This window comes from Kitasatospora sp. MAA19, assembly GCF_029894125.1.
Classification (GTDB): Bacteria; Actinomycetota; Actinomycetes; order Streptomycetales; family Streptomycetaceae; genus Kitasatospora.
Genome location: NZ_JARXYZ010000042.1, coordinates 1 through 56460 on the forward strand (window position 1 = coordinate 1; position 56460 = coordinate 56460).

A 56460-nucleotide genomic window follows, 5' to 3' on the forward strand; every position below is an offset into this window, starting at 1 on the left:
CGAACCGTCAGAAGCCGACCCGATCTGGTGATCCGTCAGCGAGCTCATCAGTGTCTCCCTTGATCAGGGTGTCCACCTGATTCATGACACTCCCCCGGAGCCCCAGCGTGATGGCTAGGACGAACGCCGTGTACAGCGGGTCCGGGCGTGCGGCCTCCAGGAAGGTGATCGTCTCGTCCAGCGTCCACGTCTTCATCTCACGCACCTCCACGCGCGGGGCCGGGACCAGGGTTGCCACGTTTCGGCTGATCAGTTCCTCGCGGCAGGCCGCCGTCAGGGCCGTGCGCAACACGCGGTGCGACTCCTTCGCCGTGGCGGCGGAGGCCTCCCGCGACACGGCGCCGACGAGGCGGCGCACGTCGGGGACACTCAGCGACTCCAGGCGCTTGGTCCCCACGTGCGGGATCAGGTAACGCCTGACGTGAGTCTCGTACTTGGCGTACGTCGTCTTCTTGCGCTGCGGCCGGATGAACTCCTCCAGCCAGTAGGGGAGCCACTCGGACAGCTTCTGCGAGCGCGTCGGGGTCGGGACACCGTCTCGGGCGCGCTTCACGAGGTCCTGCCGCTTGGCGTCGTACTCGTCCCAGGTGTCGCCGTAGACGGTCTTGCGCTTGCGGGTGCCGTCCGGCGGTCGCGTCCCGTGTAGTGGTGTAGTGGTCGTAGACCAACGGTCATGAGCTGGGCGGGAGTTCGTTACGGCCGGGCTCGTTGGGGTAGATCTTCTCCATGCTGGTCTCGGGCAGGTAGCGGCGGGGGAAGGCGATCCATTCGTCGTGCATCTCGAACAGGACAGCGGTGACCAGTCGTAGGAGCGCGTCGTCGTTGGGGAAGACCTGGACGACGTCGGTGCGGCGTTTGATCTCGCGGTTGATCCGCTCCAGCGGGTTGGTGGACTGGATCTTCTTCCAATGTCGTTCCGGGAAGGCTGCGAAGGCGGTCAGGTCGTCCTTGGCTTCCAGCAGCATCGCTTTGACCTTGGGGAACTGCTTGCCGAGCATGTCGGCGACGGTGTCCAGTTGGGATCGGACCGCGGCTTGGGCGGGTTGGGCGAAGATCGTGCGGATGGTCGCGGCGACCATCTCGCCGGCGTCCTTCGGGATGACCGCGAAGGTGTTGCGCAGGAAGTGGACGCGACAGCGCTGGTAGGCGGCGCCGAGCATGACCTTGCGGATCGCCTTGACCAGACCGCTGTGGTGGTCACCGATCACCAGCCGCACTCCTGTCAGGCCGCGTTCGCGCAGGGAGCGCAGGAACTCGGCCCAGAACAGCTCGGTCTCGCTGTCGCCGACCATCAGCCCCAGCACTTCCCGGCCGCCGTCCTCGGTGATGCCGGTGGCGACGACCACGGCCCGGGAGACGATCTGGTGGTTCACCCGTGCCTTGCAGTAGGTCGCGTCCAGGTAGACGTAGGGGAAGCGGGTGTGGTCCAGGGGCCTGTCCCGGAATGCGGTGAGCTGTTCGTCCAGGTCGGAGCAGATTCGGGAGACCTCGCTCCTGGAGATGCCGGTGTCCGCGCCGAGGGCTTTGACCAGGTCGTCGACCGATCGGGTGGACACGCCCAGCACGTAGGCTTCCATGATGACCGCGTAGAGGGCCTGGTCGATGCGGCGGCGTCGCTCCAGCAGGCTGGGGAAGAAGCTGCCGGTGCGGACCTTGGAGATGGCCAGTTCCAGGTCGCCGGCCTGCGTGGTCAGGGTCTTGTCGCGGTGGCCGTTGCGCCAGGTGGTGCGGGCGTCGGTGTGCTCGCCGGGTTCGGCGCCGATCCGGGCGGTGGCCTCGGCCTCGATCAGCTCCTGCAGGAGCCGTTGGGCGAGGGTCCTGATCAACTCGATTCCGTCCGCCGTACGCAGTGACTCCATGAGGCGGAGTAGGTCAGACTGGGACAAGGCCATCGTGCACCTCTCACTCAACGAGCATGCCTACTCGGAGAGTTGCGCGATGGCTCTGTTATGACCAGGGGTTACGTCAAGATCCCTGCTACACCACTCGGCGGGACGCCATCTAGGCGGCTAGCCCGAAATCTTCCTAACCTACTTCGCCCAGCTGTAGGCGAGCTTATGGGGCGAAATCATGAAGGTTCCACGCCTCGGCTAGGTCACCATCCGCGGTCAGGCCGTACGACATCAGAGCAGCAGCCCGCTGCTCCTGTCCACACTTTCGTAAGGCAGCAGACCATTGCCTTGCGACGTCGGGCCAGTGTCCGGCGTTGGCTGCCTTCAGGTAGAGCAACTCGGAAGATTCGTGTTCGCCGGCATCCCACAGGTTCTGCGCCCACCACCACAAGGCGATGTTATCGCCAGCCTCGACGGCGCGATTCAGGAGGACCTCAGCCTGCGGCCGGTCGCCGGCGCGCCAGCATGCGCTTGCCCAGCGCCGTAGAGCATGTTTGTCGCCTGCAGCCACTGACTTCTCGAAGAGTTCTACGGCCCGCTCATGTTCCGAGGACCCCCACAGCTGTTCGGCCCACCTCCAGAGCGCCTCCGGCCTCCCGTCATCTATTGCTTGCGTCAGCAATTCCTCTGCACGCTGTCGGCGTCCCGCATCCCACAATGTTCGTACCCACCACACGCTGGGCGCCTGGCCGGCGCTTGTAGCCGATAGTTCAGCGAGATCTGCAGCGCGAGCAAGGTCGCCACGCTTGATACATGATGCCGCCCACCACCAAAGTGCCCACGGGTCACCATTGTCGTGTGCTCGCTGGAATAGTGCGTCAGCAAGCTTGAAGTTGCCCTCCTTTGAGGCTGATTCTGCCCAGTCTCTAATTGACCGGTCCGAACCCGCAGCGGTGGCCCGCTCATACAGCTCCCCAGCTCGCTCGTGGTCCCCGCTCTCCCATAGGGATTCTCCCCACCTATTGAGCGCCGAGCTGTTGCCTAGGTTAGCTGCTTTCTGGAACAGTTTCTCGGCGCGGACTGTTTCTCCAAGCTCCCATAGCCACTTGGCCCAAATTGCGATTGCCCATGGATCGTCCTTGTGTGCGGCATTCCGGAGGATCCGGGCGGCGTGCTTGCGGCGCCCGGAAGCTAGCGCAGAGCCTCCCATTCGGCGCAGTGCGGCAACATCATTCAGTTCGTCAACGGCAAGCCAAAACGAGTTTGGAGGAGAAGTAAACCGCCTTTCCTGCCGTCCGTGGTCTGCGAGATAGTCTGCTAGCAGGAAAGAAGGCGGACTGGGTTCCTCGTCGGGGTAGGGTCGGATGCGGGCCAGGGGGCGGGCGGCTCCCCGCACCATATGCGTCAGAACCTCGGACGAAGCCGGGAACCAATTATCAGGCAGACTTCCCCAGTCCTGCGGGTCGAGGTATCGGGGAGATGCGACCTCAAGGAACTTTTCCGGAAGTGAGGCTGGACCGCCCAGTCGGCGCGCGTCCACTGCGGCAGTGAGAATGGCCCAAGCTCCAGGATGAGAAGCCTGCAGGGCTTTCTGCCGTTCAAGCAGGGCGTATCCAGCAGCGAGATATTGGGTTACCTTTCCTGTGCTCCCAGTTGCTTCAAGCGCTTGCCTCACGCGAGGGTCCAGTTCGGCGAGGGCCCTCACCTCTTCAAGGGCGAAGTCGACTGAAATATCCACCCGCTGTGCTGAGCCCTTCAAGAGAGCCCTCGCCTGCGGATGGGGTGCAGGGCTTCCAGGGGACGGGTCGATGGTTAGCCTCTCCCAGTCCTCCGGCCATATTGTGGCGATGGCGACCAAGTGCTGCGATGTATGCAGCGCCTCGGCCAGAGCGGCGGCAGCCCTCTCGCCGCCCTGAGGTGACAGGTACTCACTCAGCTCATCGAGCCACAGCACTGTACGGGGAGCCAGAGTTGGATCTCCTACTGCGTGCCACAGAGCCTCAGGCTTGGTGGGAGAAATCGGGTGGTGCAACCGCCATTCTGGAAGGAACCTGTGGACAGCCTCGAAGGCTGCTCTGGTCTTACCAGTCGATGAACTACCGACTAGCACGATGAGGACAGCCGACGATCCTGTCGCGCCGAGGATGTCCGCCAGCGTCAGATCGTGTGCCCTGGCTAGGTAGGCTGGGGGTCCTGGTGGTGCCCCAGGCTCCTCGATAACGCGGTGCACGTGCAAGGCGAATGGGTCTCGTAACTCTGCGATGCGCCGCCCCAGCGGGAGCAGCATCCTGGCGGCCATCCAGTGTTCCCTCGCCTTGGCGACTACGTCTGACGCGTCCCAGCCAGCCCGCCTTGCCAGGACCGTGGCGATCGATGTGACGTCATGCTGGCTTGCTGGCAGCTCCGTCGTCCCCAGACATCGACGCACAGTGTCCCGCTCCGGCGCACCGGGGAGACTTTCGTCCTCGCTGATCCATTGCGTGATCTCATCCAGCGTAGGAGGCCCAGCCTCCAGGTAGAGGCGATACAGCAGATCCTTGAGCTCCCGTAGAGGGCCGCGCGTCACGGTCGGACGTGAGATGACACGAGGCCGCCGAACTGACTGCCCGCCCCTGTCGCCACTCATCGCACACCTCTCGTTCTGTGTCCACCCGCACAAGCTGCTGAGCTGGCGATCCGTCTGCCGCTAAGCGGGAGCCGTCGCAACTGAGTTCTTGCGGCTCAACTGGCGGCAGAGTGAACAGCATACGAGCGACACTTGTCCGCTCCGATGACTCTGCGGAGGCATGTGATGGAAGCTCCCTCGATGAAGCGACGCCGGACTCGCGCTCTTCTTCGTACGGTGCTAGGCGCCGTGATAGCCGGACTCACCAAGGCGATCGCCGACTGGCTAGTCAAGAGCATCCTCTAGGAGTGTCGAGCACGGGAACGAGTTGGCGTGTGCCACCTCGGCACACGCGGGCCTCGGCTCTCCTTTAGCCGGCAGTGGTAGCCGCCGATGGTCTCAGTCCATGCGTCCTGCAGTGAGAGTCCTGGCCTGCAGGTATGTCTAGGCGCCCGCGCTGACGGCAGATCCTGACGGCAACACCGACGGACATGAGACGGCAAGGCAGGCTGCCAGCGTCCGGCTGTCGGGAGGCGCGTGCGGCTCTGCTGAGCCTGTCCGAAAGGTCGAACGAGCTTACAAAGCAGATGTCGGCGGTTCGAAACCGTCCGCGCCCACCGTCCGAACAGCAGGAATAGCGGTAGAGGCCCAGGTCGGGGAGGCTTCCCGACCCGGGCCTTCTGCATCCGTACGATCTCCCTACGCCCAGCTCGTGGCCGGTACCGTCGGTGACCCGCATGCCCCAGGATTGTCGGCTCTGCCCCTGCGCGGTCTCCCGGCGTCCGCGCCGGTCGGTGGGAGCGAGCTGCACGGTGTCCTCCTCGGGGGCGGGGCCGCCCGGCGCGCTTCCACGGGCACCGGCGGGAGATCGGGGCTCCGCGTACCGGGCGGTTGCTGCGTGCCGCCCGCAGGGCCCCAGGTCCCATTCGGGGTCATTCCCTGCGGACGGCGTGAACAGTGAGGGACCGTCAGCTACGGTCTACCAGAGCTGAGTTGAGTCTTCCCCCGGGCGCTTCCTGCGCACTCCCGCACGTGACCTGGGGAAACGCCGTCCACGGACCGGGGCAGCATGACGGCCAAGCGTGCACAGCCGGCGGAGCGCCGCGTGGCGCTGGGCTGCAGTCAGGAACAGCTCGCCGAGAAGGCCGGTGTCGCCGTGTCGACGGTCGTGCGCTGGGAAGCCGACCGGACTCCGTGAGCACCGAGGCCCTGCCGGGCGCCACCGCCGCGATGTTCAGTGCGGAGGAGCACACCCCTGCCCGGCCGCTCGCCTCGCAGCTCGGCGGCCGAGACCGTCTTCGACTGCGCCGACCCGGCCACGGCGCCGGCCTGGATGGCGTTCTTCGGGCGGGCCCGACTCGGCTCGGTGCAGGTCGCCGCCGGACCGGGCCGGGCGGTGCTGCGCAATGTCGTGGGCGGGCTGATGGCGATGGCGGTGACGTACGGCGGGGGCGTACTGCTGGAACGGTTCACCGGGTGAAGCCGTCCGGGGACTGCCCGGGAGGCGAGGTCGTGCGGCCTGTGTTTGTGTGGCTGCAAACCGCTTGGGAGAGGTGAAGCGCCGTGACCATACCCCCGTTCGGATCGAATGATCCGTTCTCCGATCTGCTCAGCCGGTTCTTCGGGATGAGCCCGATGGCCTCCCCGCCCGCGGTGCAGCGGGTGCCGATCGGACGGCTGCTGAGCGAGTCCTCGCAGGAGTTGTTGGGACTGGCCGCGCAGCGGGCGAGCGAGGACGGGAGCAGTGATCTCGACACCGGGCACCTGGCCTGGGCGGCCACCCGGGTGGAGCCGTCGCGCCGGATGTTGGAGCGGGCGGGGATCGACCCGGACCAGCTGGCCGGCGACCTGGAGCGGTCGCTGCCGTCGGGGGGCTCGGCCACGGTGGACGGGCAGCCCGCGCTCACGCCGTCGGCCAAGCGCGCGCTGCTGGCCGCGCACGCCCGTTCGCAGGCGGTCGGTGCCTCGTACATCGGGCCGGAGCACATCCTCGGCGCGCTGCTGGACCAGGAGCGGTCCGGGGCGGGGACGGCGTTGCGCAACGCGGCGCCCTCGCAGGAGGCGCTGAAGACGGTGTTGGAGGGGCGCGGTGTCGGCGGGGAGCGCAGCAGCACGGGCGCGCATCCCAGCGAGACGCCGACCCTGGACGAGTACGGGCGGGACCTCACCGAGGAGGCGCGCTCGGGGCGGCTGGACCCGGTGGTCGGGCGGGCCGAGGAGATCGAACAGACCGTCGAGATCCTCTCCCGGCGGACCAAGAACAACCCGGTGCTGATCGGCGAGCCGGGTGTCGGCAAGACCGCGATCGTGGAGGGGCTGGCGCAGCGGATCGTCTCCGGGGACGTGCCGCAGAGCCTGGCGGACAAGCGGGTGGTCACCCTCGACCTGACCGCCCTGGTGGCGGGCTCCAAGTACCGGGGCGAGTTCGAGGAGCGGCTGAAGAAGGTGATCGACGAGGTCACGGCGGCCGAGAAGAGCGTGATCCTCTTCCTGGACGAGCTGCACACCGTGGTCGGCGCGGGCGCCGGCGGCGAGGGCTCGATGGACGCCGGCAACATCCTCAAACCGGCGCTGGCGCGCGGCGAGTTGAGCGTGGTCGGCGCGACGACGCTGGACGAGTACCGCAAGCACGTGGAGAAGGACGCCGCGCTGGAGCGCCGCTTCCAGCCGGTGCTGGTGCCCGAGCCGAGCGTCGAGGAGACGATCGAGATCCTGCAGGGGCTGCGGGACGCGTACGAGGCGCACCACCAGGTGCGGTTCACCGACCAGGCGCTGGACGCGGCGGCGACGCTGTCCGACCGGTACGTCAGCGACCGCTTCCTGCCGGACAAGGCGATCGACCTGCTGGACCAGGCCGGTGCCCGGGTGCGGCTGCGCAGCCTGAGCGGGTCCACCGAGGCGACCGGGGTGCAGGGCCGGATCACCAAGCTCAAGCGGGAGTTGGAGGAGGCCGTCGCGGACGAGGAGTTCGTACGGGCGGCCAATCTGAAGGCCGAGCTGCGGCAGACCGAGGACGAGCTGGCGTCCATCGCCGAGTCCCGCGAGGAGGTCGTCGACGTGACCGCCGACGACATCGCGCAGGTGCTGTCGTCCCGGACCGGCATCCCGGTCGCGGAGCTGAACGCGACCGAGAAGGAGCGGCTGCTCAAGCTGGAGGACCATCTGCACGAGCGGGTGATCGGCCAGGACGAGGCGGTCACCGCGGTGGCCCAGGCGGTGCGCCGCGGCCGGGCCGGGATGGGTGACCCGGACCGGCCGACCGGCTCCTTCCTCTTCCTCGGGCCGACCGGCGTGGGCAAGACCGAGCTGGCGAAGGCGCTGGCGGCGCTGCTGTTCGGCGACCCGGACCGGATGATCCGCTTCGACATGAGCGAGTTCCAGGAGAAGCACACCGTCTCCCGGCTGGTCGGCTCCCCGCCCGGGTACGTCGGCTACGACGAGGCGGGGCAGCTGACCGAGGCGGTCCGCCGCAAGCCGTACAGCGTGCTGCTCTTCGACGAGGTGGAGAAGGCGCACCCGGACGTCTTCAACCTGCTGCTCCAGGTGCTGGACGACGGGCGGCTGACCGACTCCCAGGGGCGTACGGTCGACTTCCGCAACACCGTGGTGATCATGACCAGCAACATCGGCTCGCAGCGCATCCTCGACCACGCCGGGAACGTGGACGAGATCCGCGACGACCTGATGCGCGACCTGCGCCGGCAGTTCCGGCCGGAGTTCCTGAACCGGATCGACGAGGTGATCGTCTTCCACGCGCTCACCCGCAAGGACCTGCTGTCGGTGGTGGGCCTGCTGCTGGAGCGCAGCCGGCGCCGGCTCAAGGCGCAGGACGTGGAGCTGGAGGTCACCGAGGCGGCCAAGGAGTGGCTGGTCAACCGTGGGTACCAGCCGGAGTTCGGGGCCCGGCCGCTGCGCCGGACGATCCAGTCGGAGCTGGACAACCGGCTGTCCAACCTGCTGCTGGACGGCACGGTGCAGGAGGGGGACACGCTGATCGCGGACGTGAGCGACGGCGAGCTGGTGGTCACGCTGGCCCGGCCGGAGGCGTCCGCGACCTTCGAGGAGGCGGAGGAGAAGGCGCAGGAGGCCGCGGCAGAGGGCTGAGCGGGAGGGGAACGGGTGGGACCGGGTTCGGGCGTACTCCCGTGGGAGTACGCCCGAACGCCACTGGTGGAGGACGCGTGGGGAGGCGGCGCGGGTCTAGCCTTCCGGGCATGATGCCGCCCACGTCCCCGCCGACGGAAACGCCGGGTCCGCCGCCACATCCCCCGGGCCCGCGACCGCCCTCGGGAGAACCGCCCGAGCCGTGGCGCCCGCGGTGGGTGCGGGCGGCCGACGCGGGCCGGCCGCTCGGGCTGGCGGTGGCGGTCGCCGTGGTCCAGGTGGTCGGGTCGACGTTCGCCGGGCGGAACCAGGGCGGGCGGGTCCCGCTGGACGCCGTCGGCTACCTCCTGCTGCTGATCGGCCCGGCCCTGCTGGTGCTGCGGTGCCGTCGGCTGGTCGTGGCGGTGGTCGGCACCTCGGTGGTGACGGCGGCGTACCTGGGCGCCGGGTACCCGTACGGGCCGGTGTTCGTCAGCTGGCTGATCGCCTGCTGCACGGCGATCGGCTCCGGGCACCGCCGGGTGGCCTGGGCGGGCCTGGGCGGGGTGTACCTGGTGCACGTCCTGATCACCTTCGCGCTGCCGGCGGACTGGCAGCGCACCCCGCCGTCCGCCTTCTCCTGGCAGGCGGAACTCGGCCTGCTGGCCTGGCTGTTGCTGGTGGCCGCGGGCGCCGAGCTGGTCCGGTTCCGGCGCGAGCGGATCGCCGCCCACCGGGCCTACCGGCAGCAGCTGGAACAGCGCCGGGCCAACGAGGAACGGCTCAAGATGGCCCGGGAGTTGCACGACATCCTGGCGCACAGCCTGTCGCTGATCAACATCCAGGCGGGGGTCGCGCTCGCCCTGCTGGACCGGCGGCCGGAGGAGGCCCGCACCGCGCTGGTCACCATCAAGTCGACCAGCAAGGAGGCGCTCGGCGAGGTCCGGCAGGTGCTCGCGACGCTGCGCGGCCCGGAGGCGGCGCCGCGCGGCCCGGCCCCCGGGCTGGACCGGCTGGACGAACTCGCCGACCAGGCCGACCGGGTGGGCCTGGCCGCCGAGGTGCAGGAGCGCGGCGAGCGGCGCGCGCTGGCCGCCGGCGTCGATCTCACCGCGTTCCGGATCGTCCAGGAGGCGCTGACCAACGTGATCCGGCACTCGGCGGCGCGGCAGGCGGTCGTCGTCCTGGACTGGACCGATCCGGCCGCGCTGGTGGTCCGGGTCGAGGACCCGGGCCCGGCGGTGCTCGGCGACGCCGGCGGGTCGGGCAGCGGGCTGGCCGGGATGCGGGAACGTGCGGCCGCGTTCGGTGGCACCATCACGGCGGGGCCGCTGCCGGGCGGCGGCTTCCGGGTCCGGGCGGAGCTGCCGACACCGAAGGCGGAGAGTGAGTGATTCGGGTACTGCTGGCGGATGACCAACTGCTGGTCCGGGCCGGGTTCCGGGCCCTGCTGGACCTGCAGGACGACCTCGCGGTGGTCGGCGAGGCGGACGACGGCGAGGCGGCGCTGCGGCTCGCCCGCGAACTCGTACCGGACGTCGTGCTGATGGACGTTCGGATGCCGCGGATGGACGGCCTGGAGGCGACCCGGCGGATCGCCGAGGACCCTGCGCTGTCCTCCGTGCGGGTGGTCGTGCTCACCACCTTCGAGCTGGACGAGTACGTCTTCGAGGCGCTGCGCTCGGGGGCGGCCGGCTTCCTGGTCAAGGACACCGACCCGGCCGACCTGCTGCGGGCCATCCGGGTCGCGGTGGCGGGGGACGCGCTGTTGTCGCCGGGGGTGACGCGGCGGCTGATCGGCGAGTTCGCGGCCCGTTCGAAGGCGCCCGAGGCGGCGCCGGGCGGACTTTCGGACATCTCCGTGCTGACCGAGCGGGAGCGGGAGGTGCTGGCGCTGGTCGGGATGGGGCTGTCCAACGAGGAGATCGCCCGGCGGCTGGTGGTCAGCCCGCTGACGGCGAAGACGCATGTCAGCCGGGCGATGGTGAAGCTCGGGGCCCGGGACCGGGCGCAACTGGTGGTGCTGGCCTACGAGTCGGGGCTGGTGCGGCCGGGCTGGCTGGGCTGAGAGTCCTCCGTGCGGCGGCGCGCCGTGCTGCCGGGTCCTGCTGCCTGCGCGCCTGCCGCGCCGTGCTGCCCGGTCCCGCCTGTCCGTCGCGCCGTGCTGCCCGCCTGCCGCGCACCACCCGGTGGTCCTGCCCGACCGCTCTACTTCCGGCCCGGCGTGTCGCGGCCAGCCCGTACTCTCCCGGGAGTACCCCAACTGCCGCTGCTGGTAGGACGCGTGATGAGGCCGCTTGGCGGGACGCTTTGGTCACCTCGGGAACCGCCCGAGGTCTGGAGGCCCACCGCCGAGGAGATGAACCACCATGTACACGCTGCTGGCCGATGGGGGAGGGCACGGGCCCGGTCCCTGGATCCTGCTGATCCCACTGGTGTGGATCGCCGTGGTGGTCCTGGTGATCACCGTGCTGCGCCGGACGCTCTGGCGGCGCGGCTGCGGAGCCGGGGCCCGGGCGGACCACCCGCTGGCCGTCCTGGGCCGCCGCTACGCCGAGGGCGACATCGACGCCGAGGAGTACCGCGCCAGGCGTTCCGTGCTCAGCGAGTCGCCGCGGGACCAGTTCCGAGGGGGTGCCGGGAAGTGACCACGCTCGACCTCGTCCGCGGAACCGCCGCCCGGGCCGCCGACGCCGTCAAGATCTACGGCGTCGGTGGCACCGAGGTCCGCGCGCTGGGCCACGTGACGGTGGAGTTCCCGGCCGGGCGGTTCACCGCGATCATGGGTCCGTCCGGCTCGGGCACGTCCACCCTGGTGCACTGTGCGGCCGGGCTGGACACGCTGAGGAGAGCCGGATGCACCGGAAGAAGCCCACCGGCCCCACCCGGTCCGGGTGGTCAGGACATTTGGGCCTGCGGGAACACCTCCCGCAGCAGCGGGTCCGGCAGCCCGCGGCGGCTCCACTCGCGCGGGTAGCCGAGCGAGACCTCCTCGAAGGGGACGCCGTCGTAGCTGGTCTTCCGGGGGATGTGCAGATGGCCGTAGATCATCGCCGCGGTGTTGAAGCGACGGTGCCAGTCGGCGGTCAGCTCGGTGCCGCACCACTGGGCGAACTCCGGGTACCAGAGGATCTCGGTGGGGTGGCGGACCAGCGGGTAGTGGTTGACCAGGACCAGCGGTACGTCCGGGTCGCAGGCCGCCAACCGCTGCTCGGTCAGCCGGACGCGCTCACGGCACCAGGAGTCGCGGTCCGGGAACGGGTCCGGGTAGAGCATCCGCTCGTCCGCGCAGACGATGCCGCTCTCGTAGGCGGCTGCCAGGGACTCCTCCTTGGTCGTCGTGCCCGGCGCACGGAAGGAGTAGTCGTAGAGGAGGAAGAGCGGGGCGATGCGGACCGGTCCGCCGGCACCCTGCCAGAGCGGGTACGGGTCCTCGGGGGTCACGACGCCGAGGCTGCGGCAGAGCTCCACCAGGTGGTTGTAGCGGGCCACGCCGCGCAGCTGCACCGGGTCCTCGGGGTGGGTCCACAGTTCGTGGTTGCCGGGGGCCCACACCACGCGGGCGAAGCGTTTGGCGAGCAGCCCGAGCGCCCACTCGATGCTGGTGGTGAGCTCGGCGACGTCCCCGGCGACGAGCAGCCAGTCGTCGGGGGTGCTGGGTTGCAGCTTCTCCACCAGGTCGCGGTTCTCCTGGTAGGAGATGTGCAGGTCGCTCACGGCGAGGAGCCGCCCGCCCGCCCCGGTCGGCTCCGACGGCGCGTCGCTGCGGTACTCGGTAGTCACTCCTGCCCCCTGTGGTCACCCGTCCGTTGTCGCCACAGTACGTGGCGGACGGGGGCCGTGGGGCGGGTTGGCGGGATCAGCCGTTCGAAGGCCGGTTCTGGCGCGGGCGCCTGACGGGTCGCCGAGCCACGCAAGCCGAGCCACGCAAGCCGAGTCGCGCGCGCCGAGCACCGCGTGCCGAACCACGCGCGCCGAACCGCCGGAAGCCGAGTCACGCAAGCCGAGCCGCCGGAAGCCGGACACGGCCCGACTCAGGAGCCGAACTCCATGAGCACCCCGTGAGAGGTGGCAGTGGTGGCGGCGAGGATCGCCAGTGAGGCGATGCCCAGGGCCAGTCCGAGGACAGCACGGCCGCGCCGCCGGGTGCCGCGGACCAGGGCCAGCGTGGCGAGGGTGATGGCGAGCGGCCCCAGGACGACGTTGAAGAGGAGCAGACCGGGGAGGCCGAGCAGGAAGGAGGCGACGGCCAGATTGTCGGCCTCGCGGGCCTCGCCGTGGGCGTCGCTGCGGGCGCCGCTCTGACGGTTCGTGACAGTGCTCATGACGGTGGCGGGTCCTCTCTGGGGAGCGGCCGGGTCAGCGCTGCCGCAGCCGGGCGAGGCCCTCGCGGGCGCCGAAGGCGAGCAGCCAGGCGGTGATGGCGGCGGAGGCGGTGAGGAAGACGGGGAGCGAGGTGTGCGCGGCGGTGCCGATCAGGACGCCCATGGCGACCAGCGCGGAGAACAGGATCATGGCGGGCCCCTCCGGCCGTGGCAGTACCGGCCCGACGTCGAGCCCGGCCCGATGTCGAGCTCAGCCCAGTGTCGAGCTCGGCCCGGTACCGACACCGGCCCGGTGTCGATTTCGGTTGACAAGTGTTCACTGACTTCGGCCTCACTCTACGCCCGACTGGCCAATCTCGGCAAACACTTGTTTACTGAATGGCGTGAGTCACACCGTTGGGGCCAGGCAGGCCCAGAAGCAGCAGAGTCGGCGGGCGTTGCTGGATGCGGGCCTGCGCCTGCTGGCCGATCAGAACCTGGCGAGCCTGGGCGTGCGCGAGGTCACCCGGGAGGCCGGGCTGTCCCCGGCCGCGTTCTACCGGCACTTCCCGGACCTCGCCGCGCTCGGCGTGGCGTTGGTCGAGGAGTCGCTGGCGAGCCTGCACGTCATGATCCGGTCGGTGCTCGCCGAGGCGGGCGGCGCCGAGGAACTGATCGACCGTGCGGTGGACGTCATCGAGCGGCACGTGCGCGAGCACCGGGCGCACGTCCGCTTCCTGGCGCGCGAGCGGCATGGCGGGGTCCGACGGGTCCGCGAGGCGATCGATGCCGAACTCGGCCGTTTCGCAGCCGAGGTGGGGGAGGCGTTGGCGCTTCAGCCGGTCTCGCGTGGGTGGAGCGAGCAGGACCTGCGCATGCTCGCCGAGCTGTACGTGGACCACATGGTCTCGACGGCGTCGGCCCTGCTGGAGGCGCAGGAGTCGGATCCGGCCAGGGAGCGGCGGATCGCCGCGACCGCGCGTCTGCAACTGCGCCTGATCAGCCTCGGCCGGCGTCACTGGCAGGCGAGTTGACCATGGCTCGCCCCGGGTGGGGGCTGGAACGAGCCATTGCGGCCGGAGTGGTCTCTTGGGCATGTCTTGACTCTTGACAGTGGGTCATGTCCGCGCCAGCTTTGGTGGACCCCCACACCGAGAGGTCTCTCATGAAGAAGCCGCTCATAGGCATGCTCGCTACGCTCCTGGTCGCCGGGGCCACCGCCCTCGCCGGGGCCCTCCCGGCTCAGGCCGCGGCCCCGGAGGCCCCCACCGCCTCCGTCGAGGCCCAGAGCGCCCAGGCTCAGGGCATCCAGGTCGAGAGTGCCCAGGCCCAGGGCGCCGAGTTGCAAGGCGCCCAGACCGCGGACGCCAAGGCGGCCCCCCTCGCCGCCGTCACCTTCGCCGGAACGGTGGCGCTCAGCAACTGCTCCGGTTCGCTGGTCCGGATGCCGGGCTCGGCCGCGAGCGACCCGGCCCTCATCCTGTCCAACGGCCACTGCCTGGAGTCCGGTATGCCCGGCCCCGGCGAGGTGGTCCTCAACCAGCCCTCCAGCCGGACCTTCACCCTCCTCAGCTCCACCGGCGGCAAGCTCGCCACGCTGCGCGCGACCAAGGTGGTCTACGGCGCCATGACCGACACCGACGTGTCGATCTACCAGCTGAACACCAGCTACGCCTCGATCCAGTCCCGGTACGGCATCGCCCCGCTGACCGTCTCCGCCGCCCACCCCGCGCAGGGCGCCTCGATCCGGGTCGTCTCGGGCTACTGGAAGAAGATCTACTCCTGCTCGATCGACGGCTTCGCCTACCGGCTGCACGAGGCCGACTGGGTCTTCAAGGACTCGGTCCGCTACACCTCCGGCTGCAACGTGATCGGCGGCACCTCCGGCTCGCCGGTGGTGGACGCGAGCACCGGTCAGCTGGTCGCCGTCAACAACACGATCAACGAGAGCGGCGAGTCCTGCACCCTCGACAACCCGTGTGAGGTCGACGAGAACGGCGCGGTGACGGTGCACCAGGGCATCGGCTACGCCCAGGAGACCTACGGCATCCCGGCCTGTTTCGCCGCCGGCAACCGGTTCGACCTCACCCTGCCCGGCTGCACCCTGGTCGGGCCCTGACCGCCGTCCCGGCCGTGATCACCACCCCGCCGCCGACAGCCGCACGGCCCGTGATCACCACCCCGCCGCCGACAGCCGCACGGCCCCTGATCACCACCATCCCGCTGGCAAACGCAGAGCTCCTGACCACCACCCCGCCCCCGGCCGCCGTCCCCGTGACGGAACCGAGGCGACCCCGCTGACCAGCACCGTTCCCCGATGGGCCACCCGCGACCGGCGGGTGGCCCATTCGGCCGTCCACCAGGCGGCCACCGCGCCACCCACGCCGCAGAGTTGTGCCGACAAGGCGGCAGTCATGTCCGTTGACCCGATGGAGAGTTGATGACCACCACGCTACGCAGGCTATTGGTTTCCGTCCTGCTGATACCGCTGCTCGCGCTCGGCGGCCTGGCGACCCCGGCGCTGGCCGCCGGTGCCCAGGGCGTCGGGGCCGCCGAGGCCGCCCACGGCCGGAGCCCCGCCGACGACCCGAACGCCGACATCAAGGACCGCCTGGCGGCGATCCCCGGGGTGACCATCACCGCGGAGCAGCCCACCACCACCGGCCACCGCTACTTCCTGGCCACCTACACCCAGCCGATCGACCACTTCCGCCCCTGGCTGGGCACTTTCCAGCAGCGCTTCAGCGTGCTGCACCGCGGCTACGACCGCCCGACCGTCTTCTACACCAACGGCTACACGCTGGGCACCACCCCGTCCCGCACCGAGCCGACCCGGCTGGTGGACGGCAACCAGGTGTCCATCGAGTACCGCTTCTTCACCCCGTCGCGCCCCGACCCGGCGGACTGGTCCAAGGCCGGCATCCGCCAGCAGGCCGCCGACTCGCACCAGCTGGTGACCGCACTCAAGCGGATCTACCAGCAGGAGTGGCTCTCCACCGGCGCCAGCAAGGGCGGCATGTCCTCCACCTACTTCCGCCGCTTCTACCCGGACGACGTCGCGGGCACGATCGCGTACGTGGCGCCGAACAACACCGATGTCAACGACTACGCCGCCTACACCGACTTCTTCCGCACCGTCGGCACCCCCGAGTGCCGGGCCGCGCTGAACGCCGCCCAGCGTGAGCTGCTGGTGCGCCGCGACCGCCTGGAGACCCGCTACGTGGCCGACAACAAGGCCGCCGGCTCCACCTTCAACACCCTCGGCACGCCGGACCGGGCGTACGAGGCGGGCGTGCTCGACGTGATCTGGGCGTTCTGGCAGTACAGCCTGGAGTCGGACTGCGCCAAGGTCCCGGTCGCGGCCACCGCGACCGACGACGAGCTGTACGCGTGGTTCGACTCGCAGTCCGGCATCACCGGCAACAGCGACCAGTCGCTGGCGAAGTACACCGCGTACTACTACCAGGCCGCCACCGAGCTGGGCGCGCCGTTCTTCGACGTCTCGTACCTGAAGGACGTGCTGCACTACGACTACAAGGAGCTGTACTCGGCCCGCTCGTACGTGCCGAAGGAGATCCCGACCACCTTCAACCCGAACGCGATGCGGGACATCGACCGCTGGGTGAAGCGCGACGCCGAGCGGATCATGTTCGTCTACGGCGGCAACGACCCGTGGGGCGCCAAGCCCTTCAAGCTCGGTCGGGGCAGTGACGACAGCTACGTCTACACCGTGCCGGGCGGCAACCACGGCTCCAACATCGGCAAGCTGCCGGCCGCCGAGTCGGCGGAGGCGACCGCCAAGGTGCTGGAGTGGGCCGGCTTGGCCGACCAGGACACCGCCCGTTCGCTCGCCAAGGCGCAGCAGATCCCGCCGTTCGGCCCGCTCGACGAGGAGGGCCAGAAGCTGGAGCGTCGCCCGCTGTAACCGCGGGGCCCACGCGCACCGGTAGCGCACCAGGAGGAGGCCGCCCCCGGTCGGGGCGGCCTCCTCGTGCGTGCGGCAGGGCCGGCGGACCGGTCCGACCCCCTCCCCGAAGTAGTGAATCAGTGCTTCAATATTTCCGTGGCCTACCGACGCACCCCCGCCGTCCAAGCCCGCCTGGATGCCCAGCGCGAGACGGTGCTGCAGGCCGCCGCCCTGCTGCTCGCCGAGCGCGGCTACGGCGGCTGCACCATGGCCGCCGTGGCGGACCGTGCCGGGATCGCCACCGGAAGCCTCTACCAGCACTTCGCCAACAAGGCCGAGCTGTCCGTGCAGCTGTTCCGCCGGGTGGTCACCCGCGAGATGGCCGCCGTCAACGCGGCCGTCGCCCTCCGGGAGACTCCCCGGCAGCGGATCGCCGCCGTCGTCGAGACCTTCGCGGCCCGCGCCCTGCGCGCGCCCCGGCTGGCGTACGCGCTGCTGGTCGAACCGGCCGACGCGGTCGTGGACGGCGAGCGCCTGGTGTTCCGCCGGGCGTTCCGGGACGTGATCGCCACCGAGATCGCCGCCGCCGTGGCGAGCGGCGAACTGCCCGAGCAGGACCCGGTGCTGACCGCCGCCGCGCTGGTCGGCGCGGTCGGCGAGGCCCTGGCCGGCCCACTCGCGGCCGCACCCACCAGAGCCACCAGCACCACCAGAGCCACCGACACGGCCAAAAGCACCGAGACGGCCGCCCCCACCGAAAGCGCGGTCACCACCGACGTGGTCCCCGCCCTGGTCTCCTTCACCCTGCGTGCCCTGGGAGGACGCGATGACAGCGACGCATGAGGTCACCAACCAGGTGCCCCTGCCGTACGGACACGACACCGCCGCCGATCCGACCCTGCTCGCCGCCCTGCACCGGGCCGGCGCCGGCTGGGCCGAGCCCGAACTGCGCGAACTCGGCCGCCTGGCCGGCTCCGAGCAGGCCGCCGAGTGGGGCCGGCTGGCCAACGAGAACCCGCCGGTGCTGCGCACTCACGACCGCTTCGGTCACCGCGTCGACGAGGTCGAGTTCCACCCGGCCTGGCACGAGTTGATGCGCACCGCCGTCTCGTACGGCCTGCACGCCGCACCCTGGCGGGACGAGCGGCCCGGCGCCCACTCCGCCCGCGCCGCCAAGTTCTTCGTCTGGGGCCAGGTCGAGGCCGGCCACACCTGCCCGATCTCGATGACCTACGCGTCCGTCCCGGCCCTGCGCGCCAACCCCACCCTGGCGGGCGAGCTGGAGCCGCTGCTGGCCGCCACCACGTACGACTTCGGGCTGCGCGAGCCGCGCACCAAGCGCGGGCTGATCGCCGGCATGTCGATGACGGAGAAGCAGGGCGGCTCGGACGTCCGCACCAACACCACCACCGCGACCCCGCACGCGGACGGCACCTACCGGCTGACCGGCCACAAGTGGTTCACCTCGGCGCCGATGTCCGACCTCTTCCTGACGCTCGCCCAGGCGCCGGGCGGGCTCAGCTGCTTCCTGCTGCCCCGCGTCCTGCCCGACGGCGGCCGCAACCGCCTGCACCTGATGCGCCTCAAGGACAAGCTCGGCAACAAGTCCAACGCCTCCGCCGAGGTGGAGTACGACGGCGCGGTCGGCTGGCTGGTCGGCGAGGAGGGCCGCGGGGTGGCGACCATCATCGAGATGGTCAACATGACCCGCCTGGACTGCACCATCGGCGCCGCTTCCGGCATGCGGTACGGCGCCACCCGGGCTGTTCACCACACCCTGCACCGGCGGGCGTTCGGCAGGCTGCTGGTGGACCAGCCGCTGATGCGCAACGTGCTCGCCGACCTGGTGGTGGAGTCCGAGGCGGCCACCGCCGTCGCGATGCGGCTCGCCCAGACCACCGACCTGGCCCTGGCCGGGGACGAAACCGCCACGCTGGTACGGCGGTTGGGCCTGGCGGTGGCCAAGTACTGGGTCTGCAAGCGGGGCCCGGCGCACGCCGCCGAGGCGCTGGAGTGCCTGGGCGGCAACGGTTACGTCGAGGAGTCCGGGATGCCTCGGCTCTACCGGGAGGCGCCGCTGGTGTCGATCTGGGAGGGCTCCGGCAACGTCGCCGCCCTGGACGCGCTGCGTGCCATGGCCAAACGACCGGAGACGGTCGAGGCCTTCCTCGGTGAGCTCGACGCGGCCGCCGGGGCGGACCGCCGACTGGACGCGGCCGTCGCGGACCTGCGCAAGCAGCTCACCGACCTGACCGACCTGGAATACCGGACGCGCAGGCTGGTCGAGTTGATGGCGCTGGCCTTCCAGGGCTCGCTGCTGGTCCGCCACGGCAGCCCGGCGGTGGCCGACGCGTTCTGCGCCACCCGGCTCGGTGGCGACCACGGCGCCGCTTTCGGCACCCTGCCGTCCGGCGTCGACACCGCCGGGATCATCGACCGCGCCCGCCCGGTGCCCGCATGAGTGCGGACGAGGTGGACGAGGTGGACAAGGTGGACGAGGCGGCAGACGTCCGGTCGTTCTGGCAGGCCCTCGGCCTGCCCGGCCTCGTCGACGTGCACACCCACTTCATGCCGAAGAGCGTCCTCGACAAGGTGTGGGCGTACTTCGACGCGGCCGGCCCGCTCATCAACCGCCCCTGGCCGATCACCTACCGCCAGGCCGAGGCCGAACGCGTCCGGCGGCTGCGGGAGTTCGGCGTCCGCGCGTTCACGTCGATGCTCTACCCGCACAAGCCCGGCATGGCCGCGTGGCTGAACTCCTGGGCCGCCGACTTCGCCGCCCGCACCCCGGACTGCCTGCACACCGCGACCTTCTTCGCGGAGCCCGAGGCGCCCGCCTATGTGGCGCGGGCGATCGAGGACGGCGCCCGGGTGTTCAAGGCGCACCTGCAGGTCGGCGGCTACGACCCGACGGACCGCCGGCTGGACGAGGTCTGGGGACTGCTCGCCGAGACCGGCACCCCGGTGGTCAGCCACTGCGGATCCGGGCCGGTGGCGGGCAAGTTCACCGGTCCCGGCCCGATCGGCGAGGTGCTGGACCGGCACCCGGGGCTGGTCCTGGTGGTCGCCCACCTCGGGATGTCCGAGTACCGGGACTTCCTCGACCTCGCCGAGCGCCACCCGGGCGTCCGGTTGGACACCACCATGGCGTTCACCGACTTCGTCGAGGCCGACGACCCGTTCCCGCGCGCCGAACTGCCGCGCCTGCGCGCTCTCCAGGACCGCGTCCTGCTCGGCAGCGACTTCCCCAACATCCCGTACCGCTACGTCCACCAGCTGGAGGCGCTGGCCGGGCTGGGCCTGGGGGAGGAGTGGCTGCGCGCCGTCTGCCACGACAACGCCGCCGCGCTCTTCGGGCTCGCCCCGGCGAGCTGATCACCGCACCGCCTGATCACCGCACCGCCTGATCATCGCACCACTGATCACCTGGTTCGGTCGCCGCACCACTGATCACCTGGTCACCGCACCGCCCGCAGCGCCCCCAGCGCGTCCGCGTGCAGCCCGGGCGCGGCGGCGAGGAAGCTGGCGGAGCCGGCCGTCCAGGCCGCCCCGGCCCGCGCCAGCCCCGGCCCGCGCCAGCCCTTGCCTGCACCGGTCCTTACCTGCGGGGTAATCGACGCCCGGCGCCCGGGCGGGCAGGGTGGTGGGACCCGGGCGGCGCCACGACCGCCGGGCCCCACCCCCGTCAGGAGGCTGATCCGCCATGTCCGCGAACGCCCTCACGCCCGTCGGTCCCGGCTCCGTCCTCTCGCGGTGGACGGTGCGCGGCGTACTCGCCCTGGACGCGCTGGTCACCGGCGGAAACGGCCTGGTCTACCTGGCTTTCCCCGGCCCGGTCGGCGACCTGCTCGGGGTCGGCCGGACCACCCTGCTCGACCTCGGGGTCTTCCTCACCGGCTACGCCCTCGGGGTCGGCGCCCTGGCCGCCCGCCGCCGGCCGCCGCGGCTCGCCGTGCAGACGGTGATCGACCTCAACCTGGCCTGGGTGGTGCTCAGCCTGGTCGCGATGGCGGCCTGGTTCGAGCCGACCACCGCCGGGGCCGTCTGGATCCCGGCGCAGGCGGCGGTGGTGGCCCTGTTCGCCGTCCTGCAGTTCACCGCGCTGCGCCGGAGCGACAGCCGTGCCGACAGCCGTGCCGACGGCGGTGCCGACGGCGGTGCCGACGGCCGTGCCGACGGCCGCGCGGGCCGCCGCGCGGACAACCGCGCCTGAACCGGGGTCAGCGCTCCGGGCCCACGGCGGCCTGCAGGAACCGCACCGTCTCCGCGTCGGCCGGGAGGAAGGTCTCCATGGCCAGCTCGGAGACGGTCACGTCCAGCGGCGTGTTGAAGGTCGCGATGGTGGAGAGGAAGGACAGCACCCGCCCCTCGTGCCGGATCCGCATCGGCAGCGCGAACGGGAACAGCCCGGTATTCTCCCCGTGCTCCCCGTCCGGGCCCGGGGCGTCCGCCGGCTCCGGGTAGCCGCGGACCTCCTCGTACAGCCGCCGCAGCAACTCGGCGCTGACCAGCTCGATCCGGTGCTCCATCCGCTCCAGCAGGTGCCGCCGCCACTGCGGGTAGTTCACGATGCGCGGCGCCAGCCCCTCGGGGTGCAGGGCGATCCTGATCGCGTTGAGCGGCGGCTGCAGCAGGTGCGGGGCGACGCCGTCGAGGAGCAGCCCGAGCGAGCGGTTGGCCGCCAGTACCCGGAAGCTCCCGTCGACGACCAGCGCCGGGTACGGGTCGTGGGCCGCGAGCAGCCGCTCCAGGCCGCCGCGCAGCGCGTCCATCGAGGGGTCGTCCAGCGGCGTCTCGGGGAAGTGCGGGGCGTAGCCGGCGGCGAGCAGCAGGGTGTTGCGCTCGCGCACCGGGACGTCCAGGTGTTCGGCGAGCCGCAGCACCAGCTCCCGGCTCGGGCGGGACCGGCCGTTCTCGACGAAGCTGAGGTGCCGGGCGGAGGAGTCCGCCCGCAGGGCCAGTTGCAGCTGGCTGAGCTGCCGCCGTTCGCGCCAGCTGCGCAGCAGGGGGCCGACTCCGGTACCCGTCGGGCTGCCCATGCCCGCCATGATCGTCATGGCCAGGACGGTACTGGACCGGGACCGCGCCGCGGGAGAGGGCCTGCCGGTTGGGGCGGCGTGGCTCAGACGCCGGTGCTCGACCCCGGCCGGATGACCATCAGCACCACGACCACCGCCCACAGCAGGTTGAACACCCCGGCCGTCATCGGCAGCAGCCGCAGGCCCTGGACGGCCTTGGCGTGCTGCTCGTCCGGGGTGTCGGGGCCGAGCGCGTCCACCGCGGCCTGCTGCCCGGGCAGCACGAAGAGCAACAGCGAGAGCGCGGCGATCGCGGTGAGCACCATCGAGACGATCACCCAGGACTGCCCGAGCACGTCCATCACCTGGGCCAGGCCGATGCCCAGCACCGGCACGGCGACCCCCAGCAGCGCGTAGACCTGGGTGATCCGGTGCAGGACCCGCAGCACGCCCGCGTCCGAGGCCTGGTCCGGCCCACCGGACAGCGCGGCCTTGGCCCGGCGCGGGAACATGCTGACGGCCACCGCGACCGGGCCTATGAACAGGACCGACACGAGGACGTGCAGGCTCAGCAGGAACTTGGCCATGGCGGGGACACCCTTAATCCGGCGGTGGGCAGCTGGTTCGGCGGGCGTCCGGTGACGACGCGCCCGCGACCAGGCACGCTAACACCGCTTATCCGGCGGCCTGCCGCCCGCCCCGTCCCGTCCTGCCCGCCCCGACCTGCTCAGTCCGCCGTAATCAGCTGGATGATCCGCGGCGCGGCGGTGCTGACCGCCGCGACGGCGGCGCCGTACTCCGGGTCGGTCCAGTCGAGCAGGTGCAGGTCCTGGTGGCGGCTGCGCAGCGGGGCGCCGGGCGGGACGTCCAGGGGCAGGGCGGAGAGGTCGACGGACGCCAGGGTGTCCAGGGTGGCCCGCCCGATCTTGATCAGCGACTCCTTGCGCACCCACAGCCGCAGGAACGCCCGGTCCGGCTCCGCCGCCGCCTCGACCAGGCGCAGCTCGGCGGGGGAGAGCACCCGGCGGGCGACCGCGCCCAGCGATCCGCCGCGGGCGGCCAGCTCGACGTCCACGCCGACCGGCTGGAATCCGGCCCCGGCCGCGACCACGCCCCGGGTGTGGGACAGGCTCACATGCACCCCGGGGTGGTCCGGCAGGTACGGCTTGCCGTGGTCCGCCAGGCCGCAGTCCGGGCACTGCTGGGCGAGCGTGACCGCGGCGGCCGGGACCCCGAGCAGCCGGGCGGCGCAGAGCCGGACCAGCACGTGGCCGGCGGTGAAGTCGATCCGCCCGGACTCGTGCCGGAAGCGCGCGGCGCGCTCGCGCTCGACGGGGGTGAGCAGGTGCTCGCCCGCCTCGGGGTGCCGCAGCACGGCGTCGGCGGGCGCGACGGCGACGAGCGGCGTGCTCTGGTCCTGGGCCTCGGAGGTCATTCCCCCAACCTAACCGGCGCGGCCGCCGCGCGGGGCCGGGTCGGGTGGAGACGGCCGCTGCGCCGTTCGGTTGGTTTTCGAATCCGATCTGAGGATCTGCAGGGTAGGAATCGTCCGGTGTGAGGTTTGATGTGCCGGATCTGTGAGATCGCCAGCAGATAGTACGAATTAGCAGGTTTTGCGCGCCTGCTCCTTTTCCTATGCGCGGAGGAATGTGTCGATGGGTCAGGGCACCGGTACGCCGGATCACAGAACGACCGCCGTGAACAGAACACCAGCCACCCGTGGCCGCCGGGCCGTCCGGGTCGCCGTGGCGACCGCCGTCGCCGCGCTGCCGATGGCCGCCGTGCTGACGGTCGGTTCGGCCGCGCCGCTGGCCCCGCCGCTGGGTGCCTGTACGGGGCCTGACTGCCCGGCCACCTGGCCGCCGCCGAACAACGGCGACTTCACCGGCCGGGACGCCAGCATCAACGTCTTCACCGGCGGCGACTACACGGTGACCGGCCGCGCCGCCGAGGTCGAGGGCAAGATCGTCGCGCTGGGGAACCTGACCGTCGACAAGAGCCAGGGCGGCGGCGCCTACAACATGGGTGTCGTGGGCGTCGGTTCGCGCGTCGTGCCGCCGAACGGCAGCGACTTCGTGACCACCGGCGGCAGGGTCGACGTCAGGAGCGGCAACCGGATCCTGATCGGCGGCAGCGACTCCAAGGGCCAGGCCTTCGGCAACCTGCGGCACGCCGGCAGTGTCTCCGGCACGGTCAACATCGACCCCACCGGCCGGTCGATCCAGGACCCGAACGCCGCCGCGCCGTACCAGGAGGTGCTCACCCAGATCGAGGAGGTCTCCGACTGCGTCGGCCGGGCCACCGCGACCGGCACGGTCAACGTCACCAACAGCGAGGCGACCTTCACCGGTGACGGGACCAGCAGGAAGCAGGTCTTCAACGTCACCCGGAACCTCGCCTCGCCGAGCGGCGGGCAGATCGGACTGGTCTTCAACAACATCCCGGCCGGGGCCACCGTCGTGGTGAACATGCTCGGGGACAGCCCGGTCATCAACACCTACACGGGCACGGGGCTGCCCGGCGACCAGACCACCGCGATGCGCTCCAAGCTGATGTGGAACTTCCCCACCGCGACCTCGGCCGAGATCCGCGGCAGCGCCCAGTTCCAGGGCTCGGTCATGGCCGGGAACCCGGGCGGCACCACGACCATCTCCCAGCCGGGCATGGACGGCCGGGTGTACCTCGCGGGCAACCTGATCCACACCGGCACCGGCGGCTACGAGATCCACAGCTACCCGTTCGACGGGGACCTGCCGGACTGCAAGGTGTCGCCGAGCCCGTCGCCGTCGACCTCGCCGTCCTCCTCGCCATCCTCCTCGCCGTCGTCGTCCCCCTCGTCCTCGCCCTCCTCCTCCCCGTCGTCCTCCCCCTCGTCGTCACCGTCGTCGTCGCCCTCCTCCTCCCCGACGCCGTCCCCGACCGCGAGCTCCACCTCGCCCTCGGCCAGTCCGTCCAGCTCCGGTCACCCGACCAGCCACCACCCGACCAGCCACCACCCCACCGGTCACCCGACCAGCCACCACCCCGGTCACGGCGGTGAGTTGCCCTCCACGGGTGCGGGCAGCGCCCCGGTGGTCTTCGGCCTGGCCGGCGTCGGCCTGCTCGGCCTCGGTGGCCTCGCCGTCCTGGCCGCCCGCCGTCGCGGCCGCCACGGCTAGGGCCCCAGGAAGCAGCGAACAACGGCCCAGGCCGCCCGCGTCGTCGACCCCGACCGGGCGGCCTGCGCCGTGCTGGGGTGTTGCAACGACCGCTAGAGCCCAAGGTGGGCGAGGGGCCGGAGGCGGCTCAGTGGGAGTCGAAGAAGCGGTCCACCGTGCGGCGGTCGGCGGCGACGGCGTGCACCGGCTCGCCGACCACCCGGCCGGCCAGCGTGACGGCCAACTCGCCCACGTCCTGCCGGAGTCGGTCGGCGGCCTCGGCCCGGTCGGCGGCGATCCGCGTGTGCGAGGCGGAGACCAGCCGGTCCCGGTCGCGGATGCCCTCCGCGCGGGCATCGGCGACGGCGGCCGCGCCCTGCTCGGCGTACTCCTGCCGGATCCGGGACGCCTCGTGCCGGGCCTGTGCGAGCTCCTGCCGGCCGGCGTCGTGGGCGGCCTCGGCCTCGGCGCGGACGGCCTCCGCGCGTTCGGTGCGGCCCTCGGTCGCGTCCCACCGCTCGGCCTTCACTCGCTCGATGCGCGGGAGGAGGCCGTGGCCGAGGGTCCACATGACCAGGAAGAACAGGGTCAACCCGAGGGCCAGCATGAAGGGTTCGGGCTGGAGCGGTCCGAGTTCGATGTTCACGCAAGCCTCCCCTTGGTGCTGACGGACAGTCAGCGGGGAGTTTTCCCAACGATGATGAGGGTCGAACTTTACCTGGGCATGACCTGCGTCACTGCCCCATGACGTACGTGACGGTCGGGCCGGTGGTCCAGCCGCCGTCCACCGCGAGCTCGGCGCCGGTGACGTAGGAGGCGTCGTCGGAGAGCAGGTAGACCACGGCGGTGGCGATCTCGGGCGCCTCGCCGACCCGGCCCATCGGGGTGTAGGTCATGCCCGGGTGGACCGAGTTGACCCGGATCCGCTCGGTGCCCAGCTCGACCGCGCCGAACTCCGCCACCGCGAAGTCCACCACGCGCCGCCAGTCCTGCTCCGAGGTCACGTCGTGCCGTACGAACCGTGCCCGGTCGCCGAGTTCGGCGGCGGTGGCCTTGCCGTCGTCCGCCAGGACGTCGGTGATCACCACGCTGCCGCCGGCCGCGACGGCGAGCCGGGCGGCCTCGGCGCCCAGGCCGCGGGCGCCGCCGGTGATGATGACGGTCTTGCCGGTCAGGTCGTTCATGACGCGCTCCTCTGGGGGGTGGGGGCGGAGAGCATGGCGGCGGACATCGTCACCAGGTCGGCGAGGAAGGTCTCCTCGTCGGTCAGCGGGGTGGACCCGGTGAGGTGCTGCTGCGCCCGGTCGGCCAGGGCCGCGCCGATCAGGGTGAGGGCCAGGTCGATCCGCTCCAGCCGGATCGGCTCCGGCAGCGCGGCGATCCGGTCCTCGACCAGTTCGATCAGCCGCCAGTAGCCGCCGCCCGCCAGCGTGGGGTGCGGGGTCCGGGTGCGGACCCCGCTGCTGTGGCTGACCTGGGCGGAGATCCGCAGGCAGCGCCGGCCCTGGTCGGTGTGCAGTTCGGTGGCCTCGGCCGCGACCAGGGCGTCGAGAAGCCCGGGCAGGTCCGCGTCCGCGAGTGCGGGCAGGCGCGGCGCGAGGGCCTGCTCGGTGCGTTCCTGGCGGTCGGCCATGATCGCGTCGAGCAGGCCCTCGCGGGAGCCGAAGTGGTACTGCACGGCGGACGGGTTGCTCTGTCCGGCCAGTCGGGTGATGTCCCTGGTCAGGGCGGCTTCCACGCCTCGGGTGGCGAACAGTTCCTCCGCCGCCCGCAGCAGCCGCTCGCGGGTCTCGTGGCCCGCCGATGTCCTCGCCATGCCCGCAACGTCAATGCTGCACATTATTAACGGCGAGGAGCACCCCCGGCGCCGCACCCCGGAAGGCTCCGGCTACGTCACCTCGCCCCGGCGGGAGAACCGCTCCGCCCGCCACTCGCCGCTCGTCAGCACCTCGGCCAGCTGCCGGGCCGCGTCCCAGACCTCGGTGTACGACAGGTACAGCGGGGTGAAGCCGAACCGCATGAGGTCCGGTGCGCGGAAGTCCCCGATCACGCCGCGCTCGATCAACGCCTGCACCACCGGATAGCCGTCGGCGTGCCGCAGCGCGACCTGGCTGCCCCGTCGGGCGTGCTCGCGCGGGGTCGCCACCTCGATCCCGTCCAGGCCCTCGACCAGGCCGATGAACAGGTCGGTCAGCGCCAGGCTCTTCGTCCGGACGGCGGCCAGGTCGGCCCGCTCCCAGACGTCCAGACTGGCGCCCAGCGCGGCCTGGCCGAGCAGTGAGGGCGAGCTGGTCAGGAAGCGTCCGACGCCCGGCTTCGGGTCGTACCCGGGCTCGAAGGCGAACGGGCGGGCGTGCCCGAACCAGCCGCTCAGCGGCTGCCGCGGACCGGCCGCCAGATGCCTTCCGGCGACGTACAGGAAGGCCGGTGAGCCGGGCCCGCCGTTCAGGTACTTGTAGGTGCAGCCGATCGCGAAGTCCACGCCCGCCGCGCCGAGTTCGACCGGCAGCGCGCCCACCGAGTGGCAGACGTCCCAGATCATCAGCGCGCCCGCGGCCTGCACCCGGGCGGTGATCCCGGGCAGGTCCAGCAGCTCGCCGGTGCGGTAGTCCACCTGCGAGAGGACCACCGCGGCGACGTCGCCGTCCAGGTGCCGGTCCAGCTCCTCCGGCCGGATCAGCACGCTGCGCGCGCCCTCGACCAGGCCGGTGGCGCCCTCGGCGATGTACAGGTCGGTCGGGAACGCCTCGCCGTCGCCCAGCACGGTGCGCCGCCCCGGGCGCAGCCGCAGGGCGGCGACCAGCACCTTGAACAGGTTCACCGAGGTGGTGTCGCAGACCACCACCTCCTCCGGCTCGGCGCCGATCAGCGGGGCGATCCGCCGTCCCAGCCGGTACGGCTGCTCGAACCACCCGGCGTCGTTCCAGCTGCGGATCAGCTCCCGGCCCCACTCCTCCTCGACCACCTGCCGCACCCGCTCCGGGGTCCGCACCGGCAGCGCGCCGAGCGAGTTCCCGTCCAGGTAGACCACCCCCTCCGGCAGGGCGAACTCCTTGCGGAACGCCGCCAGTGGGTCGACGGCGTCCAGCGCCGCGCACTCCTCGCGCGTGATCATGCCGATCCCCTCGTTCACAGCTCGTCCCGGATCGTCCACAGCTCCGGGAACACGTCCTGCTCGGCGGACTTGCGCAGCCAGCTCAGGCCGCTGGAGCCGCCCGAGCCGGGCTTGCCGCCCATGGTCCGCTTGACCGCGGACAGGTGGCGCTGGCGCCAGTGGGTGACCCGCTCGGCGACGTCCAGCAGCGCCTCGCCGAGCGGCTGCAGGGCGGCGTACTCCGGGTCGGTGTAGACCAGGCGCCAGGCCTCGGCGACCTCCTCGTCGGCGCGGTAGCGCTGCTCGGACGGCTCCGGGCGCAGCGGCAGGCCGCGGCGGGCCAGCAGGGCCAGTGCGTCGTCGTACAGGCCGGGGGAGCGCAGCGCCTCGGCCAGCTCGGCCTGGGTCTGCGGCATCCCGTCGTACATCGTCAGCAGCGCGGCGTTCTTGTTGCCGAGCAGGAACTCCAGGTGCAGGAAGGCCGAGGACTGGAAGCCGGAGGCCTGGCCGAACGCCGAGCGGAAGGCGTTGAACTCCTGCGGCGTCATGGTGGCCAGCAGGTCCCAGGACTTCACCAGCACGTCCTGCGCCTGGGTGCCGCGCCGCAGCGCGGCCAGCGCGGCGGGCAGGTCGTCCTCGCGCAGCGCCCGCTGGGCGAGCGTCCACTCGTGCCGCAGCAGGTCGAACAGCAGCTCCATCACCTGCGTGGTGATGATGAACGACAGTTCGGCCGGCTCCTTGCTCTGCGGACGCTGCAGGCTGTGCAGCTCGTCCAGGCACACGTAGCGGGCGTACGGGGTGCCCCGACCCGGCTCCCCGTGCCGACCGAACGACAGGTCGGGTGTCTCCACCGTGTCGTGCCCCATCCCGTGCCTCCTGATCCACCCGGGTGCGTCGCCCGGACCGGCGACCAGGCGGACGGCCTGGTTCCGCCGGGGTGCCCATTGTGCGGCGGTGCGACCCCCCGGTTGAATGGTCGACGGACACCGCAACCGCCGTTGCGGTTGTCGATCGCAAGGCGTTGTGCCGATTCGCTTTACGATCGCGAAACCACCCGTTCCAGTCACCCCGGGAGCCGCCATGGACGCCGTCGACCGCCGCCTGCTGGCCGAGCTGCAGACCGATGCCAGGCTCTCCTACAACGAACTCTCCCGCCGGGTGAGCCTGTCCGCACCCGCGGTGGCCGAACGGGTCCGCCGGCTGGAGGCCGACGGGGTGATCACCGGCTACCACGCCCACGTGGACCTCAGCCGGGCCGGACTGCCGATCACCGCGCTGGTCCAGATCCAGTGCTACGGACCGCGCTGCGTGCTGCGCGACCCCCAGGTGGCCGCCTGGCCGGAGGTGCTCCAACTGCACCGGGTGACCGGCGGGGCCTGCTGCGCGCTGCTGGTCGCGGTGCCGACGATGGCCGACTTCGAGGCCCTGTGCGACCGGCTCGGCGGCTACGGCCAGCCGTCCAGCTCGATGATCCTCTCCAGCCCGGTGCCCTGGCGGCCGGTGGTCGCGCCGTAGCGCCGTGGCGCCGTGGCGCCGTGGTGCCTCTCGCCGTGGCGCCGTACGGCCGGAGCGGTAGGTTCCTCGGCATGCCGAACGAGCGTCACATCCTGCTGCTGCCCGGGAGCCTGCGGGCCGGCTCGACCAACGAGACCGTGCTGCGCACCGCCGCCGCCGTGGCCGCCGCCACCCCGGGCCTCCGGGCCACCTACTACGCGGGGCTGGCCGATCTGCCGCACTTCAACCCGGACCGCGACACCGACCCGCTGCCCGAGCCGGTGGCCGCCCTGCGCGCCGCCGTCGAGGCCGCCGACGCGCTGCTGGTCTGCACCCCCGAGTACGCCGGGACGCTGCCCGGCTCCTTCAAGAACCTGCTGGACTGGACGGTCGGCGGGACGGAGATCTCGGACAAGCCCACGGGCTGGATCAACGCGGCCGGCCCGGGCCGGGGCCAGGGCGCCGAGGCCACCCTGCGCACCGTCCTCGGCTACACCGGCGCGGCCGTGCTGGACGAGGCCTGCGTGCGGATCCCGCTGGACCGCCAGGCGATCGGCCCGGACGGGCTGGTCGCCGACCCGCTGGTGCGGGAGCGGATCGGCGAGGTGCTGGCCCGGCTCGCCGCGGGCTGATCGTGGAGCCGGTCACGGGCTGACCGCCGGGCCCACCGCGGGCTGACCGCGAGGGCGCGGCCGGGCTCAGTGCCCTTCCAGCATGTGCACCCCGAGCCCGTCCAGGCCGTTCAGGAACAGTTCCACGCCGACCGCCGCCAGCAGCAGTCCGAGCAGCCGGGAGAGCACCTCCAGCGAGGTGCGGTGGGTGCGCCGCATCAGCGGCGCGAGCAGGGCCACGCAGACGTAGTTGATCACCACGACCGCGAGGTACGCCCCGGTGACGACGGCCTTCCAGCCCCATTCGTTCTTGGTGAGCGAGGCGACCAGGACGGCGGTGATCGCGAGCGGGCTGGCGATGTACGGCAGCAGCAGCTCGCGGATGCCGTCCACCATGTGGTTCGGCAGGTGCTCGTCGTCGTCGCTCTCGGTGCCGAGGTGGAGACCGAAGACCAGCGCGACCGCGTAGATGAAGAAGATCGTCCCGCCGGCGAGCTGCAACGACTGGTCGCTGATGTGGAACAGCGTGGTGACCTCGTCCGCGGTGAAGCCGAGCACCAGGCCGACCGCCGCCGAGATCACCGTGCTCCACGCGGCCAGCCGCCGCAGTTCCCGGGTGCTCCGGGTGGAGGCCAGCCGGGCGAAGGCCAGCAGGGTCTTCGGCGGGCCGACCACGGCGAAGAAGGTGATGAACGCGCTGCTCAGGTTGAAGACGAACATGCGCCAAGCATGGCCGCGGGGCCCGGTGCGGGCGCTGTGCCACGCCCCGAGGCCGGGCGTGGCGTGGCGTGAATCTCACGGGCGGGCGGTTCATTCCGGAAGACCGGCGAATTCCCCCGGATGGCGGCCCCGGCTCGAACGGGTGCGCGCTGTCGGGTCCCATGGAAGTCGGATCACCCCCCGGGAACGAGGATGCGACATGTGTCTGAACCGTAAGGACCTGGGCCTGCTGGCCCTGCGCGGAGCGGTCGGCGGGGTGCTGATCGCGCACGGGACCCAGAAGCTGTTCGGCTGGTTCGGCGGCGGCGGTCTGGAGGGCACCACCCAGGCGATGGAGCACATGGGCTTCCACCCCGCCCGGCAGAGTGCCATCGCGGCGGGTGCCGGCGAGGCGGGTGGTGGTGTGCTGCTGGTCGCCGGGCTGGCCACCGGGGCGGCCGGTGCGGTGGTGGCCGGGACAATGGCCGGCGCGGTGGCGGTGCACGCGCCGGGGGGCTTCTTCGCGACCTCCGGCGGCTACGAGTACCCGGCCTTCCTCGGCGCGACCGGGCTGGCGCTCGGGCTGGCCGGTCCGGGACGGTACTCGCTGGACCACCTGACCTGCCACGTGCTCGACCGGCCGTGGATGGGACTGCTGGCCTTCACGGCGTCCGTCGCCGGGGCGTACGGCGTGGTGGCCCGGCGCCGGCACGCGGTGCGGCTGCGCGAGGAGCGGGCCGCGGTGGAGGCGGACGAGCAGGAGGGCTCGGGGCTGTCCTGACGGCGCGGGCGCCGGCGCCGGTGCCGACGCGCGGTGCGGTGCCGACGTCCGGTGTCACCCGGAGGCAGTAACCCTGCTGGCGCTCCCCCCGCGGCCCTCGGAGGGTGGGCGGGGAGGTGTGCCGGGCAGCCCGGCACCGGGGCAGAAACGAGGGACCGTATGGACCGCCAGCCGCTCACCCGGACCGGTTCGAGGCCGCGCGTCACCGCGCGGCGGCCGGACGGAACGCCGGCGCGCCGCCAACGCCGGTCGGTGGCCCGGGTGTTGGCCGTGGCGGTGGTCGGCTCGGCGGCGCTGGCGGGCTGCTCCTCCTCCGGCAGGAGTGCGGGCACCGTGGCCTCCTCGGCCGCCGCCGCGATCGAGCAGGGCGCCTCGGCCGCCGCCTCCGCCGCCTCGGCGCTGGCCTCGGCGGCCGGCGGGGCGGGGTCGGTGATCTCCTCGGCGGAGGCGCGGGCCTCGGCGGCGGTGTCCGCGGCCTCCTCGGCGGTCGCCGGGATCAAGGGCGGGCTGGACGCCAAGGGGGACGTGTCCGTCGGGGCGGTGAGCACCGGTCCGGACGGCAAGGCGCAGGTGGAGCTGACCGTCACCAACCACGGGCAGCAGTCGTACCGGTACGTGATCCAGATCAACTTCACCGACGACTCCGGCAAGCTGCAGGACGCGACCGCGGTGACCGTCCAGGACGTGGCGGGCGGAAAGAGCGCCCAGGCCACCGCGCGCAGCAACCGGGACCTCTCGGGAAGCCTGAAGGCCGTGGTGGCCAACGCGGTGCGCTACTGACGCCCAGGTCGGCGGGGTACCCGGGTGGGGGTCGAACCTTAAGCGCGGCTCAAGGCCCAACAGGACCCCTTGACGGGGGAGTTGGTCTAGTCCATTTTTATTGCCCAGGTGCAGGGAGCCCCTGAACCGGCGTCAACGGCCTCGTGCCGCGGGCGCCGGTTCGGCACATCCCGGTGTCCGTCACGGCCCGATTCCGCTGATCCGCTCGATTCCCCACCCCTGATCTGTCATGTCCCGGTCGCCCGACCCCACCTCGGGCGCACCCCCCCCGGGACGACGGAAACCCCCACAACCAGGAGTTACGCACCCATGCTGCGTTCACGCATTGAAAGGGCCGGGGCCCCGGCTCCGGCGGGCGGCCGCCGACGTCGTCCGAAGAGCCTGGCCGCCATCGCGGCCGGCACCGCCGCCTCCGTGCTGCTCGGCGCGGGCCTCGCGCTGACCGGCGGCGGCGCGGCCAACGCCGCCACCACCAACAGCACCGGCGCGCCCGCCACCAGCGGTGGCATCAAGGTCGCCTACTACGACCAGTGGTCGGTCTACGCCAACGCGTACTACCCGAAGACGGTCCAGGACACCGGCGTGGCCGGGAAGCTGGACTACCTGATCTACGACTTCGCCAACATCCACCCGACCGACCTGGGGTGTTTCGAGGCCACCAAGGCCGCCGACGGGAACGACAACAACCCCAACGCGGGTGACGGCGCGGCCGACGCGTTCGCCGACTACCAGAAGAGCTTCGGCGCGGACATCTCGGTGGACGGCGTCGGGGACGTCTGGAACCAGCCGATCGCGGGCAACTTCAACCAGCTGAAGAAGCTGAAGGCGAAGAACCCCAACCTCAAGATCCTGCTCTCGATCGGCGGTTGGACCTACTCCAAGTACTTCTCGCCGGCCTCCGCCACGGACGCCTCGCGCAAGCACCTGGTCTCGTCCTGCATCGACATGTTCATCAAGGGCAACCTCCCGAGCGACGCCGGCTACGGCGGCCCGGGCACCGGTGCCGGCATCTTCGACGGCATCGACATCGACTGGGAGTACCCGGGCGGCGGCGGCCACACCGGCAACATCTCCAGCCCGTCCGACAAGCAGAACTTCACGGCGTTGCTGAAGGAGTTCCGCACCCAGCTGGACGCGCAGGGCAAGGCCGACAACAAGACCTACGCCCTGTCGGCGGCGGTCGGCGCCGGCCAGGACAAGATCATGAACGTCGAGACCGACAAGATCGGTCAGTACCTGACCTTCCTCGACGTCATGACCTATGACATGCACGGCGGTTGGGACCCGCAGGGTCCGACCAACCACCAGGCCCCGCTCTACTCCGGCCCGAACGACCCGTCGACCCCGGCCAAGCCGGGCAACGGCAAGTACTCGATCGACAACGCCGTCAAGGCGTGGACGGTCGGCGACAAGGACTACGGCATCCCCGGCGGCTTCCCGGCCAACAAGATCAACATGGGTGTCCCGTTCTACTACCGCGGCTGGACCGGCGTCCAGAACAACGGCAAGAACGGCCTCTTCCAGCCCGCCGCCAGCCCGGCGGCCGGCGCGGCGATGTCCGGCAACGTCCCCGGCATCCAGATGTACAAGGAGCTCGCGGGCTTCGTCGACAACCCGTCCAAGACCTTCTGGGACGACGACGCCAAGGCCACGTACTTCTACGACGGCAACACCTTCTGGAGCGGTGAGGACGCCAGGTCGATCCAGGCCAAGCTCGACTACGCGCACTGCAACGGCCTCGGCGGCTCCTTCGCCTTCTCGCTGTACGACCTGGGCACCAGGACCGCGCTGTTCGACAAGATGGTCGACGCCACCAACGGCTCCTCCTCCGCCTGCCCGGCCCCGCCGACCGGCACGCCGACCCCGACCCCGACCCCGACCGGCACGCCGACCGGCACCCCCACGGGCACGCCGACCGGTACCCCGACCGGTACCCCGACCTCGCCGGCCGGCTGCCCGGCCGCCCCGAGCTGGGACGCCAACGCCACCTACGCGGCCGGCGGCACCAAGGTCTCCTGGAAGGGCCACTACTACACCAACAAGTGGTGGACCAAGGGCGACGACCCGAGTCTGAGCGGCCAGTGGGGCGTCTGGACCGACAACGGTCCCTGCTGACCCGTCGGACACCACGAGCTGAGGGCCTGACGGACCCTCGCAGCACCTGAACCACGCAGTCCGGCCCGCCGGGGGAGCACCCCCCGGCGGGCCGGACTCGTCGGCTTTCAGGCCAGGTCGGCGGTGCGCCCGAGCGCGTCCGGCTGGCTCTCCTCGATCCGCCGCAGCATCCGTGCGAGCAGCGCCGACAGTACGGCCCGCTCCTCACCCGAGATGTCCTGGAGCAGCTCCTCCTCGAACACCGCCGCCATCCGCATCGACTCCAGCCACTTGTCGCGGCCGTTCTCGGTGAGCTCGATGATCACCCGCACCCGGTTGGTCTCGTCCCGCTCCCGGGTGACCAGGTCCTCGCTCACCATCCGGTCGATCCGGTGCGTCATCGCGGCCGGGGTGAGGCCGAGCCGCTTGGCCAGCTCGCCCGGCCCGAGCTGGTACGGGCTGCCGGAGACCACCAGCGCCTTGAGCACCTCCCACTCGGCGGCCGTGATCCCGAGCACAGTCAGCTGTCGGTCGTAGGCCACGCCCATCCGTCGGGCGACCCGGGACATGGTCTGCACGATGGTCTCCACCTGGGGGTCCACGGTGGGGAATTCCCGCTGGTAGACGGCCACCTGCTCGGCGATGCCGAGCTCCCTGGGGGTGGCCGGCGCGGGCTTGTCCGTAGTCATGCGGACCAGTGTCGCACGGGGGCGTGCATCTCTTAAGCCTTTGACTCCGCACTCTTCCGGTGCTAAGACTTTATCTCGTCAAACTTTAGCTCTGAAATCTTCTGGACTTAAGAGTATCCAGTTGAATCCAGGAAGGGATGTGCACGGTGATCGGCACGGTGAAGCAGCGGGGACAGCAGCGACGCGGGGCGGGCGGCCCGCTGCGCCGCGTCCAGATCGGCAACGCGCTCAGCGCGTTCGGCGGCGGGTTCACGATGCCGTACATGTTCGTGTACGTGGACCAGGTGCGCGGGCTGGGCTCGCTGGCGGCCGGGATGGTGTTCACCGTCTTCGCGCTGGCGGCGCTCGCCGTCCTCCCGTTCACCGGCCGCGGCATCGACCGGTACGGGCCCCGCCCGGTCCTGCTGGTCGGCTCGGCGCTCGCCGCCACCGGCGCGTTCGCCTTCGGCCACGCCACCGGCACCCCGGCCCTGCTGGTCTCCTCCTTCCTGTTCGGCGCGGGTGTCACCACCTGCCAGCCGGCGCTCGCCACGATGATCGTCCGCTGCTCGACGGCCGCGACCCGCTCGCACGCCTTCGCGCTCCAGTTCACCCTGATCAACCTGGGCATGGGCATCGGCGCCCTGGTCGGCGGGCAGATCGTGAATGTCGCCGACCCGGCCAGCCTCACCCGGCTGTTCACCATCGAGGCGGTGACCTTCCTCGGCCTGGCGCTGGTCACCGGCACCGCCCGGATGCCGGCGGCCCCGCTGATCCCGCTGCACGAGAAGAACGAGGGCCCCACCGGCCTGCGCGCGCTGGTCGCCGACAAGGCGATGCTGCGGCTCTGCCTGCTCGCCGGGCTGATCTTCTTCACCTGCTACGGCCAGTTCGAGTCCGGCGTCGCGGCCTTCGCCACCGACACCGTCGGCACCGCGCCCTCCACCCTGGGCTTCGCGATCGGCGCCAACGCGCTGACCATCGTCGTCCTGCAGATGTTCATGGTGCGGATCACCGCGCGCCGCCGCCGCACCACCGCGATGGCCGCGGCCGGCGTGGTCTGGCTCGGCGCCTGGGCGATGGCCCTGGTGGCCGGCCTGATCCGGACCGAGACCATGGCCGCCACGGTCGCCATCGTCTCGATCTACGCCCTGTTCGGCGTCGGTGAGTCGCTGCTGGCGCCCACCATGGGCCCGATCGTCGCCGATCTCGCCCCCACCCGGCTGCTCGGCACCTACAACGCGGGGTACGCCCTGGTGAAGCAGATCGCGATCGCGGTCGGCCCGGCCGTCGGCGTGCTGCTGGTCGGCTCCGGCACGTGGCCGCTCTACCTCGCGGCCATGGCGGGCTCCACGCTGCTGATCGTCGCCATGGCGCTGCGGCTGCGCCCGCACCTCACGGCGGAGCAGGACAACGCCGCCCCGGCCGTGGTCCGCGCCCCGGTCGTCCGGGAGCTGCAGACCGCCGCGTGACCGCCGTTCGAACGGGCGTGCCGACGGGCGCCGACCAGGTCACCTGGTCGGCGCCCGTCGCGCTTGGCTTCGCGACCACCGCCACATAGTGTCAGTGGCTGTTGCCGCCCGGCCCCGGCCGGCGCAGCAGACACGGGCAGAGCAGACAGGCGGATCGGCGAGGCAATGACGCAAACGGCGCTCACGCACCCCCCGGTGGCCCCGGCCCCCGTCACCCCGGCACCGGCCCCGCGCCGGCTGCTCCGCCGGGCGGCCGACTGGTCCGGCTGGCTCGGGCCGATCGGCGTCGCGCTCTTCGCCGGCCTACTGCGGTTCTGGCACCTCGGCTACCCCAACGCCTTCGTCTTCGACGAGACGTACTACCCCAAGGACGCCTGGTCGCTGCTCCGACAGGGCTACGAGGGCAGCTGGCCGGACCACGCCAACGCCGACATCCTGGCCGTCCCGCAGGGCGTCCCGCTCACCTCCGCGCCCGAGTTCATCGCCCACCCGCCACTCGGCAAATGGGTGATGGCGATCGGTGAGCAGCTGTTCGGCCTGCACCCTTTCGGCTGGCGGTTCATGACCGCCCTGCTCGGCACCGTCACCGTGCTGATGCTCGCCCGGATCGGCCGCCGGCTCTTCGGCTCCACCCTGATCGGCTGCACCGCCGCGCTGCTGATGGCCGTCGACGGCCTCCACCTGGTGATGAGCCGGGTCGGCCTGCTCGACGGCATCCAGATGTTCTTCGTACTCGCCGCCTTCGGCGCCCTGCTGATCGACCGCGACCACGTCCGCGCCCGGCTCGCCACCGCCACCGACGGCGACCGGGCCCGGCTCGGCCTGCGCCCCTGGCGGATCGCCGCCGGGGTGTTCCTCGGCGCCGCCTGCGCGGTCAAGTGGAACGGCGCGATGATCCTCGCCGCCTTCGGCCTGCTGACCGTCCTGTGGGACCAGTCCGGCCGCCGCGGGGCCGGCGCCCGCCGCCCCTGGCGCTCGATGCTGCGCCGGGACGCCGTGCCCGCCTTCCTCGCCATGGTCGGCTCCGCCCTGGTGGTGTACGTCGGCGCCTGGGGCGGCTGGCTCGCCAGCGGCCGCAGCGGTGAGGGCGGGTACGACCGGCACTGGGCCGACGGCCGCGCCGGCCTGTCCCCGGACCGCTTCCTCGGCATCCCGCTGCCGCAGGTGCCGATGAGCTGGGTGCCCGCGCCGCTGCGCAGCCTGTGGCACTACCACTCGCAGATGTACGACTTCAACACCGGGCTGAGCACCCCGCACACCTACCAGTCCAACCCCTTCAGCTGGCTGGTCGACGGCCGCCCGGTCTCCATGTACTGGGAGCAGGTCCCGGACGGGCAGCGCGGCTGCACCGCCTCCGGTGGCTGCGCGGCCCAGATCCTCGGCCTCGGCACCCCGCTGCTCTGGTGGACGGCCTGCTTCGCCCTGGTCTACCTGCTGTGGCGCTGGTTCTTCCGCCGGGACTGGCGCTCGGGCGCCGTGCTGTGCGCGGTGGCCGGGATCTACCTGCCCTGGTTCCAGTACCAGGAGCGGACGGTCTTCTCCTTCTACATGGTCGTCCTGGTGCCCTTCCTGTGCCTGGCCGTCGCCCAGCTGCTCGGCGCGATCCTGGGCCCGGCCGGCGGCAGCCCCGAGCGCCGCCGGATCGGCGCGGCCGGCGCCGGGCTGATCGTGCTCGCCATCGTCGGCTGCTTCGCCTTCTTCTACCCGCTGTACACGGCGGAGGTGATCCCGATGACGTCCTGGCAGGACCGGATGTGGTTCACCAGCTGGATCTGACACCGGTGCTCCCGTCCGCGGCGGGCGCTCCGGCCCCGGTGCCGCTCGGCACCGCAGGCGGTCCGACGCCGGTGCCGCTCGCCGCCTCGGGAAGCCAGCTGCTGCCGGTCACCCCTGTGCTCGGGGTGGTCGCCGCCCTCCTGCTGCTGGCCGCCGTCGCGGTGGCCGGGTGGGGCCGGCTCGGCCACGGGCACGCGGTGCTGCGGGCGGGGCTGCGCGCGGTGGTGCAGTTGGCCGCCGTCGCCGCGGTGATCGCCTGGGTGGTCGGCTCGCTCTGGTGGTCGGCGCTGTTCGTGCTGCTGATGTTCACGGTCGCGGTGCGCACCGCCGGGCGGCGGATGACCCCCGGCCCCGGCTGGGTCTGGGCGGCCGCCCCGATCGGCGCCGGCGTGCTGCCGGTGCTCGCCCTGCTGCTGGCCGTCGGGCTGCTGCCGCTCAAGGGCCTGTCCGTCATCCCCGTCGCGGGCATCCTGATCGGCGGCGGGCTCACCGCCACCTCGTTGGCCGGGCGGCGCGCCCTCGACGAGCTGCGGCAGCGCCGGGGCGAGGTGGAGGCGGCGCTGGCGCTCGGCTTCGTGGAGCGCGACGCCCGGCTGGAGATCTGCCGCACGGCCGCCGCGACCTCGCTGGTGCCCGCGCTCGACCAGACCCGGACGGTCGGCCTGGTCACCCTGCCCGGCGCCTTCGTCGGCATGCTGCTCGGCGGCGCCACGCCCGTCCAGGCCGGGGCGGTGCAGTTGTTCGTGCTGGTCGGGCTGCTGGCGGTGGAGTCCGTGGCGATCGTGGTGGTGCTGGAGCTGGTCGGGCGGGGGCTGGTGACCGCCGGGGCACCTGACGGGGTCGGGTACCCTTGAGCACGTTGAAGGGGAGTAGCCCTCCACCGGACCGTCGACATACTGGCCCCCACGGGCCCGGCGCCCGGGGCACCTGATCCGCAGGGGCGGTGCCGGCGAGACCTTCGGCCGCAGTGCTGTGACCATGACCAGTGCTGTCGGGCCGAAGCGTCCCCTGACGGAGCTGCGGAGGCCGGGCAGCCAGACCGAGGGAACCCCCCTGATGAGCTTGACCGTTGCCGCGTTGACCTTCGGCATCATCTTCCTGGCCGAACTGCCGGACAAGACCGCGCTGGCCAGCCTCGTGCTCGGCACCAAGTACCGCGCGAGCTACGTCTTCGCGGGCGTCGCCGCCGCGATGGCCGTTCAGGTCGTCCTCGCCCTGGCCGCCGGGCACCTGCTCTCGCTGCTGCCGCACCGCTGGGTGGAGGGCGTCACCGGCGTGCTGTTCCTGGCCGGCGCGGCCATGCTGCTGTTCCACGGCGGGGGCGAGGAGGAGGACGGGCACGCCGCCAAGGAGCCGTCCTCGCCCAGCTTCTGGAAGGTGGCCGGGGCCAGCTTCGTGGTCGTCGCGGTCGCCGAGTTCGGCGACCTGACCCAGATCATGACCGCCAACCTGGCCGCCAAGTACGCCGATCCGCTGGCCGTCGGCCTCGGCGCGTGGCTGGCGCTGTGCGCGGTGGGCGGGATCGCCATCGTGGGCGGGCAGAAGCTGCTCAAGCACGTGCCGATGAAGCTGATCATCCGGGTGGCGGCGACGATCATGGTGGTGCTGGCGGGGATCAGCATCTTCCAGGCCGTCACCGGCTGAGCCCGGTCGGCGGATGCTCAGCAGCCCGGGTCGGCCTCCAGGACGGCCCGGGTCTTCGGGCCGTAGACGTTGGTCTCGCCCTTGATCCGGTTGCTGAGCTGGTAGTCCCTGAGCGCACTCTGGGTCCAGTCGTCGAAGGTGCCGGTGATGATCGACTTGTCGACGTATCCGCACTCGGCGGTCCACAGCCGCTGCTGCATGGCCTTGACGTCGGGCCCGGTCATCCCGAGCTGGAGCACCCTGGTGGTCGCGGTCGGCGTCGGCGTCGGGGTGGGGGTCGGCGTGGGGGTGGGCGTCGGTGTCGGGGCCTGAGTGGGCGTCGGGGTGGGAACGGGGACCGGGGCCGGGGGAGCGGCGACCGGGGCCTGGGTGGTCGGCCCCGGCACCGGGATGGCGGTCTTCGTCGGGCTCGGCCGGCTGGTCCTGGTCGGCGTCGGGCTCGGCGCCTCGCTGGTCGGCGGCGGCGTGGTCGGGTCCGTCGGCGTGGGGGTGACCGGCTCCGCCGGCGCGGGCGCCAGGGTGGTGGGCAGCGGCTGCGCCTGCCGGGTGGCCGGGGCCGGCGAGGGCGTCACCGCGTACGCGATGCCGATGGTGAGCGCCACCAGGCCGGCGCCCACCCCGGCCAGCAGCAGCTTGTGCCGGGCGAGTGGGTTCTGCGCGGCCTGCTCGGCGGCCCTCCGCGCGGCCCGGCCGCCGACGGCCTCCGGCTCGGCGCCCGGCGTCGCGTGGGCGTACGTCGCGTGGTCGAAGGGGAAGAAGCCGAGGTCGTCGCCGGGCGGGGCCTGCGCCGTCGCCGCCGCGTACGCGCCCGGCCCGGAGGCGGGCACCGGCGGCAGCACGGTGGTGGCGTAGGCGTCGGCGTCCGGTCCGAGGGGCGGAACGGCCGGCGGGGGAGCGATGGGCGGTAGCGCCGAGGCGACGGGGGGCAGCACGGTGGTCGCGAAGGGGTCCACCGGCGGGACGTCCGCCGGTGCCTCCTCGGCGACCTGGCCGACCGCCTGCGGCACGTACGGGCGCACCAGCGGCGGGCCCTCCAGGTGCGGGAGGACGGCCGTCTCGGTGAGGCTCGGGTCCGGGACGCAGCCGCACCCGGTGGAGCGTGCGGCGCCGCACGTCGGGCAGTGCTGGTCCGGCATCGGCCGGTCCTCCTCGGTTCTCGGGCGGTCTCCGTGCGTCCGGGGCGTTCCCGGGCTCACGATCGCGCCTGATTATGCAGGACGTCCCGGAGGGTGGACAGGGGCGTCCGGCGGCGGGTGGGGGTGTTGTGCCGGTTGGTGGCGGTTGGCTCCTGAGGAACGGACGGGATGCGGCGGACGTCCCCGGATGCTTACGTTCGGCTCAACCCGGCGGAACAAACCGGAGCATTTCTGACAGCATGGTGAGCTGGGAGTGATCATCCGCACGGCCTGCCGCACCGGCCGGGCCCGCGACCCTACGGAGACGCCATGACGGACCCTCCCCCAGCCTCTGGCCGGGAGTACCCCCACGCCGCGCCCGATCGGGGCCCGGCGAACGTGCCCGGGCCGCCGGAGGTCACCGTCCCCAGGCTCTGGGTGCCGATCGGCGCGCTGCTGCTGGCGATGCTGCTCGCCGCCCTGGACCAGACCATCGTCTCCACCGCGCTGCCCACCATCGTCAGCGACCTCGGCGGCCTGGACCACCTCTCCTGGGTGGTCACCGCCTACCTGCTGGCCTCCACCGCCGCCACCCCGCTCTGGGGCAAGCTCGGCGACATGTACGGCCGGAAGCGCTTCTTCCAGGCCTCCATCGTGATCTTCCTGCTCGGCTCGGTGCTCTGCGGCATCGCCCAGAACATGGGCGAACTGATCGCCTTCCGCGCCCTGCAGGGCCTGGGCGGCGGCGGGCTGATGGTGCTCTCCCAGGCCATCGTCGGCGACCTCGTCGCACCGCGGGACCGCGGCAAGTACCAGGGCCTCTTCGGCGCCGTCTTCGGCGTGACCAGCGTCCTCGGGCCGCTGCTCGGCGGGCTGTTCGTCGACCAGCTCAGCTGGCGCTGGGTCTTCTACATCAACCTGCCGGTCGGTGCCGTCGCCCTGGTGGTGATCGCCGCGGTGCTGCACGGGCTGGAGGTCAGGCGCGAGCACCGGATCGACTACCTCGGCACCGCGCTGATCGCGGCCGTCGCCACCTGCCTGGTGCTCATGACCTCGCTCGGCGGCACCACGTGGGCCTGGACCTCCTGGCAGGTCGTCGGCCTGGGCGTGCTCGGCCTGGCACTGCTGCTCTCCTTCGTCCTGGTCGAGCGGGCGGCCCGGGAACCGGTGCTGCCGCTGCGGCTGTTCCGCTCGCGGACGTTCAGCCTGGTCGCGGTGATCTCCTTCGTGGTCGGCTTCGCGATGTTCGGCGCGCTCACCTACCTGCCGACCTTCCTCCAGGTCGTCATGCAGGTCACGCCCACCATGTCCGGCATCCACATGCTGCCGATGGTGCTCGGCATGCTGCTCACCTCGATCGGCTCCGGCCAGATCGTCGCCCGCACCGGCCGCTACCGGATCTTCCCGATCGCCGGGACGGCCGTCACCACCGGCGGCCTGCTGCTGCTCTCCCGGCTGGACGAGCACAGCAGCACCGCCGAGATGAGCCTCTACTTCCTGGTCTTCGGCCTCGGGCTGGGGCTGGTGATGCAGGTGCTGGTGCTGATCGTGCAGAACTCGGTGGGCTACCAGGACCTCGGCGTCGCCACGGCCGGGGCCACCTTCTTCCGCTCCATCGGCGCCTCCTTCGGCGTCTCCATCTTCGGCACCCTCTTCGCGAGCGGGCTGCGCGACCGGCTCGCCGACGCCCTGGCGGGAATTCCGCTGCCGCCCGGGTTCCACCCCGAGGTCATCACCTCCGACCCCCGCGTGATCACCCGGCTCCCGGCCGCCGCCCAGGCGGCCGTCCACCACGCGTACGCCGAGTCGATCACCCGGGTGTTCCTGTACGCGGTGCCCGTCGCGCTGGTCGCCTTCGTGCTGTCGCTGTTCCTGCGCGAGCAGAAGCTGCGCTCCACCGTCACCGCCCCGGACCTCAGCGAGTCCATCGGCCTCAACCCGGTCGAACGCTCCTCGCTGGACGAGATCGCCCGCTCGCTCTCCGTCCTGAGCAGTCGCGAAGCCCGGCGCGACCTCTTCCGACGGATCACCGCCACCGCCGGGCTCGACCTCCACCCCGCCTCCAGCTGGCTGCTCCTGCAGATCCACCAGCACGGCTCGGCCGAGCCGGCGGAACTCGCCGAGCGGCGGATCGTCCCGATCGCCGTCGTCGACGAGGCCGTCCGGGAGGTCGAGGGTCGGGGCCTCGCGGCCCGCTCCGGCGGCCTGCCGATGCGGCTCACCGAAGCCGGGGAGGAGGTCGCGCTGAAGCTCGTCGCCGCCCGGCGCTCGCAACTCGCCGAACTGCTGGGCGACTGGGACGAGAAGCAGTACACCGACCTCGCCGACCTGCTCACCCACCTCAGCTCGGCCCTTTGCGCCGACCGGCGCGACCGCCCCGACCGGACCTGGCCCGAGCCGCCGTACCGCGGCGAGGGGCGGTCGTTCTAGCCGCCGTGCCGGGCCGGGGGCCGGCGTCGCGGGCCCGGCAGGTTTCGCCGGACAGGCCCTAGCCGCCGCAAGTAGCTTGCCGGGCAAGCCAGTCGGCGGCGGCGTCGAGGACCGGGTCGGAGCCCATGCGGGCGCCGACGGTCACGTCCGGGGCGATCGGCCCGGTGTGGATCCGGCCGGTGCGATCCGCCTCGGCGGCGCCGGTGAGGAGGATGACGGCGCCGTCGGAGAGGCGGTGCGGCGATGGCGGTTGCTGCGGTGGCTGCGGCGATGGCCCGGCGCGGCCTCATGGGCTCCCCCTGCGGTGCGTTCGGACCCTGATGGTGGCTCACGGGCTCCCGAACCAGCGAGGGGTGTCGAGGCGGAACGGGTCGCCGGGGGCGAGCAGGCGCAGGGCCGTCTCCACCTCGCGCAGCCGCTCCTCGCCGAGGGTGGCGGACCACTCGGCGCGCAGCTCGTCGAAGATCCGGGCCGAGCGGACCAGGCAGTCCACGCCTCGGGCGGTCAGCCGGACCACCTTGCGGCGGGCGTCGGCCGGGTCGCTGCCGCGCTCGACGTAGCCGAGCTGCTCCAGGTTCTCGACGGTCTTGCCGGCGGCCTGCTTGGACACGCCGAGGCGGCGGCCGAGTTCGACGGCGGTGGTGCCGTGCGGGCCGATCGCCTGGAAGACGAAGCCGTGCATCGGACGCAGGTCGGGGTGGCCCTCACGGGCGATGCGCTCGTGGAGCTCGTCGATGATCGTCCGGAAGGCGAGCAGGAGGCGCAGCGGCAGCTCGAAGCCGGGCGGGGCGGGTTCGCTTGACACGGATAGACAACCTCATTGACCATATAGACAACGCCATTGACCATCTTAAGGGGTTTCTCAACCATGCCCGTGATCCGTCACACCGACGCCCGTCGCACCGAGACGCCGAACGCCGTCATGACCACCTACGCCTCGCCCACCCAGGGCTCAACCGCCCTTGCCATGTGGAAGGTTGACATGGAGGCCGGCAAGAGCGGCCCGCTGCACGCGATGGACGTCGAGCAGATCTGGACGTTCGTCACCGGCTCCGCCACCGTCGAGCTGGCCGATGGCCCGGTGACGGTCGCGGCGGGCGACACCCTCGTCCTCCCGGCCGACGTCGCCCGCCAGATCACCACCGCCGACGGCTTCACCGCCGTCGTCGCCGGGCCGTCCCCGGCCCACGTCTACAACCCGGACGCCGTCACCCCGCCCGGCGCCTGCGGCCTCGCGCCGAAGGACGACGAGCGTCTCCTCCCGCCGTGGATCGCGTGACCCGTCGGGTGTGAGGTGTAGGACACTGCTGGCAGCAACCGAGCCGGCGGCCGTTCACGCGCCCCGGCAGACGAGGAGAGGTGCGGCATGTCCGTCGTCAAGATCAACGTACTGACGGTCCCGGCCGAGCAGCGCGAGGTGCTGGAGCAGCGCTTCGCCTCGCGGGCCGGCACGGTGGAGAACTCGGACGGCTTCGAGTGGTTCGAGCTCCTCCGCCCGGTCGAGGGCACCGACGACTACCTCGTCTACACCCGCTGGCGCGACGAGGCCTCCTTCCAGGCCTGGATGGAGGGCCCCATGAAGGCGGCGCACCAGGGCACCGGCGGAGGCGGCGAGCGGCCCAAGCCCGCGGCCTCCGGCTCCACCGTCTGGTCCTTCGACGTCGTCCAGCAGACCGGCCCCAAGGGCGCCTAGCCAGGGCCTGTCCGGCCCTAGGTCGGACGGTCGGGCCCTCTTCCGGCCCGGTGAAGGTGCGGTTCCCGGCGAAGGCCGGTGAACCCCTCCTTCCGGGGCGGTCGAGGGCCCGACGCGGCTTCGCGACCGCGCGGGGCGCGTCAGCCGCGGAAGAGGTTGTGGCCCACGTCGGAGGGGACCAGGTCCTGGGTGGGCTTGCTGTCCGGGCCCGGGACGTGTTCGCCGGGGATGGGGGCGGTGCTCTCCCGGTGGAGGAGGGAGACGCCGTCCTCGGACCAGATCTGCCGGTACCCGTGGTCCAGGAGGAGCTGGATCCGCTCCGCCTGCTGCGTGTCCGTGGCGAAGGGGAACGAGCGCTTGTTGGAGCGGGTGAGCACGTACTCGCGTCCTCGTGGGGTCTCGTCCACCAGGACCACGTCCGTCCTGGCGGTCAGCCGCGGCGCGATCTGGTTGTCGGCCTCGACCGAGGCGCCGTCGGGGATGAGCGCGGCCGCCCGTACCAGGGCGGCCTCGCTCGGTTTGGGCTGCCAGGAGGTCGGCACGGCGAGCTGCATCAGTCCGAGCGGTACGGCGGCGACCAGTGCGCAGCCCGCCGTCGCCAGGCCCAGCGTGCGGGCCCGCCGAGCGGTCCGCTCGGCGGCGGTCAGCCTGCCCAGCACCTCGATGGCCGCCGTGAGCAGGATCGGCCAGAGCATGGAGTCGTAGTGGCGGGCGATCGACCAGTGGTTGGGGTTGCTGGAGAGGATGCGCTCGGCCAGGAGCGGGAGCGCGCACAGCACGGTCGCCGACCGCAGCGGCAGCAGGCACATGGTGCCGAAGAGCCAGAGCAGCAGCAGCGGCTTGAGCGGCTGGTCGAAGGCGGCCTGCACCAGGAGCAGCGGGTCGTGCAGCAGGTTGCGGACGGCATCGCCGCCGTCGGAGCCGAGCTTGGCGTAGTTCCAGTAGTAGCCCGGCTCGCCGCCCATCGCCGGGATCAGCCACTTGATCGCCACCGCCGCGGCGAGCGGGCCGCCCAGCAGCAGGCCGAGGCCCGTGCGGCGGCCGGCGCGGTCGTCCGTACCGCGGGTGCGCAGCAGCAGCACCAGGCCGTACGCCCCGACCATGAGGCCGAGGTCCTCCTTGGTGCAGCAGAGCAGCACGGCGCTGAGGACCACGGTGCCGTACTTCCGCGCGAGGCCGCGCTCCAGCATCAGCAGGGTCAGCGGGACCGCGAAGGCGACCTCGTGGAACCCGACCCGGGAGGCGACCAGCAGCGGCCACCCGAGCGCGTAGACGAGGCCGGCGAGGTCGGCGGCCCGACGGGCGGTCTTCGGTTCTGCGGCGGCGAAGCAGTGGGCGGTGATCCGCCGGATCAGTGGTACGCCGACCGCGAAGAGCAGGGCCTGGCCGATGATCAGCGAGCGCGGGTCGTCCCAGATCCAGTACAGCGGCGCGAGGAGGGCCAGGACCGGGGAGAAGTGGTCGCCCAGCAGGGAGAAGCCCGGCGGGAACTCGTGGTGGTAGCTCTTCAACGACGAGACGGGCAGCCCGAAGTGGGCGTACCCGCGCACGCCCTGGTCGAAGATGCCGAGGTCGAAGCCGCCGAGCGACACGGACGTCCAGCCCTGCATGCCGATGGCGCACATGACGGCGAAGCAGAGGACGCTGAGCAGCGCGGTGCGCCGGGCCGGTGTGCGCACGAGGGCCGGGGAGGGCTTGCGGACACCGGGCGCGGCGGCGGGCGGCGACGGTGCGGACGCGGTCTGGGTGGTCACGTCAGACCTGACTCGTCAGTGCGGCGTCGCGGTCGGTCCTGCTGCGCGGGAGGGACCAGCCGGTTCCGGATCCGGTGTCGGCCTGGCGCCGTGCGCGGTACAGCCGCAGCCCCACCACGGTGAGGACGGCGATGCCCAGGGGCGGGTAGATCGAGCCGGGCAGCTGCCAGTACCAGGCGACGCCGCGGCCCCACCGGTGGGGCGCCGTCCACATGGCGTGGGAGAGGAACACCGCCAGCGTCACGCCGAGCAGCACCTTGCGCGCCCTGGTCCTGGCCTCCACGACCAGCAGCGCGATCAGGGGGATGCACCAGACCCAGTGGTGGGTCCAGCTGATCGGCGAGACCAGCAGCGCGGTGAACGCGGCGCAGACCGCGCCCCAGGCGTCGGCCCGGCGCAGGATCCGGGCGGAGCGCCCGGCGAGGACGGCCACCGCGAGGCCGAGCGTCCCGACGATCGCGGAGGCGGCGAGCCCGACCAGGCCCGGGTCGTTGACGTCGAGCAGACGGCAGATGGCTCCCCGGAGCGACTGGTTGTCCATGAGGACCGTGACGCCGACCCGGCTCGGGTCCCACAGGTAGTTCGTCCAGAATCCGTAGGAGGCGTCGGGCAGCGCGATCCAGCCGATCAGGCCGGCCGCCAGGAACGTGCCGCCCGAGACCATGGCGGCCCTGATCCGCCCGGTCAGCAGCAGGTACACGGCGAACAGGCCCGGGGTGATCTTGATGGCGGTGGCCAGGCCGATGCCCACGCCCTTGAAGCGACTGCCGTCGGGCCGGGTCAGGTCCCACAGGACCAGGCACAGGATGGCGAGGTTGACCTGGCCGTACTGGAAGGTGGTGTACACCGGCTCCAGCCAGACGCTCAGGCCCGTCGCGAGCAGGACGGCGGCCGGACGGTGGCGGGCGGCGGGCCACCCGATCAGCCGGAGGGAGAGGTGGACGGCCAGGGCGAGCAGGGCGAGGTTGAGGAGCATCACCAGGACCCGCAGGGTGCTCACGTCGAACCAGGTGCTCGGCACGAAGAGCATCGCGGCGAACGGCGGGTAGGTGGCCGGCAGGTCCCAGCCGGGCAGCCGCATCGCGTACAGGTCCTGGCCGTGGACGACCGCGGCGCCCTCGGCCCGGTACACGAGCATGTCGACCATGGTCGCCGCGTGGAAGAAGTGGCGCACGATGGCGAAAGCCGCCAGTGACACCCCTGCCACGACGGCCGCTACGATGGTCCAGGACTTCGGTCTTGTGGGTGCCGAGGCGCCGGTGGACTCCTCCGTTTTTTCCCGCCGTGCCCACCGTGTAAGACCGAACTCCCGCACTGCGATGGCACCTCGTTGAGATAGACCAGATCGTTCCGTCGTCAGCGTCTGGGCCCACCCACCATAACCGACCCCTCTGAGGCCGACCGCGACTCGGTCCGGCCGCCGCCTCCGGCCCGGGGCCCGCTCAGGCCGTGGCGGTCTGGAGGACCTCGCGCAGGCCCGGGACGGATGCGCGGTCGGCGCGCCAGACCGGCCGGAGGCGCAGGGCGGGGGGCCGGAGGGGGAGCCGGACCAGGGTGCCGGAGGTGAGTTGGTCCTGGACGGCGACGTCGGAGGGGCCCGGAAGTAGCAATGTTTATCCCGGGCCCCCGCGCGTGGGCGTCCGCGGAGGGTCAGCGGTTCTTGAACTCCTCGATGGCCGTCCGCACCGTCTGGTGCGTCGTGGGGCTTCCGGCGTGTCCGGCGTCCTCGATGATGTGGAGTCGCGCGTCGGGCCAGGCCTTGGCGAGTTCCCACACGGCCTGGACCGGGCAGCCCATGTCGTGCCGGCCCTGCACCAGGACCGCCGGGATTCCGGCCAGTTTGTGGGCGTTGCGCAGGAGTTGGTCCTCCTCCAGCCAGGCGCCGTTGCTGAAGAAGTGGGCGCAGATCCGGACGAACGCGATCTGCTCGTCGACCTCCTGGTCGCTGTACATGCCGGGCACGCCGTTGGGCTCGGTGGAGACGACCGCGTCCTCCCAGGTGAGCCAGTCGACGGCGGCCTTCTCCCGGACGGCACGATCGGGGTGCTCCATCAGCCGCGCGTAGGCCGCGAGCAGGTCGCCGTCCCGCTCGCCCTCGGGGACGCCGTCGCGGAACCGGTCCCACGCCTCGGGCTGGAACCGCCCGGCGCCCCGGTAGAGCCAGTCGAGCCCTGTGCGGCTGCTCGTCGTCACCGCCAGGAAGACGATCTCGGTGACCCGCTCGGGGTGCTGCTGCGCATAGGCCAGGGCGAGCGTGGTGCCCCAGGAGACGCCGTTGAGCAACCACTTCTCGATGCCGAGGTGCTCGCGCAGCCGCTCCATGTCGTCGACCAGGTGCCAGGTGGTGTTCAGACTCATGTCCACGGCAGGGTCGCTGGCGTGCGGGGTGCTGCGACCGCAGTTGCGCTGATCGAAACGGACGACGCGGTAGCGCTCGGGATCCCAGGCCCGCATCGGGCCCCGCGGCGCGCCCCCGCCCGGGCCGCCGTGGACGTGCACGGCGGGCTTGCCTTCGGGGTTGCCGTACTGCTCGTAGTAGATGCGGTTGCCGTCTCCGGTGTCGAGGAACCCGGTGTCGTAGGGATGGGTCGGAGCGTAGAGATCAACCATGACCGTCGAGCCTACGGAGCGATCGCGGTCGGGTTCCACTGATTTCTTCCTCAAACTGCCGCATTGACACGGGTATTGAGTCGAAGGGGCGGGCGGCGTGGAGGGCCGAGCGCTCACGGCTTGGTGGTTGCGCTCGGGGCGCTGTGGCCGTTCTGGCGTGCGGCGGTGGTCGGCCTGGAGAGGCGTTCCTGGTGGTCGTGGTCCTGCGGGTAGAACTGCCGGGCCCAGTGCCGCAGGGCGCCGATCGGGCCGTCGCCGGGGGCGAGTCGCGGCGGCGACAGGTACTTCTTGGTGGACCAGATCGGGAAGTCGGCCGCGGTGAACTCGCAGCTCCACTTGAACATCAGGCCCGACAGCAGCCGCGAGAGCGACCGGCTGACCGTCCTGCCGAGCGCGGGCGGCAGGGCGGCCGGCGGCGCGAAGGAGAACCGGCTCGCCTGCCTGAACTGCATCCGGCCGGGGGCGACCATGGTGGCCATCACCAGGGAGCACATCTCCAGTCCGAGGGCGGGCGTGCGCACGTCGCTGTGCAGGCAGCTGAGGCCGTAGCCGTCCACCTCGATCTCGACCTGGCGCCGGCCCAGGAGCGGGAACTCCTCCTGCACCCGCATCGAGACGTGGAACGTCACGCCGTCGAAGGCGACCGGTGCCGCCAACTCGCCCCGGGTCCAACCGTGGAGGGTGAGGAAGTGGCCCAGGTCCACGGCGTTCTCCATGACGTCCTGCGCATAGCCGGGCATCTCCCAGGCGGCGTGCTGCGGCGGCTGGTCGCCGAGGGCGTGCCACGCCGGGATCTCCCAGTCCGGCTGCCGGCCGTCGTGATGGCGCCAGACGAAGACGGCGTCGTTCACCTCGCGCACCGGCAGCTGTGCCAGGGCGGCCTTCGGCGGCGTGGTGCCGTAACCGGTGCGCACGCACCGGCCGTCCGGGTCGAAGGCGAAGCGGTGGAAGGGGCAGACGAGGTCGTTCCCGTCGACCTCGGCGAGGCCGAGATGGGCCCCCAGGTGCGGGCAGTACGGACGGGTCGCCCGGATACGGCCGTTCCGCAGCCGGTACAGCACGACGTCCTCGCCGGCCAGTTGGCGGGTGAGCACCGTGCCGGGCTTCAGCTCGGCGCTGAAGGCGAGCGCGGACCAGCCGTCGGGGTAGGGCAGGCCCGGTGGCAGGGCGAGGTCGCCCGGGGTCGGACGGCTGCTGACGGAGTGGACGTGTTTTCCGAACGCGCGCAAGAGTTCTCCTTCTGCTGTGGCGGATCGAGTCGGCGGCGCAAGAGGAAATCGGGAAATGCGAAAATCCGACCAAAGGAAATTCCGTGGTTCTACGCCAACCCGGCGGGGAAATTTGTTTCCGGACGAAATGCGCCCCACATGCTAGCCACAGATGGAGAGGGGTTGCACGAACAATCCGAATGGCAAGGGGTAAATGTGATGATCCATTGGATTGGTGGCGCCAGGCCGCCTTGTTCGGGTGACGTCGAACCCGCGCTACCGTCAGGGGGATGGCGAGCGACCACCCCACCCCCTCCGAACCGAACGCCGCCCCGTTCCGCAGCTGCTCTGCGACACCAAGGCGCTCGCGGCCCGCGGCCCGGCGCGGGCGCACCCGGTGGCCGGCGGGAACGGCGGCCGGAAAGTGTCGAAAAAAGTTCGGACGGCGATGTCGAGAACCCGCGCCCGGCTCCGTCCCCGTGGTGAACGCGACCACAACGGGTCGCACCAGTACCGAGGAGCACCACGATGGCCAAGTACCTGCTGCTCAAGCACTACCGCGGCGCTCCGGCCCCGGTCAACAACGTGCCCATGGACCAGTGGACGCCGGAGGAGATCTCGGCGCACATGCAGTACATGCACGACTTCGCGGCCCGACTGGAGCGGACCGGCGAGTTCGTCGACGGCCTGGCGCTCGCCCCCGAGGGGGCGTGGGTCCGGTACGACGGTGAGGGGCGCCCGCCGGTCACCGACGGCCCGTTCGCCGAGACCAAGGACCTCATCGCCGGCTGGATGGTGATCGACGTCGACAGCTACGAGCGCGCGATCGAGCTGGCCGGGGAGCTGTCGGCCGGCCCCGAGCTGCTTGGCGAACCGTTCGCCTGAGCACGAGTCAAGTTCCTTCGGGTCACGGGTCTGTCCCAGCGGGCGACGGCCGCGAACGGGTGCGGAACGGTGGCGGGAACCGCCGTCCCGGCTGGCCGGCGGCGTATCCCGGCGGGGTGCGCCCGGTGGTGGTGGGCGTGGTCCCTGGCTGCGCGTGTAACAGCACTGTATTGGGGGGTGGTTGGGCGGAACGGCTCGCCGGGCGGGTGGGTCCTGGTGATCAGAAACGCCCGCTCGTACCGATCCGTACCGAGCGCCCGGCACCGGCAACCGATACTGAGGAAGAAACGATGCGCGTTTACAAGCTCCCCTTCGCAGCCCTGGCCGTTGCCGCGAGCCTCTCGTTGACGGCCTGTCAGAACGACGACGGCGGCACGGGGCAGAGCAAGCCGTCGTCCGCGTCCACTGTGTCCACCGTGTCGTCTGCGTCCGCCGCGCCCACCGCGCCCACCGCGTCGTCTGCGTCCACCGCGTCGTCCGCGCCCACCCCGCCCGCCGCGCCTGCCGCGTCCACCTCGGGCGGCGGGTCGGGCTCCGGTGGGACGGTCTCCGGCGGGACGGGTACGGCTGCCGGGGCCAGCTCCACCGACAACGGCAAGGGCGGCAAGTGCCGCACCGACGACCTGGAGATCACGGCGGTGGAGCGTACGATCGACGGCGACACCGACGGCACCGTCGTGGTGGAGCTGAAGAACCACAGCGGCCGGGACTGCGCGATCTCCGGGTACGCGGGCGTCGACCTGAAGACCAACGCGGGGTCGCTGCCCGCGAAGCGCTCCGGTGAGCCGGTCGTTCCGGGCGTCGTCAAGAACGGGAAGTCGACGTTCTTCGGTATCAGCTACCCGCTCAACAAGTCGGGCGGCTCCGGTGTCCGCGTCACGGGGCTGGTGGTGACCCCGCCGGACGAGACGAAGTCGGTCACCCTTCCCTGGCCGGGTGCCGGCACGCTGCCCGTCACGAGCGGCGCCGGCTCCCCGGTGAAGGTCGGCCCGATGGGAAGTGCCGGTCAGGGCGAGTGACCCGCGCGTCCTGGAGTCTGCCGTCACAGTGCTCCCGGGCGCCGCGCATCCAGACGATGGATCCGCGTGGCCGGAGCCCCGCCAGGTGGCTCGCTGGCCCTCAGCATGGCCGCTGGGCAGGCCAGTTGAGGGGACGGCCGCCCACGGGTGGGGCCTCGCCCGGCAGCTGTCCGGACCGGCCCGTGCGGGCGGCCGGTCGTTCAGGTGAAGTTCCCGGGCGGCAGCCGGGGACACCGGGCGCCCGGGGAAGCCTCGTGTGTGACGGCCGCCCGTTCGGAGCGGCCGCACCGGACCACGGAGACGTTCCCCCATGCGTCTGTCCCCACGCTCCGCCGCCCTCGCCGGCGCCGCCCTGTCCGTCGCCGTCCTGGTCGGCCCGGCTCCCGTCGCCGCCGCCGACACCGCTCCGCCGCCCCCGGCAGGCCGGTACCTGAACCTGCACCAGTGCGTCTACCACGGCCCCTTCCTGCCGACCAGCTTCGACCTCATGACCACCCTGGTCCCGAGCAGGGACGGACGGGCCGCGCCGCCATGAGTGCCCTGGGCGGGACACCAGGTGCGGGCGGCCCGCCGCGGTCGCGGGGCGGCCGTGCGGTGAGTGTCAGACGGTGTCGCGGACCTTGAGGTAGCCGTTCTCGACGAGGAACTTCTGGTCCGGGTTGCCGGCGCCGCACTGGTAGATGAAGGCGTTGTCGCCGTTGGTGCGCGTGGTACCGACGTCCAGGCACATCTCCTGATCGCTGCCCGCCGTCGACTGCAGGACGAACGAGCCCTGGCGCAGCAGCCAGGTCTGGTTGGCGATGGCGGCCCGCGAGTACTCGCAGGCCCAGATGCGGACGTTGTCCCCGTTGAAGCCGGTGTTGTCGGCATCGAGGCACATCTCCTGCCCGGAGCCCACGGTGTCGGCGACCTTGACCCGGCCGTCGTCGAGGACGAAGCGCTGGTTGGTGTGGTCCAGGCACTGCCAGATCCGGACGTTGTCGGCGTTGAACCGGGTGTTGCCCACGTCCAGGCACATCCCGGTCGGGACCCGGGGCGGGGTGGCGACGTCGAGGGTCCCGTTGTCGATCGTGTAGACGGTGCCGTTGTTGGGGTCGGTGTAGCGGAAGCTGCCGTTGCCGCGCGGGAGCGTGGTGTCGGCGGGCGCCGTGGCATCGACGGTGACCTGCGGCAGGAAGCGGAAGTACCCGTTGGACGGCCAGCCGCTGCGGCTCCCGTTGAGGCCGTAGCCCTCGCAGGTCAGGGTGCGGTTCCCGGTGCCGAGCGCGCAGTTGCGCAGGCCGACGTTGTTGGTGCCCCAGGAGGAGCCGTCGCCGCTGTACTGGGTGGGGACGGTGGCCTGCGGGGCGAAGGTGGTGTTGCCGGGTGCGGTGAAGACGGCGGTCATGCCGGAGGGCGGGAGGAGGCCGGGGCCGCCGGTGTTCTGGTACGTCCACGGCACGGCGGCGGTCTGGCCGGGGGCGATGGTCACGGTGGTGGGCACGTCGCGGCCGATGAAGGTGACGGCGGCGGCGGGGGACGCGAGGGCGACGGCGAGGGTGAGGGTCGTCGCGGCGACGACCGTGGTGCGGGCGAGGGTTCTGATCACGGTCGAGATGATCGTGGACGCATCGGGCCGTCGGCGGTGCGCGGCGCGGCCGGGGAGCGGGGGTTCACCCGCTCGGCGGCCGGAAGGTCACCGGTGCGTCGAAGGCGGCGCGGCGGGTGGTGCGGCGCAGCGCCCGCAGGACGGGGGTGCCGAGGGTGAGGCAGAGGACGACCGTGAGGGCGGCGCGGGGGAGGTCCCACCCGAGGGACGTGGTGAGGCAGTAGGCGGCGAAGCGCACCAGGTTGGCGGGCAGCGGGTCCCCGGGGACGAAGGAGATGGAACCGGACAGGCCCGCGATGTACGGCCAGCCCTGGAGGTTCATGATCGTGCCGTAGAGGACGGACGACAGCGCGCCGTACCCGGCCAGCAGGGCGAGTTCGCGCCGGCCGCGCAGACCCGCCGCGCCCGGGAGCAGGCCCGCGCCGAGGCAGACCCAGCCCATGGCGAGCATCTGGAACGGCAGCCACGGCCCGACGCCGCCGGTCAGCAGCGCGGAGGCGAACATCGACAGCGCGCCGAGGACGAAGCCGAAGCCCGGGCCGAGCACCCGCCCCGACAGCACCATCAGGAAGAACATCGGCTCCAGGCCCGCCGTGCCCGCGCCGAGCGGCCGCAGCGCCGCGCCCGCCGCCGCCAGCACCCCGAGCAGGGCGACGGACTTGGCGTCCAGCCCGGGTGCGCCGCCGCCCGCCGTACGGCCCTCGGAGATCTGGGCGATGACGACGGCGAGCAGCAGGGGCAGCAGCAGCGCGAACAGCCAGGGGGCGTCGGTGGCGTGGCCGACCAGGGCGGACTCGGTGGAGGCGAGCAGCGGCCAGCCGAAGGCGGCGACGCCGACCAGCGAGACCAGCAACAGGGCCGCCCGGGAACGGCGGCCGAGGGGGACGGGGCGGCTCATGCGCTCAGTGCCTCCGCGACCTGGTGGACGGTGAGCCACGGGCCGGGCGCGAGCACCTTGGCGACCTGCGGGGCGAAGGCGGGGGAGGAGACCACCACCTCCGCCGTCGGGCCGTCGGCGACGATCTCGCCCTCGGCCAGGATCACCGTGCGGTGTGCGAGTTCGGCGGCGAGTTCGACGTCGTGGGTGGCCAGCAGGACGGCGTGGCCCTCGGCGGCGAGGTCGCGCAGGATCTCCACCAGCCGGGCCTTGGCGGCGTAGTCCAGGCCGCGGGTCGGCTCGTCGAGCAGCAGCAGCGGGGGCCGGGCGGTGAGCACGACGGCCAGGGCCAGGGTGAGCCGCTGGCCTTCGGAGAGGTCGCGCGGGTGGGCGGTGTCGGCGATGCCGGGCAGCAGCCGTTCGACCAGGGCGCGGCAGGTGCCGGGGGCGGCGCCCGCGTCGGTGTCGGCGGCGGCGCACTCGGCGGTGACGCTCTCGCCGTAGAGGAGGTCGCGCGGGTCCTGGGGGACGAGGCCGACCTCGCGGATCAGTTCGGCCGGGCGGGTGCGGTGCGGAGTGCGGCCGCCGACCGTCACGGCGCCGGAAGCGGGGGTGTGCAGGCCGACCAGGCTGCCCAGCAGGGTGGACTTGCCGGCGCCGTTGCGGCCCATCAGGGCGGTGATCCCGCCGGGGCGCAGCACCAGGTCGACACCGCGCAGGGCCTGGACGGGACCGCGCCGGACGGCGAGGCGGGCGACGGTGGCGATCGGTGCGCCCGTCGGGGCGGGGGCGGCGCCCGGGCGGCGGCCGTCGAGGCGTTCCCGCAGCCCGGCGGCCTTGCGGCGGGCGTCGCGGACGGACAGCGGCAGCGGCCGCCAGCCGGCGAGCCGGCCGAGGCCGACCACCGGCGGGTGCACCGGTGAGTGCGCCATCACCTCGGCCGGTTCGCCGAGGACGGGCGCGGCTCCCGGGGTCAGCAGCAGCACCTGGTCGGCGTACTGGACGACCCGCTCCAGCCGGTGCTCGGCCATCAGCACGGTGGTGCCGAGGTCGTGCACCAGCCGCTGCAGGACGGCCAGCACCTCCTCCGCCGCGCCCGGGTCGAGCGCCGAGGTGGGCTCGTCCAGGACCAGCACGCGCGGGTGCACGGTGAGCACCGAGCCGATCGCGACGCGCTGCTGCTGGCCGCCGGAGAGCGAGGTGAGGGCGCGGTCGCGCAGGTCGGCGAGGCCGAGCAGATCCAGGGTCTCCTCGACCCGGCGCCGCATCACGTCGGCGGGCA

54 protein-coding genes and 2 pseudogenes (1 of these 56 only partly in view) are annotated in these 56460 nt (G+C 72.0%); 30 read left to right on the forward strand and 26 right to left on the reverse strand.

Annotated features, from left to right (window positions below; all coding sequences use genetic code 11):
* Nucleotides 1-94 precede the first annotated feature (94 nt).
* The 3 genes and pseudogenes from P3T27_RS36110 to P3T27_RS36120 all read right to left on the reverse strand — a co-directional run.
* Nucleotides 95-628 (reverse strand): annotated as a pseudogene (locus P3T27_RS36110) (site-specific integrase); the annotation flags it as partial.
* Nucleotides 629-671: 43 nt separating this feature from the next.
* Complete coding sequence (locus P3T27_RS36115; protein ID WP_280685544.1) at nt 672-1892, reverse strand: IS256 family transposase; 1221 nt, start codon at nt 1890-1892, stop codon at nt 672-674.
* A gap of 163 nt (nt 1893-2055) precedes the next feature.
* The gene (locus P3T27_RS36120; RefSeq protein WP_280685545.1) at nt 2056-4398 is read right to left on the reverse strand and encodes a tetratricopeptide repeat protein; all 2343 of its coding nucleotides are present in this window, start codon (nt 4396-4398) and stop codon (nt 2056-2058) included.
* A gap of 1108 nt (nt 4399-5506) precedes the next feature.
* Here P3T27_RS36120 and P3T27_RS36125 point away from each other — a divergent pair.
* The 7 genes and pseudogenes from P3T27_RS36125 to P3T27_RS36155 all read left to right on the forward strand — a co-directional run.
* Nucleotides 5507-5635 (forward strand): helix-turn-helix transcriptional regulator, encoded by a 129-nt coding sequence (locus P3T27_RS36125; RefSeq protein ID WP_280685546.1) that lies wholly within the window; start codon nt 5507-5509, stop codon nt 5633-5635.
* Nucleotides 5636-5674: 39 nt separating this feature from the next.
* Nucleotides 5675-5917 carry a hypothetical protein gene (locus tag P3T27_RS36130; protein WP_280685547.1) on the forward strand — a complete coding sequence of 81 codons (243 nt, stop codon included), beginning with the start codon at nt 5675-5677 and terminating at the stop codon, nt 5915-5917.
* An 83-nt stretch (nt 5918-6000) separates the two neighbouring features.
* Nucleotides 6001-8541 carry an ATP-dependent Clp protease ATP-binding subunit gene (locus P3T27_RS36135; RefSeq protein ID WP_280685548.1) on the forward strand — a complete coding sequence of 847 codons (2541 nt, stop codon included), beginning with the start codon at nt 6001-6003 and terminating at the stop codon, nt 8539-8541.
* Nucleotides 8542-8759: 218 nt separating this feature from the next.
* Nucleotides 8760-9914: a sensor histidine kinase gene (locus P3T27_RS36140; RefSeq protein ID WP_280685549.1), complete on the forward strand. Its 1155-nt coding sequence runs from the start codon at nt 8760-8762 to the stop codon at nt 9912-9914.
* Entirely contained in the window at nt 9911-10588 is a 678-nt protein-coding gene (locus P3T27_RS36145; RefSeq protein ID WP_280685550.1) for a response regulator transcription factor, read from the forward strand. The genes P3T27_RS36140 and P3T27_RS36145 overlap by 4 nt, the downstream gene beginning before the upstream one ends.
* 301 nt (nt 10589-10889) lie before the next feature.
* Nucleotides 10890-11168, forward strand: coding sequence for an SHOCT domain-containing protein (locus tag P3T27_RS36150; protein WP_280685551.1), 279 nt, complete (start codon nt 10890-10892; stop codon nt 11166-11168).
* Nucleotides 11165-11365, forward strand: a pseudogene (locus P3T27_RS36155) (ATP-binding cassette domain-containing protein); the annotation flags it as partial. The gene P3T27_RS36150 and the pseudogene P3T27_RS36155, both read left to right, overlap by 4 nt.
* Nucleotides 11366-11418: 53 nt before the next feature.
* On the opposite strand, the gene P3T27_RS36160 reads toward P3T27_RS36155, so the two are convergent.
* The 3 genes from P3T27_RS36160 to P3T27_RS36170 all read right to left on the reverse strand — a co-directional run bounded on the left by P3T27_RS36160 (nt 11419) and on the right by P3T27_RS36170 (nt 13035).
* A complete protein-coding gene (locus P3T27_RS36160; protein ID WP_280685552.1) occupies nt 11419-12303 on the reverse strand; it encodes a metallophosphoesterase in 885 nt (294 codons plus the stop codon).
* Between the two features lie 251 nt (nt 12304-12554).
* Entirely contained in the window at nt 12555-12845 is a 291-nt protein-coding gene (locus tag P3T27_RS36165) for a DUF4190 domain-containing protein (protein WP_280685553.1), read from the reverse strand.
* Between the two features lie 34 nt (nt 12846-12879).
* The gene (locus P3T27_RS36170; RefSeq protein WP_280685554.1) at nt 12880-13035 is read right to left on the reverse strand and encodes a hypothetical protein; all 156 of its coding nucleotides are present in this window, start codon (nt 13033-13035) and stop codon (nt 12880-12882) included.
* Between the two features lie 193 nt (nt 13036-13228).
* Here P3T27_RS36170 and P3T27_RS36175 point away from each other — a divergent pair, with 193 nt between their 5' ends.
* The 7 genes from P3T27_RS36175 (at nt 13229) to P3T27_RS36205 (ending at nt 20944) form a co-directional block, all read left to right on the forward strand.
* Entirely contained in the window at nt 13229-13858 is a 630-nt protein-coding gene (locus P3T27_RS36175; protein ID WP_280685555.1) for a TetR family transcriptional regulator, read from the forward strand.
* Between the two features lie 131 nt (nt 13859-13989).
* Nucleotides 13990-14943 carry a serine protease gene (locus P3T27_RS36180; RefSeq protein WP_280685556.1) on the forward strand — a complete coding sequence of 318 codons (954 nt, stop codon included), beginning with the start codon at nt 13990-13992 and terminating at the stop codon, nt 14941-14943.
* A 321-nt stretch (nt 14944-15264) separates the two neighbouring features.
* Nucleotides 15265-16749 (forward strand): S28 family serine protease, encoded by a 1485-nt coding sequence (locus tag P3T27_RS36185; RefSeq protein ID WP_280685557.1) that lies wholly within the window; start codon nt 15265-15267, stop codon nt 16747-16749.
* Nucleotides 16750-16887: 138 nt separating this feature from the next.
* Nucleotides 16888-17574 (forward strand): TetR/AcrR family transcriptional regulator, encoded by a 687-nt coding sequence (locus tag P3T27_RS36190; protein WP_280685558.1) that lies wholly within the window; start codon nt 16888-16890, stop codon nt 17572-17574.
* Nucleotides 17558-19192 (forward strand): acyl-CoA dehydrogenase family protein, encoded by a 1635-nt coding sequence (locus tag P3T27_RS36195; RefSeq protein WP_280685559.1) that lies wholly within the window; start codon nt 17558-17560, stop codon nt 19190-19192. Before P3T27_RS36190 ends, P3T27_RS36195 begins: the two co-directional genes overlap by 17 nt.
* On the forward strand, nt 19189-20106 hold the full coding sequence (locus P3T27_RS36200; RefSeq protein WP_280685560.1) for an amidohydrolase family protein: 918 nt from the start codon (nt 19189-19191) through the stop codon (nt 20104-20106). The genes P3T27_RS36195 and P3T27_RS36200 overlap by 4 nt, the downstream gene beginning before the upstream one ends.
* Nucleotides 20107-20434: 328 nt before the next feature.
* Nucleotides 20435-20944: a hypothetical protein gene (locus P3T27_RS36205; RefSeq protein ID WP_348534192.1), complete on the forward strand. Its 510-nt coding sequence runs from the start codon at nt 20435-20437 to the stop codon at nt 20942-20944.
* A gap of 7 nt (nt 20945-20951) precedes the next feature.
* Here P3T27_RS36205 and P3T27_RS36210 read toward each other — a convergent pair whose 3' ends face one another.
* The 3 genes from P3T27_RS36210 to P3T27_RS36220 all read right to left on the reverse strand — a co-directional run bounded on the left by P3T27_RS36210 (nt 20952) and on the right by P3T27_RS36220 (nt 23184).
* Nucleotides 20952-21788 (reverse strand): helix-turn-helix transcriptional regulator, encoded by an 837-nt coding sequence (locus tag P3T27_RS36210; protein WP_280685561.1) that lies wholly within the window; start codon nt 21786-21788, stop codon nt 20952-20954.
* Nucleotides 21789-21853: 65 nt separating this feature from the next.
* Nucleotides 21854-22336, reverse strand: coding sequence for a DUF2269 family protein (locus tag P3T27_RS36215; protein ID WP_280685562.1), 483 nt, complete (start codon nt 22334-22336; stop codon nt 21854-21856).
* 140 nt (nt 22337-22476) lie between these two features.
* Nucleotides 22477-23184 carry a 4'-phosphopantetheinyl transferase superfamily protein gene (locus P3T27_RS36220; RefSeq protein ID WP_280685563.1) on the reverse strand — a complete coding sequence of 236 codons (708 nt, stop codon included), beginning with the start codon at nt 23182-23184 and terminating at the stop codon, nt 22477-22479.
* Between the two features lie 262 nt (nt 23185-23446).
* On the opposite strand from P3T27_RS36220, the gene P3T27_RS36225 reads away from it, so the two are divergent.
* Nucleotides 23447-24907: a choice-of-anchor A family protein gene (locus P3T27_RS36225; protein ID WP_280685564.1), complete on the forward strand. Its 1461-nt coding sequence runs from the start codon at nt 23447-23449 to the stop codon at nt 24905-24907.
* Nucleotides 24908-25034: 127 nt separating this feature from the next.
* Here P3T27_RS36225 and P3T27_RS36230 read toward each other — a convergent pair whose 3' ends face one another.
* The 5 genes from P3T27_RS36230 to P3T27_RS36250 all read right to left on the reverse strand — a co-directional run bounded on the left by P3T27_RS36230 (nt 25035) and on the right by P3T27_RS36250 (nt 28846).
* The gene (locus P3T27_RS36230) at nt 25035-25532 is read right to left on the reverse strand and encodes a hypothetical protein (protein ID WP_280685565.1); all 498 of its coding nucleotides are present in this window, start codon (nt 25530-25532) and stop codon (nt 25035-25037) included.
* Between the two features lie 88 nt (nt 25533-25620).
* Nucleotides 25621-26070 carry an SDR family oxidoreductase gene (locus tag P3T27_RS36235; RefSeq protein ID WP_280685566.1) on the reverse strand — a complete coding sequence of 150 codons (450 nt, stop codon included), beginning with the start codon at nt 26068-26070 and terminating at the stop codon, nt 25621-25623.
* A complete protein-coding gene (locus P3T27_RS36240; protein WP_280685567.1) occupies nt 26067-26702 on the reverse strand; it encodes a TetR/AcrR family transcriptional regulator in 636 nt (211 codons plus the stop codon). Before P3T27_RS36240 ends, P3T27_RS36235 begins: the two co-directional genes overlap by 4 nt.
* Before the next feature lie 72 nt (nt 26703-26774).
* The gene (gene kynU / locus P3T27_RS36245) at nt 26775-28001 is read right to left on the reverse strand and encodes a kynureninase (RefSeq protein WP_280685568.1); all 1227 of its coding nucleotides are present in this window, start codon (nt 27999-28001) and stop codon (nt 26775-26777) included.
* Nucleotides 28002-28015: 14 nt separating this feature from the next.
* Entirely contained in the window at nt 28016-28846 is an 831-nt protein-coding gene (locus P3T27_RS36250; protein WP_280685569.1) for a tryptophan 2,3-dioxygenase family protein, read from the reverse strand.
* 214 nt (nt 28847-29060) lie between these two features.
* On the opposite strand from P3T27_RS36250, the gene P3T27_RS36255 reads away from it, so the two are divergent.
* Both P3T27_RS36255 and P3T27_RS36260 read left to right on the forward strand, forming a co-directional pair.
* Nucleotides 29061-29495 (forward strand): Lrp/AsnC family transcriptional regulator, encoded by a 435-nt coding sequence (locus P3T27_RS36255; RefSeq protein ID WP_280685570.1) that lies wholly within the window; start codon nt 29061-29063, stop codon nt 29493-29495.
* Between the two features lie 71 nt (nt 29496-29566).
* Nucleotides 29567-30106, forward strand: a complete 540-nt coding sequence (locus P3T27_RS36260) for an NADPH-dependent FMN reductase (RefSeq protein ID WP_280685571.1) — start codon at nt 29567-29569, stop codon at nt 30104-30106.
* A gap of 66 nt (nt 30107-30172) precedes the next feature.
* Here P3T27_RS36260 and P3T27_RS36265 read toward each other — a convergent pair whose 3' ends face one another.
* Nucleotides 30173-30805, reverse strand: a complete 633-nt coding sequence (locus P3T27_RS36265) for a MarC family protein (protein WP_280685572.1) — start codon at nt 30803-30805, stop codon at nt 30173-30175.
* Nucleotides 30806-31004: 199 nt separating this feature from the next.
* Here P3T27_RS36265 and P3T27_RS36270 point away from each other — a divergent pair, with 199 nt between their 5' ends.
* From P3T27_RS36270 to P3T27_RS36280, 3 genes are all read left to right on the forward strand, one after another.
* Nucleotides 31005-31565: a DoxX family protein gene (locus tag P3T27_RS36270; protein ID WP_280685573.1), complete on the forward strand. Its 561-nt coding sequence runs from the start codon at nt 31005-31007 to the stop codon at nt 31563-31565.
* 159 nt (nt 31566-31724) lie between these two features.
* Nucleotides 31725-32345, forward strand: coding sequence for a hypothetical protein (locus tag P3T27_RS36275; RefSeq protein WP_280685574.1), 621 nt, complete (start codon nt 31725-31727; stop codon nt 32343-32345).
* A 309-nt stretch (nt 32346-32654) separates the two neighbouring features.
* The gene (locus tag P3T27_RS36280) at nt 32655-34460 is read left to right on the forward strand and encodes a glycosyl hydrolase family 18 protein (RefSeq protein ID WP_280685575.1); all 1806 of its coding nucleotides are present in this window, start codon (nt 32655-32657) and stop codon (nt 34458-34460) included.
* Nucleotides 34461-34567: 107 nt separating this feature from the next.
* Here the strand turns inward: P3T27_RS36280 and P3T27_RS36285 are convergent, their stop codons facing one another.
* The gene (locus P3T27_RS36285) at nt 34568-35128 is read right to left on the reverse strand and encodes a MarR family transcriptional regulator (protein ID WP_280685576.1); all 561 of its coding nucleotides are present in this window, start codon (nt 35126-35128) and stop codon (nt 34568-34570) included.
* Nucleotides 35129-35274: 146 nt separating this feature from the next.
* Here P3T27_RS36285 and P3T27_RS36290 point away from each other — a divergent pair, with 146 nt between their 5' ends.
* The 4 genes from P3T27_RS36290 to P3T27_RS36305 all read left to right on the forward strand — a co-directional run bounded on the left by P3T27_RS36290 (nt 35275) and on the right by P3T27_RS36305 (nt 39999).
* Nucleotides 35275-36579 (forward strand): MFS transporter, encoded by a 1305-nt coding sequence (locus P3T27_RS36290; protein WP_280685577.1) that lies wholly within the window; start codon nt 35275-35277, stop codon nt 36577-36579.
* 237 nt (nt 36580-36816) lie between these two features.
* The gene (locus P3T27_RS36295; RefSeq protein WP_280685600.1) at nt 36817-38355 is read left to right on the forward strand and encodes a phospholipid carrier-dependent glycosyltransferase; all 1539 of its coding nucleotides are present in this window, start codon (nt 36817-36819) and stop codon (nt 38353-38355) included.
* Between the two features lie 71 nt (nt 38356-38426).
* Complete coding sequence (locus tag P3T27_RS36300; protein WP_280685601.1) at nt 38427-39209, forward strand: ABC transporter permease; 783 nt, start codon at nt 38427-38429, stop codon at nt 39207-39209.
* A 199-nt stretch (nt 39210-39408) separates the two neighbouring features.
* Nucleotides 39409-39999 (forward strand): TMEM165/GDT1 family protein, encoded by a 591-nt coding sequence (locus P3T27_RS36305; protein ID WP_280685602.1) that lies wholly within the window; start codon nt 39409-39411, stop codon nt 39997-39999.
* A gap of 17 nt (nt 40000-40016) precedes the next feature.
* Here P3T27_RS36305 and P3T27_RS36310 read toward each other — a convergent pair whose 3' ends face one another.
* A complete protein-coding gene (locus tag P3T27_RS36310; protein ID WP_280685578.1) occupies nt 40017-41135 on the reverse strand; it encodes a peptidoglycan-binding domain-containing protein in 1119 nt (372 codons plus the stop codon).
* Nucleotides 41136-41444: 309 nt separating this feature from the next.
* On the opposite strand from P3T27_RS36310, the gene P3T27_RS36315 reads away from it, so the two are divergent.
* On the forward strand, nt 41445-43544 hold the full coding sequence (locus P3T27_RS36315) for an MFS transporter (RefSeq protein ID WP_280685579.1): 2100 nt from the start codon (nt 41445-41447) through the stop codon (nt 43542-43544).
* A 328-nt stretch (nt 43545-43872) separates the two neighbouring features.
* Here the strand turns inward: P3T27_RS36315 and P3T27_RS36320 are convergent, their stop codons facing one another.
* A complete protein-coding gene (locus P3T27_RS36320) occupies nt 43873-44349 on the reverse strand; it encodes a MarR family winged helix-turn-helix transcriptional regulator (RefSeq protein WP_280685580.1) in 477 nt (158 codons plus the stop codon).
* A 63-nt stretch (nt 44350-44412) separates the two neighbouring features.
* On the opposite strand from P3T27_RS36320, the gene P3T27_RS36325 reads away from it, so the two are divergent.
* Together P3T27_RS36325 and P3T27_RS36330 are read left to right on the forward strand one after the other, a co-directional pair.
* Nucleotides 44413-44823 (forward strand): cupin, encoded by a 411-nt coding sequence (locus tag P3T27_RS36325; protein ID WP_280685581.1) that lies wholly within the window; start codon nt 44413-44415, stop codon nt 44821-44823.
* Between the two features lie 87 nt (nt 44824-44910).
* On the forward strand, nt 44911-45237 hold the full coding sequence (locus P3T27_RS36330) for an antibiotic biosynthesis monooxygenase (RefSeq protein ID WP_280685582.1): 327 nt from the start codon (nt 44911-44913) through the stop codon (nt 45235-45237).
* A gap of 140 nt (nt 45238-45377) precedes the next feature.
* Here P3T27_RS36330 and P3T27_RS36335 read toward each other — a convergent pair whose 3' ends face one another.
* From P3T27_RS36335 to P3T27_RS36355, 5 genes are all read right to left on the reverse strand, one after another.
* A complete protein-coding gene (locus P3T27_RS36335; RefSeq protein WP_280685583.1) occupies nt 45378-46991 on the reverse strand; it encodes a DUF2079 domain-containing protein in 1614 nt (537 codons plus the stop codon).
* A gap of 1 nt (nt 46992) precedes the next feature.
* Nucleotides 46993-48198, reverse strand: a complete 1206-nt coding sequence (locus tag P3T27_RS36340; RefSeq protein WP_280685584.1) for a glycosyltransferase 87 family protein — start codon at nt 48196-48198, stop codon at nt 46993-46995.
* Nucleotides 48199-48433: 235 nt separating this feature from the next.
* The gene (locus tag P3T27_RS36345; protein WP_280685585.1) at nt 48434-48601 is read right to left on the reverse strand and encodes a hypothetical protein; all 168 of its coding nucleotides are present in this window, start codon (nt 48599-48601) and stop codon (nt 48434-48436) included.
* Between the two features lie 40 nt (nt 48602-48641).
* Nucleotides 48642-49601 (reverse strand): prolyl aminopeptidase, encoded by a 960-nt coding sequence (pip, locus tag P3T27_RS36350; protein WP_280685586.1) that lies wholly within the window; start codon nt 49599-49601, stop codon nt 48642-48644.
* Between the two features lie 113 nt (nt 49602-49714).
* Complete coding sequence (locus P3T27_RS36355) at nt 49715-50830, reverse strand: Rieske 2Fe-2S domain-containing protein (protein ID WP_280685587.1); 1116 nt, start codon at nt 50828-50830, stop codon at nt 49715-49717.
* 507 nt (nt 50831-51337) lie between these two features.
* Between P3T27_RS36355 and P3T27_RS36360 the strand changes: the two genes are divergently transcribed.
* From P3T27_RS36360 to P3T27_RS36370, 3 genes are all read left to right on the forward strand, one after another.
* Nucleotides 51338-51694: a YciI family protein gene (locus P3T27_RS36360; protein ID WP_348534193.1), complete on the forward strand. Its 357-nt coding sequence runs from the start codon at nt 51338-51340 to the stop codon at nt 51692-51694.
* A gap of 290 nt (nt 51695-51984) precedes the next feature.
* Nucleotides 51985-52713 (forward strand): DUF4232 domain-containing protein, encoded by a 729-nt coding sequence (locus tag P3T27_RS36365; RefSeq protein WP_280685588.1) that lies wholly within the window; start codon nt 51985-51987, stop codon nt 52711-52713.
* 310 nt (nt 52714-53023) lie between these two features.
* Nucleotides 53024-53248 (forward strand): hypothetical protein, encoded by a 225-nt coding sequence (locus P3T27_RS36370; RefSeq protein ID WP_280685589.1) that lies wholly within the window; start codon nt 53024-53026, stop codon nt 53246-53248.
* Nucleotides 53249-53314: 66 nt separating this feature from the next.
* Here P3T27_RS36370 and P3T27_RS36375 read toward each other — a convergent pair whose 3' ends face one another.
* The 3 genes from P3T27_RS36375 to P3T27_RS36385 form a co-directional block, all read right to left on the reverse strand.
* Nucleotides 53315-54301: an RICIN domain-containing protein gene (locus P3T27_RS36375; protein ID WP_280685590.1), complete on the reverse strand. Its 987-nt coding sequence runs from the start codon at nt 54299-54301 to the stop codon at nt 53315-53317.
* A gap of 64 nt (nt 54302-54365) precedes the next feature.
* A complete protein-coding gene (locus P3T27_RS36380; protein ID WP_280685591.1) occupies nt 54366-55199 on the reverse strand; it encodes an ECF transporter S component in 834 nt (277 codons plus the stop codon).
* A protein-coding gene (locus tag P3T27_RS36385; protein WP_280685592.1) for an ABC transporter ATP-binding protein crosses the window boundary here: on the reverse strand, nt 55196-56460 show its 3' portion. The gene runs 337 nt beyond the window's last position; only the last 1265 of its 1602 coding nucleotides appear in the window; its start codon lies off the right edge, out of view; its stop codon occupies nt 55196-55198. Before P3T27_RS36385 ends, P3T27_RS36380 begins: the two co-directional genes overlap by 4 nt.

Coding starts and splice junctions, on each gene's coding strand:
- P3T27_RS36200 (WP_280685560.1), top strand. CDS start 19,189: ATGAGTGCGGACGAGGTGGACGAGGTGGACAAGGTGGACGAGGCGGCA.
- P3T27_RS36310 (WP_280685578.1), bottom strand. CDS start 41,135: ATGCCGGACCAGCACTGCCCGACGTGCGGCGCCGCACGCTCCACCGGG.
- P3T27_RS36275 (WP_280685574.1), top strand. CDS start 31,725: ATGGACCGCCAGCCGCTCACCCGGACCGGTTCGAGGCCGCGCGTCACC.
- P3T27_RS36325 (WP_280685581.1), top strand. CDS start 44,413: ATGCCCGTGATCCGTCACACCGACGCCCGTCGCACCGAGACGCCGAAC.
- P3T27_RS36115 (WP_280685544.1), bottom strand. CDS start 1,892: ATGGCCTTGTCCCAGTCTGACCTACTCCGCCTCATGGAGTCACTGCGT.
- P3T27_RS36365 (WP_280685588.1), top strand. CDS start 51,985: ATGCGCGTTTACAAGCTCCCCTTCGCAGCCCTGGCCGTTGCCGCGAGC.
- P3T27_RS36125 (WP_280685546.1), top strand. CDS start 5,507: ATGACGGCCAAGCGTGCACAGCCGGCGGAGCGCCGCGTGGCGCTGGGC.
- kynU (WP_280685568.1), bottom strand. CDS start 28,001: ATGATCACGCGCGAGGAGTGCGCGGCGCTGGACGCCGTCGACCCACTG.
- P3T27_RS36240 (WP_280685567.1), bottom strand. CDS start 26,702: ATGGCGAGGACATCGGCGGGCCACGAGACCCGCGAGCGGCTGCTGCGG.
- P3T27_RS36265 (WP_280685572.1), bottom strand. CDS start 30,805: ATGTTCGTCTTCAACCTGAGCAGCGCGTTCATCACCTTCTTCGCCGTG.
- P3T27_RS36235 (WP_280685566.1), bottom strand. CDS start 26,070: ATGAACGACCTGACCGGCAAGACCGTCATCATCACCGGCGGCGCCCGC.
- P3T27_RS36165 (WP_280685553.1), bottom strand. CDS start 12,845: ATGAGCACTGTCACGAACCGTCAGAGCGGCGCCCGCAGCGACGCCCAC.
- P3T27_RS36210 (WP_280685561.1), bottom strand. CDS start 21,788: ATGACGATCATGGCGGGCATGGGCAGCCCGACGGGTACCGGAGTCGGC.
- P3T27_RS36250 (WP_280685569.1), bottom strand. CDS start 28,846: ATGGGGCACGACACGGTGGAGACACCCGACCTGTCGTTCGGTCGGCAC.
- P3T27_RS36180 (WP_280685556.1), top strand. CDS start 13,990: ATGAAGAAGCCGCTCATAGGCATGCTCGCTACGCTCCTGGTCGCCGGG.
- P3T27_RS36150 (WP_280685551.1), top strand. CDS start 10,890: ATGTACACGCTGCTGGCCGATGGGGGAGGGCACGGGCCCGGTCCCTGG.
- P3T27_RS36220 (WP_280685563.1), bottom strand. CDS start 23,184: ATGACCTCCGAGGCCCAGGACCAGAGCACGCCGCTCGTCGCCGTCGCG.
- P3T27_RS36285 (WP_280685576.1), bottom strand. CDS start 35,128: ATGACTACGGACAAGCCCGCGCCGGCCACCCCCAGGGAGCTCGGCATC.
- P3T27_RS36215 (WP_280685562.1), bottom strand. CDS start 22,336: ATGGCCAAGTTCCTGCTGAGCCTGCACGTCCTCGTGTCGGTCCTGTTC.
- P3T27_RS36260 (WP_280685571.1), top strand. CDS start 29,567: ATGCCGAACGAGCGTCACATCCTGCTGCTGCCCGGGAGCCTGCGGGCC.
- P3T27_RS36360 (WP_348534193.1), top strand. CDS start 51,338: ATGGCCAAGTACCTGCTGCTCAAGCACTACCGCGGCGCTCCGGCCCCG.
- P3T27_RS36380 (WP_280685591.1), bottom strand. CDS start 55,199: ATGAGCCGCCCCGTCCCCCTCGGCCGCCGTTCCCGGGCGGCCCTGTTG.
- P3T27_RS36205 (WP_348534192.1), top strand. CDS start 20,435: ATGTCCGCGAACGCCCTCACGCCCGTCGGTCCCGGCTCCGTCCTCTCG.
- P3T27_RS36280 (WP_280685575.1), top strand. CDS start 32,655: ATGCTGCGTTCACGCATTGAAAGGGCCGGGGCCCCGGCTCCGGCGGGC.
- P3T27_RS36370 (WP_280685589.1), top strand. CDS start 53,024: ATGCGTCTGTCCCCACGCTCCGCCGCCCTCGCCGGCGCCGCCCTGTCC.
- P3T27_RS36195 (WP_280685559.1), top strand. CDS start 17,558: ATGACAGCGACGCATGAGGTCACCAACCAGGTGCCCCTGCCGTACGGA.
- P3T27_RS36330 (WP_280685582.1), top strand. CDS start 44,911: ATGTCCGTCGTCAAGATCAACGTACTGACGGTCCCGGCCGAGCAGCGC.
- P3T27_RS36255 (WP_280685570.1), top strand. CDS start 29,061: ATGGACGCCGTCGACCGCCGCCTGCTGGCCGAGCTGCAGACCGATGCC.
- P3T27_RS36270 (WP_280685573.1), top strand. CDS start 31,005: ATGTGTCTGAACCGTAAGGACCTGGGCCTGCTGGCCCTGCGCGGAGCG.
- P3T27_RS36315 (WP_280685579.1), top strand. CDS start 41,445: ATGACGGACCCTCCCCCAGCCTCTGGCCGGGAGTACCCCCACGCCGCG.
- P3T27_RS36170 (WP_280685554.1), bottom strand. CDS start 13,035: ATGATCCTGTTCTCCGCGCTGGTCGCCATGGGCGTCCTGATCGGCACC.
- pip (WP_280685586.1), bottom strand. CDS start 49,601: ATGGTTGATCTCTACGCTCCGACCCATCCCTACGACACCGGGTTCCTC.
- P3T27_RS36185 (WP_280685557.1), top strand. CDS start 15,265: ATGACCACCACGCTACGCAGGCTATTGGTTTCCGTCCTGCTGATACCG.